58 protein-coding genes (1 of these 58 running past the window's edge) are annotated in these 56,755 nt (G+C 42.0%); 42 read left to right on the top strand and 16 right to left on the bottom strand.

Features of this window, described 5'->3' with window-relative positions:
* Positions 1 to 106: 106 nt before the first annotated feature.
* Both DIU38_RS15660 and DIU38_RS15655 read left to right on the top strand, forming a co-directional pair.
* Positions 107 to 301: a hypothetical protein gene (locus DIU38_RS15660; RefSeq protein ID WP_112659034.1), complete on the top strand. Its 195-nt coding sequence runs from the start codon at positions 107 to 109 to the stop codon at positions 299 to 301.
* A 67-nt stretch (positions 302 to 368) separates the two neighbouring features.
* On the top strand, positions 369 to 785 hold the full coding sequence (locus tag DIU38_RS15655) for a hypothetical protein (RefSeq protein WP_090523766.1): 417 nt from the start codon (positions 369 to 371) through the stop codon (positions 783 to 785).
* A 92-nt stretch (positions 786 to 877) separates the two neighbouring features.
* Here the strand turns inward: DIU38_RS15655 and DIU38_RS15650 are convergent, their stop codons facing one another.
* Together DIU38_RS15650 and DIU38_RS15645 are read right to left on the bottom strand one after the other, a co-directional pair.
* Positions 878 to 1,183, bottom strand: coding sequence for an alpha/beta fold hydrolase (locus DIU38_RS15650; protein WP_112659036.1), 306 nt, complete (start codon positions 1,181 to 1,183; stop codon positions 878 to 880).
* Positions 1,184 to 1,316: 133 nt separating this feature from the next.
* On the bottom strand, positions 1,317 to 1,655 hold the full coding sequence (locus tag DIU38_RS15645) for a hypothetical protein (protein WP_091163246.1): 339 nt from the start codon (positions 1,653 to 1,655) through the stop codon (positions 1,317 to 1,319).
* A gap of 197 nt (positions 1,656 to 1,852) precedes the next feature.
* On the opposite strand from DIU38_RS15645, the gene DIU38_RS15640 reads away from it, so the two are divergent.
* Both DIU38_RS15640 and DIU38_RS15635 read left to right on the top strand, forming a co-directional pair.
* Positions 1,853 to 2,188, top strand: coding sequence for a hypothetical protein (locus DIU38_RS15640; RefSeq protein ID WP_146750477.1), 336 nt, complete (start codon positions 1,853 to 1,855; stop codon positions 2,186 to 2,188).
* A 171-nt stretch (positions 2,189 to 2,359) separates the two neighbouring features.
* The gene (locus DIU38_RS15635; RefSeq protein ID WP_091163248.1) at positions 2,360 to 2,722 is read left to right on the top strand and encodes a helix-turn-helix domain-containing protein; all 363 of its coding nucleotides are present in this window, start codon (positions 2,360 to 2,362) and stop codon (positions 2,720 to 2,722) included.
* Between the two features lie 108 nt (positions 2,723 to 2,830).
* Here the strand turns inward: DIU38_RS15635 and DIU38_RS15630 are convergent, their stop codons facing one another.
* From DIU38_RS15630 to DIU38_RS15620, 3 genes are all read right to left on the bottom strand, one after another.
* A complete protein-coding gene (locus DIU38_RS15630) occupies positions 2,831 to 3,472 on the bottom strand; it encodes a tetratricopeptide repeat protein (protein WP_149354111.1) in 642 nt (213 codons plus the stop codon).
* On the bottom strand, positions 3,466 to 5,064 hold the full coding sequence (locus DIU38_RS15625; RefSeq protein ID WP_149354110.1) for a tetratricopeptide repeat protein: 1,599 nt from the start codon (positions 5,062 to 5,064) through the stop codon (positions 3,466 to 3,468). The genes DIU38_RS15630 and DIU38_RS15625 overlap by 7 nt, the downstream gene beginning before the upstream one ends.
* 204 nt (positions 5,065 to 5,268) lie before the next feature.
* Positions 5,269 to 5,490 (bottom strand): hypothetical protein, encoded by a 222-nt coding sequence (locus DIU38_RS15620; protein ID WP_129568850.1) that lies wholly within the window; start codon positions 5,488 to 5,490, stop codon positions 5,269 to 5,271.
* A 252-nt stretch (positions 5,491 to 5,742) separates the two neighbouring features.
* On the opposite strand from DIU38_RS15620, the gene DIU38_RS15615 reads away from it, so the two are divergent.
* From DIU38_RS15615 to DIU38_RS15595, 5 genes are all read left to right on the top strand, one after another.
* Positions 5,743 to 6,387, top strand: a complete 645-nt coding sequence (locus DIU38_RS15615; RefSeq protein ID WP_243770735.1) for a TetR/AcrR family transcriptional regulator — start codon at positions 5,743 to 5,745, stop codon at positions 6,385 to 6,387.
* 125 nt (positions 6,388 to 6,512) lie between these two features.
* Positions 6,513 to 6,776, top strand: a complete 264-nt coding sequence (locus DIU38_RS15610) for a VOC family protein (RefSeq protein WP_112659042.1) — start codon at positions 6,513 to 6,515, stop codon at positions 6,774 to 6,776.
* 39 nt (positions 6,777 to 6,815) lie between these two features.
* A complete protein-coding gene (locus DIU38_RS15605) occupies positions 6,816 to 7,097 on the top strand; it encodes a YciI family protein (RefSeq protein WP_112659044.1) in 282 nt (93 codons plus the stop codon).
* Positions 7,098 to 7,203: 106 nt separating this feature from the next.
* A complete protein-coding gene (locus tag DIU38_RS15600; protein WP_090523792.1) occupies positions 7,204 to 7,419 on the top strand; it encodes a hypothetical protein in 216 nt (71 codons plus the stop codon).
* Positions 7,420 to 7,546: 127 nt separating this feature from the next.
* Positions 7,547 to 7,762, top strand: a complete 216-nt coding sequence (locus tag DIU38_RS15595; protein WP_090523794.1) for a hypothetical protein — start codon at positions 7,547 to 7,549, stop codon at positions 7,760 to 7,762.
* A 122-nt stretch (positions 7,763 to 7,884) separates the two neighbouring features.
* On the opposite strand, the gene DIU38_RS15590 is transcribed toward DIU38_RS15595, so the two are convergent.
* Positions 7,885 to 9,423: an IS1182 family transposase gene (locus DIU38_RS15590; protein ID WP_112658366.1), complete on the bottom strand. Its 1,539-nt coding sequence runs from the start codon at positions 9,421 to 9,423 to the stop codon at positions 7,885 to 7,887.
* Positions 9,424 to 9,751: 328 nt separating this feature from the next.
* On the opposite strand from DIU38_RS15590, the gene DIU38_RS15585 reads away from it, so the two are divergent.
* The 3 genes from DIU38_RS15585 to DIU38_RS15575 all read left to right on the top strand — a co-directional run bounded on the left by DIU38_RS15585 (position 9,752) and on the right by DIU38_RS15575 (position 11,401).
* A complete protein-coding gene (locus DIU38_RS15585) occupies positions 9,752 to 10,378 on the top strand; it encodes a hypothetical protein (RefSeq protein ID WP_167516196.1) in 627 nt (208 codons plus the stop codon).
* Between the two features lie 85 nt (positions 10,379 to 10,463).
* Entirely contained in the window at positions 10,464 to 10,835 is a 372-nt protein-coding gene (locus DIU38_RS15580; RefSeq protein WP_112651806.1) for a DMT family protein, read from the top strand.
* 167 nt (positions 10,836 to 11,002) lie between these two features.
* Positions 11,003 to 11,401: a GNAT family N-acetyltransferase gene (locus tag DIU38_RS15575; protein ID WP_112651808.1), complete on the top strand. Its 399-nt coding sequence runs from the start codon at positions 11,003 to 11,005 to the stop codon at positions 11,399 to 11,401.
* Between the two features lie 48 nt (positions 11,402 to 11,449).
* Here DIU38_RS15575 and DIU38_RS15570 read toward each other — a convergent pair whose 3' ends face one another.
* On the bottom strand, positions 11,450 to 12,271 hold the full coding sequence (locus tag DIU38_RS15570; RefSeq protein WP_167516195.1) for an N-acetylmuramoyl-L-alanine amidase family protein: 822 nt from the start codon (positions 12,269 to 12,271) through the stop codon (positions 11,450 to 11,452).
* 223 nt (positions 12,272 to 12,494) lie between these two features.
* Between DIU38_RS15570 and DIU38_RS15565 the strand changes: the two genes are divergently transcribed.
* The 3 genes from DIU38_RS15565 to DIU38_RS15555 all read left to right on the top strand — a co-directional run bounded on the left by DIU38_RS15565 (position 12,495) and on the right by DIU38_RS15555 (position 14,701).
* Complete coding sequence (locus DIU38_RS15565) at positions 12,495 to 13,316, top strand: alpha/beta fold hydrolase (protein WP_208057799.1); 822 nt, start codon at positions 12,495 to 12,497, stop codon at positions 13,314 to 13,316.
* A 417-nt stretch (positions 13,317 to 13,733) separates the two neighbouring features.
* Complete coding sequence (locus tag DIU38_RS15560) at positions 13,734 to 13,955, top strand: YdeI/OmpD-associated family protein (protein WP_112651812.1); 222 nt, start codon at positions 13,734 to 13,736, stop codon at positions 13,953 to 13,955.
* 170 nt (positions 13,956 to 14,125) lie between these two features.
* On the top strand, positions 14,126 to 14,701 hold the full coding sequence (locus DIU38_RS15555) for a YceI family protein (protein WP_090523809.1): 576 nt from the start codon (positions 14,126 to 14,128) through the stop codon (positions 14,699 to 14,701).
* Between the two features lie 468 nt (positions 14,702 to 15,169).
* Here DIU38_RS15555 and DIU38_RS15550 read toward each other — a convergent pair whose 3' ends face one another.
* Complete coding sequence (locus DIU38_RS15550) at positions 15,170 to 15,568, bottom strand: hypothetical protein (RefSeq protein ID WP_129568859.1); 399 nt, start codon at positions 15,566 to 15,568, stop codon at positions 15,170 to 15,172.
* A 238-nt stretch (positions 15,569 to 15,806) separates the two neighbouring features.
* On the opposite strand from DIU38_RS15550, the gene DIU38_RS15545 reads away from it, so the two are divergent.
* Together DIU38_RS15545 and DIU38_RS15540 are read left to right on the top strand one after the other, a co-directional pair.
* Positions 15,807 to 17,057 carry a DUF2130 domain-containing protein gene (locus DIU38_RS15545; RefSeq protein ID WP_167516194.1) on the top strand — a complete coding sequence of 417 codons (1,251 nt, stop codon included), beginning with the start codon at positions 15,807 to 15,809 and terminating at the stop codon, positions 17,055 to 17,057.
* Between the two features lie 389 nt (positions 17,058 to 17,446).
* A complete protein-coding gene (locus tag DIU38_RS15540) occupies positions 17,447 to 20,431 on the top strand; it encodes a lantibiotic dehydratase (protein ID WP_112651816.1) in 2,985 nt (994 codons plus the stop codon).
* 1 nt (position 20,432) lies between these two features.
* On the opposite strand, the gene DIU38_RS15535 is transcribed toward DIU38_RS15540, so the two are convergent.
* The gene (locus DIU38_RS15535) at positions 20,433 to 21,170 is read right to left on the bottom strand and encodes a LytR/AlgR family response regulator transcription factor (protein ID WP_090523820.1); all 738 of its coding nucleotides are present in this window, start codon (positions 21,168 to 21,170) and stop codon (positions 20,433 to 20,435) included.
* Positions 21,157 to 22,176, bottom strand: a complete 1,020-nt coding sequence (locus DIU38_RS15530; protein ID WP_112651818.1) for a sensor histidine kinase — start codon at positions 22,174 to 22,176, stop codon at positions 21,157 to 21,159. Before DIU38_RS15530 ends, DIU38_RS15535 begins: the two co-directional genes overlap by 14 nt.
* 695 nt (positions 22,177 to 22,871) lie before the next feature.
* Between DIU38_RS15530 and DIU38_RS15525 the strand changes: the two genes are divergently transcribed.
* Positions 22,872 to 25,985, top strand: a complete 3,114-nt coding sequence (locus DIU38_RS15525) for a lantibiotic dehydratase (RefSeq protein WP_112651820.1) — start codon at positions 22,872 to 22,874, stop codon at positions 25,983 to 25,985.
* Between the two features lie 210 nt (positions 25,986 to 26,195).
* Positions 26,196 to 27,098 (top strand): metallophosphoesterase family protein, encoded by a 903-nt coding sequence (locus DIU38_RS15520; RefSeq protein WP_112651822.1) that lies wholly within the window; start codon positions 26,196 to 26,198, stop codon positions 27,096 to 27,098.
* A gap of 60 nt (positions 27,099 to 27,158) precedes the next feature.
* On the opposite strand, the gene DIU38_RS15515 is transcribed toward DIU38_RS15520, so the two are convergent.
* Positions 27,159 to 30,194: a glycosyltransferase family 117 protein gene (locus tag DIU38_RS15515; RefSeq protein WP_112651824.1), complete on the bottom strand. Its 3,036-nt coding sequence runs from the start codon at positions 30,192 to 30,194 to the stop codon at positions 27,159 to 27,161.
* A gap of 197 nt (positions 30,195 to 30,391) precedes the next feature.
* On the opposite strand from DIU38_RS15515, the gene DIU38_RS15510 reads away from it, so the two are divergent.
* The 3 genes from DIU38_RS15510 (at position 30,392) to DIU38_RS15500 (ending at position 31,955) form a co-directional block, all read left to right on the top strand.
* Positions 30,392 to 31,177, top strand: a complete 786-nt coding sequence (locus tag DIU38_RS15510) for a mechanosensitive ion channel family protein (protein WP_112651826.1) — start codon at positions 30,392 to 30,394, stop codon at positions 31,175 to 31,177.
* Between the two features lie 11 nt (positions 31,178 to 31,188).
* Entirely contained in the window at positions 31,189 to 31,692 is a 504-nt protein-coding gene (locus DIU38_RS15505) for an inorganic diphosphatase (protein ID WP_112651828.1), read from the top strand.
* An 80-nt stretch (positions 31,693 to 31,772) separates the two neighbouring features.
* A complete protein-coding gene (locus DIU38_RS15500) occupies positions 31,773 to 31,955 on the top strand; it encodes a hypothetical protein (RefSeq protein WP_112651829.1) in 183 nt (60 codons plus the stop codon).
* A gap of 80 nt (positions 31,956 to 32,035) precedes the next feature.
* Here the strand turns inward: DIU38_RS15500 and DIU38_RS15495 are convergent, their stop codons facing one another.
* Entirely contained in the window at positions 32,036 to 32,437 is a 402-nt protein-coding gene (locus DIU38_RS15495; protein WP_090523849.1) for a winged helix-turn-helix transcriptional regulator, read from the bottom strand.
* Between the two features lie 92 nt (positions 32,438 to 32,529).
* Between DIU38_RS15495 and DIU38_RS15490 the strand changes: the two genes are divergently transcribed.
* Positions 32,530 to 32,889: a DoxX family protein gene (locus DIU38_RS15490; RefSeq protein WP_112651830.1), complete on the top strand. Its 360-nt coding sequence runs from the start codon at positions 32,530 to 32,532 to the stop codon at positions 32,887 to 32,889.
* Positions 32,890 to 33,015: 126 nt separating this feature from the next.
* On the opposite strand, the gene DIU38_RS15485 is transcribed toward DIU38_RS15490, so the two are convergent.
* The gene (locus DIU38_RS15485; RefSeq protein ID WP_112651831.1) at positions 33,016 to 33,891 is read right to left on the bottom strand and encodes a glycoside hydrolase family 25 protein; all 876 of its coding nucleotides are present in this window, start codon (positions 33,889 to 33,891) and stop codon (positions 33,016 to 33,018) included.
* A 225-nt stretch (positions 33,892 to 34,116) separates the two neighbouring features.
* On the opposite strand from DIU38_RS15485, the gene DIU38_RS15480 reads away from it, so the two are divergent.
* The 5 genes from DIU38_RS15480 to DIU38_RS15460 all read left to right on the top strand — a co-directional run bounded on the left by DIU38_RS15480 (position 34,117) and on the right by DIU38_RS15460 (position 38,670).
* Positions 34,117 to 34,554 (top strand): MarR family winged helix-turn-helix transcriptional regulator, encoded by a 438-nt coding sequence (locus tag DIU38_RS15480; RefSeq protein ID WP_112651832.1) that lies wholly within the window; start codon positions 34,117 to 34,119, stop codon positions 34,552 to 34,554.
* A gap of 27 nt (positions 34,555 to 34,581) precedes the next feature.
* Positions 34,582 to 35,841 carry an MFS transporter gene (locus tag DIU38_RS15475; RefSeq protein ID WP_091163272.1) on the top strand — a complete coding sequence of 420 codons (1,260 nt, stop codon included), beginning with the start codon at positions 34,582 to 34,584 and terminating at the stop codon, positions 35,839 to 35,841.
* A 22-nt stretch (positions 35,842 to 35,863) separates the two neighbouring features.
* Positions 35,864 to 36,424 carry an isochorismatase family protein gene (locus DIU38_RS15470; RefSeq protein WP_208057800.1) on the top strand — a complete coding sequence of 187 codons (561 nt, stop codon included), beginning with the start codon at positions 35,864 to 35,866 and terminating at the stop codon, positions 36,422 to 36,424.
* A 125-nt stretch (positions 36,425 to 36,549) separates the two neighbouring features.
* A complete protein-coding gene (locus tag DIU38_RS15465) occupies positions 36,550 to 37,878 on the top strand; it encodes an IPT/TIG domain-containing protein (RefSeq protein WP_112651835.1) in 1,329 nt (442 codons plus the stop codon).
* A gap of 174 nt (positions 37,879 to 38,052) precedes the next feature.
* Positions 38,053 to 38,670 (top strand): phosphatase PAP2 family protein, encoded by a 618-nt coding sequence (locus DIU38_RS15460; RefSeq protein WP_208057801.1) that lies wholly within the window; start codon positions 38,053 to 38,055, stop codon positions 38,668 to 38,670.
* Positions 38,671 to 38,688: 18 nt separating this feature from the next.
* Here DIU38_RS15460 and DIU38_RS15455 read toward each other — a convergent pair whose 3' ends face one another.
* Positions 38,689 to 39,150, bottom strand: coding sequence for a hypothetical protein (locus tag DIU38_RS15455; protein ID WP_112651837.1), 462 nt, complete (start codon positions 39,148 to 39,150; stop codon positions 38,689 to 38,691).
* Between the two features lie 157 nt (positions 39,151 to 39,307).
* Here DIU38_RS15455 and DIU38_RS15450 point away from each other — a divergent pair, with 157 nt between their 5' ends.
* Both DIU38_RS15450 and DIU38_RS15445 read left to right on the top strand, forming a co-directional pair.
* Entirely contained in the window at positions 39,308 to 40,117 is an 810-nt protein-coding gene (locus tag DIU38_RS15450; protein ID WP_243770737.1) for a patatin-like phospholipase family protein, read from the top strand.
* 51 nt (positions 40,118 to 40,168) lie between these two features.
* Positions 40,169 to 40,573 carry a VOC family protein gene (locus tag DIU38_RS15445; protein WP_112651841.1) on the top strand — a complete coding sequence of 135 codons (405 nt, stop codon included), beginning with the start codon at positions 40,169 to 40,171 and terminating at the stop codon, positions 40,571 to 40,573.
* A gap of 89 nt (positions 40,574 to 40,662) precedes the next feature.
* Here DIU38_RS15445 and DIU38_RS15440 read toward each other — a convergent pair whose 3' ends face one another.
* Both DIU38_RS15440 and DIU38_RS15435 read right to left on the bottom strand, forming a co-directional pair.
* Positions 40,663 to 41,982: an SGNH/GDSL hydrolase family protein gene (locus DIU38_RS15440; RefSeq protein WP_112651843.1), complete on the bottom strand. Its 1,320-nt coding sequence runs from the start codon at positions 41,980 to 41,982 to the stop codon at positions 40,663 to 40,665.
* Between the two features lie 19 nt (positions 41,983 to 42,001).
* Positions 42,002 to 43,129 (bottom strand): OmpP1/FadL family transporter, encoded by a 1,128-nt coding sequence (locus tag DIU38_RS15435; RefSeq protein WP_244311298.1) that lies wholly within the window; start codon positions 43,127 to 43,129, stop codon positions 42,002 to 42,004.
* 310 nt (positions 43,130 to 43,439) lie between these two features.
* Between DIU38_RS15435 and DIU38_RS15430 the strand changes: the two genes are divergently transcribed.
* The 12 genes from DIU38_RS15430 to DIU38_RS15375 all read left to right on the top strand — a co-directional run.
* Positions 43,440 to 44,327: a helix-turn-helix domain-containing protein gene (locus tag DIU38_RS15430; protein ID WP_112651847.1), complete on the top strand. Its 888-nt coding sequence runs from the start codon at positions 43,440 to 43,442 to the stop codon at positions 44,325 to 44,327.
* 304 nt (positions 44,328 to 44,631) lie between these two features.
* Positions 44,632 to 46,428, top strand: coding sequence for an acyl-CoA dehydrogenase family protein (locus tag DIU38_RS15425; RefSeq protein WP_112651849.1), 1,797 nt, complete (start codon positions 44,632 to 44,634; stop codon positions 46,426 to 46,428).
* Positions 46,429 to 46,632: 204 nt separating this feature from the next.
* Positions 46,633 to 47,376, top strand: coding sequence for an electron transfer flavoprotein subunit beta/FixA family protein (locus DIU38_RS15420; protein WP_112651851.1), 744 nt, complete (start codon positions 46,633 to 46,635; stop codon positions 47,374 to 47,376).
* A gap of 251 nt (positions 47,377 to 47,627) precedes the next feature.
* Positions 47,628 to 48,605, top strand: coding sequence for an electron transfer flavoprotein subunit alpha/FixB family protein (locus DIU38_RS15415; RefSeq protein ID WP_112651853.1), 978 nt, complete (start codon positions 47,628 to 47,630; stop codon positions 48,603 to 48,605).
* Positions 48,606 to 48,617: 12 nt separating this feature from the next.
* Positions 48,618 to 49,061 (top strand): acyl-CoA thioesterase, encoded by a 444-nt coding sequence (locus DIU38_RS15410; RefSeq protein WP_208057802.1) that lies wholly within the window; start codon positions 48,618 to 48,620, stop codon positions 49,059 to 49,061.
* Between the two features lie 75 nt (positions 49,062 to 49,136).
* Complete coding sequence (locus DIU38_RS15405) at positions 49,137 to 49,406, top strand: acyl-CoA-binding protein (protein WP_112651855.1); 270 nt, start codon at positions 49,137 to 49,139, stop codon at positions 49,404 to 49,406.
* 319 nt (positions 49,407 to 49,725) lie between these two features.
* Complete coding sequence (locus tag DIU38_RS15400) at positions 49,726 to 50,178, top strand: DUF2147 domain-containing protein (RefSeq protein WP_112651857.1); 453 nt, start codon at positions 49,726 to 49,728, stop codon at positions 50,176 to 50,178.
* A gap of 39 nt (positions 50,179 to 50,217) precedes the next feature.
* Entirely contained in the window at positions 50,218 to 52,596 is a 2,379-nt protein-coding gene (locus DIU38_RS15395; protein ID WP_112651859.1) for a 3-hydroxyacyl-CoA dehydrogenase/enoyl-CoA hydratase family protein, read from the top strand.
* Between the two features lie 28 nt (positions 52,597 to 52,624).
* Positions 52,625 to 53,800, top strand: coding sequence for an acetyl-CoA C-acyltransferase (locus tag DIU38_RS15390; RefSeq protein ID WP_112651861.1), 1,176 nt, complete (start codon positions 52,625 to 52,627; stop codon positions 53,798 to 53,800).
* Positions 53,801 to 53,830: 30 nt separating this feature from the next.
* Positions 53,831 to 55,645 (top strand): AMP-dependent synthetase/ligase, encoded by a 1,815-nt coding sequence (locus DIU38_RS15385; RefSeq protein ID WP_112651863.1) that lies wholly within the window; start codon positions 53,831 to 53,833, stop codon positions 55,643 to 55,645.
* A gap of 3 nt (positions 55,646 to 55,648) precedes the next feature.
* Complete coding sequence (locus DIU38_RS15380; protein WP_112651865.1) at positions 55,649 to 56,425, top strand: enoyl-CoA hydratase/isomerase family protein; 777 nt, start codon at positions 55,649 to 55,651, stop codon at positions 56,423 to 56,425.
* A gap of 6 nt (positions 56,426 to 56,431) precedes the next feature.
* Positions 56,432 to 56,755, top strand: partial view of an SDR family oxidoreductase gene (locus tag DIU38_RS15375; RefSeq protein ID WP_243770738.1) — the beginning only. 588 nt of this gene lie beyond the right edge of the window; 324 of the gene's 912 nt are visible here — the first part of the coding sequence; it begins with the start codon at positions 56,432 to 56,434; its stop codon lies off the right edge, out of view.

The following is a 56,755-nucleotide window of genomic DNA, read 5'->3' as shown; positions in this document are numbered from 1 at the left end:
CAAAATGTTCGTTTCGTTTTATAAAGAGTATTCTTTTGTTAAAGTACGATATTCTGTAATTTAAAATCAAGAAATAATATCAATAAATAATCAATATCATACCACCATGCATATAGTATTTTCGGCCCTGCGGCAATTGACAGGAAGTAATAACAATCAAAATAATCGAGATACTTTGAATGAACATGAGGCTTTGCAGCGCTTTGAGGGTTACAAAACTGCATGTGAAAAATATAGAGATGAAATTGCTGCTATCCAAAAATATATGCCGGGATGGATGCCCGCTTTTAAACGGTCATAACCTGGTTGCAGGTATTACGGTCTAAAATGCTCAATTAAAATAATACGAAATCAATACACTAATTATCATGATAAAAATTTCTCAAAAACTTAAAAGCCAGCTTTGGTGGCTTATTATATCGGTTGATTATGATTACAGCCGGATAACTATTGCCGAACACGATATTACCGATGAAGTGCTTACTTTGTGGCTGGAGGATAAACAGGATTTTAAAAACTCAATTGATGAATGCCTTCAGGTAGATATCCGAATCCGTGACCTTGCCCGGATCATTAAAGCCGAAAATCTGAATAGTTACGAGGGTACCAAATTACACCCAACCAAAAACTTTGCCTACAAGGCCCGCATCGAAATTAACACCCCCTTGCAATGGTATAAAGAGGACGCCTCGTCACCCGAACAGCAATGGACCCGCGAAGCTGTATTGAAAGCTTTGCTTACACAACTTGTAGAAGAAGGTGCAGCAAGCGATTATACTTATTAAATTAGCTGTAAAATATGCTATTTGGCATTTATTACATAATTGACCGTGTTGTTAAATTTGCTTTAAATACTGTTTCACAGGCTTGAAATCATTCACCGTACATGAGTTACGGTTTTACCTGATTGGGCATAACCAGGCAAATCAATCGTAATAGCCCGGCATTTATTACCAAGGTATTTTACCTGATTGTTAAAGTAACTTTTGTTAATGCGCCGTCCATGTACAAAAAGCAATGTGGTATCACCTTTGCCCGTATCTGTATAGGCAATGTTAACGCCATGGTTGCTGATTTTTACGGCAGACTTATCAATAGCGTTTTTGTTTTGCGGGTGCTGGGTGCAGGCATACCACAATCCAATTGAGGTTGCCAGTGAAAACAATGCGGGTAACTTTTTCATACAGACAGATAATTATATGCAGCAGGTTCGCTATATAAATATCCGTTTATGAATAGGTTGCAGCAAATGTTTAACTTATTTTAACAAAGCGATCATTGTTGCCTAAAGGAGGGCCGGGATGCAGGTCCCGACGCTATTTTACTTTTACCAGCTGTTGTTCTTTTTCAATATGCTCAACAAGCTCCAAATCTTCGCTAACAGCTTCGGCTTCCGGACTTGCGTAGTTTAGTTTGCGGAAACGCCACTGGGCAAAAGCAGGTTCCTGGAAGCGGTTTATCAGTTTAAAAAATTTGGGGAAATTGTGTACTTCTTCCAACAACAGGCCGGTTACAATACCATTGTTATCAAGTATTTCGCGTATGGTGTATTCCTTATCTTTGGTGATCCAAATCTCAAAGTCCTGCCGTATTTCAGCCATCTTTTCAGGATCTATTTTGTCGTTTATACAAATTACCTTATCGCCCGGTTTCATAATGATCGCAATTTTATGTATTTCTTTTGTTAAGAGATTGTGAATGTAAAGGTCGGCTTTTTATGCATATTTTAAAATTTGTGCACGGGGATTTTTGTGTTAGAAAAATATTCGAAAAAAGTTTTAAATATTATGCAACCTTATTTTATTGGCTCCGTATTAAAATGTATAATGAATGTTTAATATCAGTGCTTTATATGGATTATTTTTATTTGTTTATGATAGCGGGGCTCGGACTGGTATTTGTTATTTTACAGTTTGATAAGCAACAACGCAGCAGGGTTAACTTATTGCTGAAAAACGCGAATGATGTGCAGCCGTTACTGATGAAACGATGCATGGATCAAAAAATAAGTAAAATTAATGCCGGGCTCAGTGCTGATACCTGTCATATGAATATTCGTAACGATGCGAAGCAAAAAATAGGGGCAAACCTGCAACAGATAGCAGATGAGTACCATGCAGGAAAGATCAGTTTGCCGATTTATAATGATAAGCTTGACGAGCTGCTTGAAAATTTAGGAAATAAATAATTTATGGTTTAACCAGAGTTTATTTTATTGTCATATATAGTTTTTGTTGGTTAGTTTTACTTTAAGGTCATTTGCTGTTGGGGCATTTGACCTTTTTTGTTTTGGGTGTTTGTTCAATAAAGCAATTATATATTGCATGGATAAACAAAATGATTATTATTGCAGTCACTTATGTCTGACGAAGCGATTATAAAACGGTTAAAGGTAGTTGTTAAAGAGCACGGCGGCCAGCTGGGGCTTGCCGGGGCCATTGGTGTTGATCAGGGTTTCATTAGCAAGGTGATCAACAAAAAGCAGGATATTAGCTATTATCTTATCCGCAAACTCTGTTTCCAGCTTAAATACTCGCCCGAATGGCTTATTCTTGGCACAGGCGAAAAAATAATCAACAAACCCGAATCGGCCAAGCTTATTACCGAAATACAAATGATGCGTACCGAGGTTGATATTTTACAGGCCCGTATGCGCGCCTACGAAATGGAATTGAAAGAGCTGCGCGCGCAATTACATATAGAAGATAAGAAGGCGGTATAGTCGCTCCAAAGCCGCGTAAATGTAAAAGCCCCTTTCGGGGCTTGGTTGTTATTTATAGATCAGTTAATAGTTACTTATTATACGAGTATTGTAAATGAAAAGTTATTGTTATTTGCAATATTTTATAATAAAATCAGATGCTTCTTTTACGCCCATACTTAAAGCGTTATTCATATCGGCGCAACCGCCCGTTCTATCATCAAGGGCTATTTTTGCAAGGCTCCTTTGTAGATAAGCACGGCCATTTTTCGCGTCAAGGCTTATAGCGGTATTACAGTCCAAAATTGCTCCGTTCAGATCTTTCAAATTTATTTTGGCGACAGCCCTGTCAATATATAGATCAGGATTGTTAGGGGCAAGTTTAACCACGGCCGCAAAATCTTCTTTCACTCCCTGGGCATCCCCGAGATTGCTTTTAGCAATACCACTATGCGAGTAAGCTTTTACATTGGTATCGTTCATATAAATGGCATTATGATAATCATCGGCAGCGCCGGCATAATCCTTCATAGCCATTTTAGTATCGCCCCTGATTAAAAAGGTTTCGTCGTTTGAGTAAATTGACACGGCACGGTCGAGATCAGCTAGGGCGCCTTTATAGTTTTTAAGTTTGGCTTTTACAAAACCCCGCGCTTGCCATACTAAAGCGGTTGAATCTGATAATGAGTCAATTTTTAGTGCGTTGCTCAAATCGGCTATGGCGCCGTTGTTGTCTTCAGCGTCTGCTTTGGCCAGACCCCGCTTCAACAATAGTGTGATATTTTTAGGGCTTTAAGTACACCGATATTATAATCGGCCATGGCCCCTTTGGCATCGCCGGTGGCGGCTTTTGCTTCACCCCGATAAAGGTAAAAATCAGCATTTGCAGGGTTAAGTGCTATAGCCTTGTTAAATATTTGTACGCCATTGTTAGTGTATTTATAAAAATTATTGATTTTACCCAATCGTGAATAACCATTTTGTTGTTGTGGGGCAATACTGATCAGTTTTTCGAGGTCAGTTACAGCCGCGGCATAATCGCCCAGTTTGGTTTTTTCAATGGCCCGGTTTAAAAAGGCATAAGTATAAACCGGGTTTATAGCAATGGCCTTCGTATAGTCGTTAATAGCGGCTAAGGGAACCCCCAAATCGCGATAAGCATCGCCGCGCGACAGGTAAGCTTCGTCGCTTTTACTGTTCAAGTTGATTGCTTTTGTTAAATCGGTAATCACTCCCGCGGTATCCTTCATGGCCATTTTAGCTTTGCTTAAGGTTACGTAAGCACTTATACTGTTGGGGTTTATTTTAATTGCCGAGTCGGCATCAGCCCTGGCGCCTTCGTAATTGCCTAATGCCAGCTTTGAAAATGAACGGCTTTGGTATGCATCGCCGTTTTTGGGTTCAAGGGCAATAGCTTTGTTAAAATCTTCCAACGCGGCATTATTATCTTTTTTGTCGCTCTTAATAATTCCACGATATAGGTACAGATTTGCATTCCGGGGAAATTGAGCAATTGCCTTGTCGAAATAATCAAGAGCGCCATTTGAATCGCCCAGGCTGCTTTGGGCATTGGCCATGTAAAGCAAAAGGTTTTTAAGGTTGGGGTTGATAGCGGCCGCTTTTTTATAATCATCAACCGCGCCTTTAAAATCATTTAGTTTTGCCCTGGTATTTGCCCGGTAAAAATAAGCTTCAGCGTTATCGGGATTAAGCGATAGTGTTTTGGTATAATCAGCAATAGCGCCATTATAATCGTTTATGCTGGCCTTGCTGCCTGCCATGTATTGATAGATTTCGGCGCTGTTAGGGCTTAGTTTAACAGCCTTATTATAATCAGCAATGGCTCCGGTAAAATCGTTATTATTGTTTTTGGCCAGGCCCCGGTACTTGAAAAGATCGGCGTTATTTGGTGTAAATTGAAGTGCCGTGGTAAAATCGGCAATAGCGCCGGTATAATCGCTCATGTTACTTTTGGCATTGCCCCTGTAGTGAAACATGTCTGCCGTTTTTGGTCCCAATGCAATCGCGCGGTCAAAATCAATAATGGCGGCCTGATAATCTTGTATGGCAGCCTCTGCGTTGGCTTTATAAAGGTAGGCGTTGGTCAAATCGGCTTTTAGGACAATGGCCTGAGCATAATCATTAATAGCTGCTTTATAGTCTTTGAGGTTGCCATATGCATTGGCCCTGTAATAAAAAACGTCCGCGTTTTTGTTGTTTAATTCTATAGCACGTGTAAAATCTTGTATAGCATCTTTGTAATTCCTTACATTGGCTTTTGAGTTTCCCTCCTGGATATATTTACTTGCTGTTTGGGCAAGTGAACATAGCGGCAAAAAAAGCAGAAATAGAATTTTTTTCATGAACACGGCAGCGGTTTATCAAATATCAATAAAAAACTGTTATTGACTATGGCAAAACTTATACCATAATGAAATATCTTATAACTGATAAGAAAAGAGTGGGGGGTAATGGGCATTGGGGATAAAATTGGGGCGTAAAAGCCCCAATTTTAAAGAGTTTAATTACAACCGGGCAGGAATATTCCTTTATTTTTTAATCAATGATCAGGAAAAAGAAGCTTCGTTTGTCCTATCCTGATTCCGTTTTTTTCCATATGCTATCGCGGCTGTACAAAGCGCAATGCACACCAATAATGCTACCTCAATTACAACGTGAATTACCGGAACCTTGCCAGGGAAGTTTGACAACAAAATACCTGCATCTGGAACCAACAGACCAACAAGCGGGAAGCAAAAGAACATTCTCAATATTATTAATTTTTCCATAATTATTAACATTTAGTATGACAATGCTAAGGTACGTATTATTTCTTTGTAATTTAAATAAAATTGCATTCATTCCATTGAAACCCTCAAAATCAGCCGGCTAACAATTTCGAAGGCATCGTTTACAAAAAGCCTTTGCAATTTTTAGTTAATTAAGTGATGATAGAACATTGCATTGCGGTTATTGTTTTAACGTCCGTGTTTTTTTATAGATTTTTTTAGGGTGATATAGGTTTTTAGCCCATATCCAAAATGAATAAAAATAAATTTTTAAATAAGCGAACGCTCACTTATTTTTGTGTTGAAATGAGGCCACGCGACGAACATAAAGAATACCAAATACGCCAGAAGGCGATAGAATTGATAGTGACTGAAGGTCTTGACGGTTTTGGAGTGAACAAGCTTGCGCGGTTGGCTGGGGTATCACCCGCTACTATCTATATTTATTATAAAGATAAAGAAGAATTAATAAGCAGTATTTGCGTTGGCGTAGCTGAAAAGATGATGACTTTTAGTCTTCAAAATTTTTCGCCTGATATGGATTTTGCAGATGGGCTGAGGGTACAATGGCGCAACCGTCTTGAGTATTTCATGCAATGTCCGTTAGATATGGAGTTTATTGAAATTATGCGCTATACCCATTTTTATGAAAAAGTAACCGCTATGCTTACCGTTAATTTTGGGCAGGTACTGGGAGTATTTATGCGTAATGCCGAAAAAAAGCAGCAACTGATACCACTGCCTTTTGAGGTTTATTGGGCAGTAGCATATGCGCCGCTTTATCAGCTTATCAAATTTCATAATCAGGGCAACAGCTATGTGAATAGCAGTTTTAAATTGGATGATAAACTGATGGAACAAGCACTTGGGTTGGTTTTAAAAGCATTAAAGCCTTAATAATTATGTCAGCAACAACTATTAAACTTAATCATGTTAATTTGCCGGTGACCGATGTTGCCGGCTGCTCTGAATTTTTTAAGTAATATTTTAACTTTAAATGTACCGGTGTAAAAGGTAATAATATGCTGGCCGTAATGGAAGGCGAGGATGGTTTTATCCTGGTGCTTATGGCTGATACCTTTAACCGGAATGGCAATAACAGTTACCCCGATGCTTTTCATATCGGTTTTTTGGTTGACAGTCATGAACAGGTTGCCGAAGTTTATGACCGGCTGGTAAAAGGGGGAGTAGCTGTAACGCAAGCCCCTGCGCCTTTGCGTGGCGGTTATGGGTTTTATTTTAATGCTCCGGGTAACATATTAACAGAGGTTACTTGTTTAGCTTAATCAGTTTAATAATTAAGTATTAAATAAAATAGTCAACTTATGGTACATGCATCAGCCTATAAAGATCCGCATCACGTGATGCTTTTTTTTCAAGAGATTGACAGCCTTGCGGATAACGAACAATGTTTAGTTGATAGAAATGGTTATTACGCTGACCTTAAAAGCAATGGCAAAGTTGTTATAAGCGGTAGTTTCTGGAACCAGGATAGAAACTTTGTAATTGTTTCTGTGTCAGACGATAATGAGCTTGTTCAGATTATTGAAAACGATCCTGCAATAAAACAAAATGTACTTGAATTGGTAAAAGCAATGCCTTTTTAACCCTTTTTTAGGGTGAAAATACGTAGTGTAAAATGGGTTAAAATACGGGGTGCGTCACGCTTGTATATCCGTATACTGCACAATATTTTTGTGTAAACGGATGCCCATGGAGCCTTTTGAACTAAGAGTTAATAAGCGGACTTATAAAATTATACCTTCGGTTGTTAATGAAACTACCTTCAGTGTATTGAACTACTCGGCTTTTTACACCATAACCCGGTTAACAAAAGGTTACTGGGAAATTATTGAGCATCGTTTTGGAGATCATCTGATCCCGCTGCAAGAAATAGGCCGCTCAATTGAGGAATATTATAAACTCTGATGCTGTTTAAATCTATAAAAACTCACATTAACCATATCGAAAATATTTATTGCTTTTTAATAAATATTATTTTTCATTACTCTCTAAAGTGTTAAATTAGACGTATTAACTGATACCTTAAAATATTATGGAAAAATTAGCAATTTTAAGAATGTTTGCCGGCTTTCCATTGTTCGGCTTATTACTGCCTGATATTTCTACTTTTATAGTTGGCCGTTTCCAAGATATTTCGCCGTTTCATATATACATTGAATGCTTTTTATTTCTTTTTATAATTGCTTGTACATTGGGCATAGCCTATATCCGGAAACTTGGCGACAGGCCAGGTTCGCAGTTGCAATAATAAATTACTGGCCTCGGTCAGTTACCGTAGTTTTTAACATTAATCATTATAAACCAAATATATTGTTTAGTACCCTTAAAGCCCTGTTGCCCGGTTTATTTGTGGCCGTTGCGCAACAGGGCTTAAAATGGCTGAATAATTAAATTGCAAAGCAAATGATTATTCGGCCATTTGCTTTTATAGTCAATGCTGAAAGCAGTTAGTATGTTTGCTATCTTCAATAAACAGGCCGATAATGTATTGATTACGGCATCAGAATGGTTTCCCGGTAGCTTTCTTTTTCTTCTTCTGATTTTTGCAGGTATACCATTGACAAGTTTTTTAAGGTTATATGCAATGGCGGCCATGATCATACATTTATTGGCCAATTCGAGCCCTTTTGTGTTTACCTGTTTCATGCCTGTAAAATTGATCAGGGTGCCCAGTACCGGTTCTACCGTACTTTGTCTTACTTTCCTGGCCTTGCTCCCTTGTCGGGTTTGCATGCGTTCATGCATTTCTATATAAAGGTCTTTAGCTACGGAATCCTTAAACACTTTAAAGCCTTGCAGATTAGCGCAGGTGCTTTTAAGCGGACAGTCCCTGCAATCTTTAACACTGGTACGATATATCTTATGGGTATTATCGTTCTCTGCTTTTTTGAAGTTGTGAAAAGTAAGGTATTTGCCTTCAGGACAAACATACCGGTCTTGCTCCCCGTCATAACTGAAGCCCTGCCGGCTTTCCCTGCTTTGACATCCTGGCCTGTTAGGTATGAAGCCTTTAATATGATTACCAGCTAAAAACAGAAGCGCCGCTTCACCGCTATAACCTGTATCGGCAAGCACATCTTCTATTTCCATGCCATTATCTTTAAGGTTTCCGGCGACATGGGTAAGGATCTCAGGTAGGCATGGTGCATCTCCTTTATCTGCATGGAAGGCCTGGATGTGTGTAATAACGTGGTTTTGTGTATCTACGCTTACATGAGCCGAATAGTTCAGCCGTGTTGTTTTTCCGGGTTTCACCGATAACCGGGCATCAGGGTCTGATGGGCTGTAACGCTTGCTGTTCGCTTTCTTATCAACTTTAGCATTCTTTCTCGGCTTAGGCTTAGTGTTTTCATCCGGTATGTCCCCAGCCGGGGCTTCATCATTATGATCGTCCAATTGCTTGCCATAAGTTGCCGCATCATTCATGATCTCGCGTTCTACCAAACTTGACATAGCTGCATTGGCTTTGACAAATGCGCTATCGATAGCCTGTCTTTTACCTGCTACCAAACCTGCATCAATACACTTTTTCAGAACCTGTTTAAAGACAGCTGTAAACTCCTCTTCTCCGTAAAGCTGGCGTGTGCGGCTTAATGTCGAATGCCAGGGAAGTTCTTCATCCAGATCATATCCTATAAAATAGAGGATATCCATGCGCATACGTGAGGTAGCAATAATGCGCCTATCGCTATTCAGGTTCTCTAAATAACCAACAAGCATTAGTTTGAAAAACACAACCGGGTCAATGCTCTTTTGACCCTCTGTACCATAATATTTGCTGGTCGTATCATAAACAAAGTTCAGATCGAGTATACTTTTCAAACGCCTGTAGAAGTTATCTGCTGGAACGTAGTCTGAAAGCTGAAACCGGATAAAGAGCTTTTCCTGATAATCTTTTTTGCCTTGCATATCCTTAATATACAAAACAAATATCTGATTGTCAAATGTTTATAAAAAAACTAACCCAATCGAACTTTATTCGACTGGGTTAGTTGAAAACCTCAGTTTAGTTGCGCAACGGCCACATTTAGGCCGGGCTTTTTTGTGGCTTTTACATGTTATGAAATTAATTTAGTGTTCGGGGTTAACTTTATTTTTTTATTTTTACGGGTAAATGAACCCTAAACACCATTATCTAACTTCTCCCCGTAAGGCGCACTTACTCCTCATGAAAAAATCAGCTATCTGTTGTAAGATATTTTTACTATTTATACTGTTTTGTTGTTTTAATACTGCTATGGCCCAGCATCATTCAAGCCGGGCGTTAACGTATGGTGGCGGAGGCAGTGGCGCCGTTAATTTTAGCGATGGCTGGGGCATAGCTGCCGGTACAGGTGTTGATATCCCGCAGGGTAATACTAATTACACGTTTAAGCCTGCCTATAGTTTTAATGCCAGCGTTTATAGGTTTTTAGGTCCTTTTACCGCAAGTATAAGCTTAGGGTACATGAACTTTAAGCCGGATGAATATTTAATTTCGGAGGAAGTTGAAGGTACCGGCTCAACTGCAAATACGTATTATGCGGATATGCCCGTAATTGCCGCGTATGGTGGTGCTGCTTATAATATTGACATAGCCGATAACTTCAGGGTATATGGCGGTGTGAATTTAGGAGTATATTTTACCGACTTTGCTGTAGGTTATGAAATTGACGGCGTAGATCCATTTGTTTATGATAAATGGTCGCAATCATTATATTATGCTCCTAAAGTAGGGGTGATATTTCCGATAACTCCTAAGTTAGGGGTCAGCATCGAATCAAAATATAATTTTTTTTCCCAGAAACTAACTTTGGGCGATGTTTCGGGAAAACAAAACTGGAACTCCTTTTCGCTTGGTGCCGAACTGGTTTTAAAATTTTAAATTGTTATAAATAATAGCATAACAATTTACAGCCGCTGGTGTTATCAATCTCAATTTATTGATATTTACACAAAAAATTGTATTGATGAAAGGCTTGCGCACTGTTACATTTCTGTTTATATCCAACACCTTTATGACATTTGCCTGGTATGGGCACCTTAAGTTTAAAGAGTACGAATGGAGCAAAAACCTAAGCTTAATAGCCATTATACTTATAAGCTGGGGCTTGGCATTTTTTGAATACCTGTTCCAGGTACCTGCTAACGAAGGAGGCTTTAAGGAAAACGGCGGCCCTTTTACCCTGGTTGAATTAAAAACTATTCAGGAAGCCATTACCCTCACGGTATTTATGATATTCACCACCCTGCTTTTCAAAAATGAAAAACTGGGCTGGAACCATTTGGTAGGTTTCGGGCTAATTGTGCTGGCGGTATTTGTTATTTTTAAAAAATGGTAATTAACTAACACTTAGGTAAAGCGGTCTGAATGATACGCTGTAAAACTTGCTGCCCGCTTCCCGGTTTCATATTTGCTGGACTACCTGCTTTCTTAATCCTGGCTTATTGGGATAATGCGGATGCTGTTTACATTTGATTAAAAGCTTGTAAACAACTCAATAACAATATGAAAATAACTTATAAAACCGGTACAATACCATCCGCCCGGCAAGTGATAGAACTTTACGATGCAGCGGGGTTGAACCGCCCAACCCATGACGAGCAGCGGATTGCCAGGATGTACCAAAACTCAAACCTTGTGGTTAGTGCCTGGGATGGTGATAAACTGGTAGGCATATCTCGCGCGCTGACCGATTTTTGTTACAGCTGCTATCTTTCAGACCTGGCGGTTACTAAGGCTTATCAAAAAGAAGGAATAGGCAAAAGGCTGATTGAACTAACTAAAGAAGCTATTGGCGATGAAACTATGCTTTTATTGCTTTCGGCCGCAACAGCTATGGAGTATTATCCTAAAATAGGTATGGAAACTGTTCATAATGGCTTTATCATCCACAGGGTAAAATAAAATAAGGGCAGCCGGGACATAAGTGTTGCCTCCTGCCCTCATTTATTTTTAGTTGCCCTCCAAATTATTACGGTATTGCTTTAGCGCTGTTAGGATTGATCGTACAATTTCGTTTTGTCCCCTGGCCGAGTTCAGGTATGCTTCATCAGATGGATTATTGATAAACCCGGTTTCAACCAGTACTGCGGGCATACCGCTTTGTGCTAATACCAAAACACCCTGTTCCTTTACACCCAAACTATGCCTTCCATTGGTTTTGCGGAACTGGTTATCAACCAAATCGCCAAACTGGATGCTTTGCTTGCGGTATTTTTGCTGAAACGCGTTAAGTACAATAGTGTTTACCGCAGCGTCATCGCCATAGCCATTATATTTTTCTTTGTAATCCTTCTCTATAAATATCGAAGCATTTTCGCGCAAAGCTTCACGCTGCTCCTGGCTGCGATGAAAGCCATAAACAAGCAGCAAGGTCCCCCGCGATGATCCTTTTCGCTGGGGCGATGAATTACAATGAATGGAAATGAACAGGTTGCCGTGATTGTCGTTAGCGATATCGGTGCGTTGGTGCAACTCAATAAAAACATCGGTACTGCGGGTCATTACTACTTTAATGCCGCTCATTTCATCATTTATAGCATCCCTTAACTTTTTGGCGATACTTAAAGAAACGTTTTTTTCCTTTGAATAAGCTCCGTGCGATCCCGGATCTTTGCCTCCGTGTCCGGCATCGATAATAACCGTTTTAAATTTGAAACGATTGGGGCTTGCTGTTGCAGACTGTTGCCCGAAACACCTGGCGGTGAACACCACGCATAGTAAGGGAAAAAGCGAAATAAATATTTTATATTTTTTAGGAAAGGAAGCAGGCATGAACATATATGTATACAGGTTTATAAATATTCATTCTATAACAAATAATTATAGGTATGATATTGTTTTAACCGTATGGTTTAAAAAGCGCATTTGTTAAAGTGCGCAAATATAATACATGTTTGATTTACAGCACTATCTAAAAAATAATAGCCTGGGTCCGTAACAGAAGTTTAAACTTTGCATTATGTATGTATATTTAATGACTTAAACAGGTGTGATCATGATGTTAAAAAAGCTGTTGTTAATTGTATTGGTATGTCAGGCATTTTTGGCCTGCAGTCAGCAAAAAGGCGTAGTTTATGGCGATGATGCCGTTGCCGGTAAATATTATGATATTAGGGGAATAAAGTTGTATGCCGAAGTTTATGGTAAAGGCAAACCCCTGCTGATGATACATGGCAACAGTAGCAGCATCAATGCTTTTAAAAAAAATATACCTTATTTTGCAAAGAAGTACAAGGTAATAGCTGTTGACAGCCGTGCACATGGCAAGTCCACCGATCCGCGCGATTCACTTACGTTTGAAATGATGGCCGATGATTTTGCCGCTTTGCTCGATGTAATGCATATCGATTCGGCTTATGTGATAGGATGGAGCGACGGCGGCATTAACGCCCTTGTAATGGCTATGCGCCATCCCCAAAAGGTAATAAAACTCGCATCGACCGGTGCCAACCTCTGGCCCGATTCTACAGCCCTTATACCTTCCTTATGGAAGGATATGGAAAAAGAATATGCCGCCAAAAAGGATTATCATTTTATCACCGCCAAAGAAAAGAACGATAGGAAGGTGTTTATGCTTGATTATAAAGAACCCCATATTAAACTGTCGGCATTGAAAGCTATTAAATGCCCGTCGCTGATTATTGCCGGCGACCATGACCTCATAGTAACAACGCACACTGTTCAGATAGCCGAGAATATTCCGAACGCGTATTTATGGATCCTGCCCAACTCGGGTCATGGCACATTGGTTGAACATACCGATGAGTTTAATAAAAAAGTGGATGATTTTTTTGAGCAACCGTTTCACCGGCGTTAAGGGATATAAAAGGGGGATGTAATTGGTTATGAGGTCTTAAAAAAAGATGGCCCGGTTATTACGCCGGGCTATCTCACATAATTACTTTAATTTAGTAAAATCTCAATTATTGTTAGGTAACAATTTTATTTGCCTTAGGTTTTATAAAATTTGCGTTACATAGGCTTTTTGTGCAAAAAAAGCTATAATAATTACAGCCTGCTGCCGTTTTCACAATAACTCAACCGTAAGCTAACCTGCAGCTTTACTGTTTAAGTAAAGTAATATGGAATCAAAAAACCAAAGGCTGCTTATCGACACGCTCTTAGCCATCTCATTTCTTTTAATAGTTTTACTTGCCGTAATTATGGTTTTTCAGCCCGGTGTTTATGCCAATTAATATTATCTTTATCGGCAAGTAAACCCAGATGAAAAACCATGCTTAAACCCGGCGAACATATTGAAGGTACACCTACCGAACTGCAGGCCCTGCTTGACAACGATGCAGAAGCCCGTGCGTTTTTTGAAAGCCTGTCCAAATCATATAAACAAGGTTATTGTGATTGGGTAGGTTCGGCTAAGCAGGAGGCTACCCGTAAAGTAAGGGCCGATAAGGCATTGATCATGCTCCGTAACAAACAAAAAACCTTAAAAAACTAAGTATAAATCTCCCCGGAAATAGTTTACTTTTCTTGTAAGTTCTACTAAAATGGTAGTATATTGTCATCCGATTTCAATAAAAACATGTTTAAACATTTATTTTATTTGAAGTCCGGATCATTTACATACTTTTGAGCCATAAATCAAAAACAAAAAAAGAAATTAAAACAATGAAAAAGATTTTTATCCTGTTAGCAGCAGCATTCACCTACACGGCGGCATCAGCACAAACTACCTGGACTGTAGACAAAGCTCACTCAAACGTTAAATTTACAGTAACCCACTTAATGGTATCTGATGTTGATGGTATTTTTAAAAACTATGATGCAACCATCACTGCCGCTAAACCTGATTTCAGCGACGCTAAATTTCAGATCAGCATACAAACAGCCTCAGTAACTACAGATAATGATCAGCGCGATAAACACATCACAAGCCCTGATTTTTTTGATGTTGCTACTTACCCAACTATTACTTTTACCAGCACCGGTATCACCAAAACATCTGATAAGCACTACAAACTTACCGGTAACTTAACTTTACACGGTGTAACCAAACCGGCTTCATTTGATTTATGGTACCGTGGTACTATCCAAAACCCAATGAGCAAAGCTGATGATGCAGGTTTCCAGTTAACCGGTACCATCAAACGTTCTGATTTTAACTTCGGTTCAAAATTTGGCAACGCTATGGTGAGCGACGAAGTTGCTATTAAAGCAAATGGTGAGTTTGGCAAAGCCAAATAATTGCAAAATATATTAACAGGAACGGCGCGGATAACCCGCGCCGTTTTCTTGTTTTATGATACAGGCAGTGGAAGATCTATGCTTGGGAAGGCAGATACTGCATTTTTAATCCCTGCTTTTTTTGATAGCGGATTATTAAGGTGCAAATGCTAATTATTGAAATAAGGGCCGCGCTTGCTATGACATGTGTAAAGGATACTTTAAACTCCGGATTGATAAGCGTTTCGGTTATGTCAGGAATGATGATGGCGATGAGGGGCAAGCAGGAGAATAGCCTCAGGAAACCAAGTTTTTTCATAAAAGTGATAATAGTATTTAGCGCAACTAATGCGCTGTAAATATGCCACTATGTTTCTTTTTATAAAATACCCGTTACACGGTATTTTTACAACCTGAATTGGTAATTGCTGAGCAACTGCTTAGCTTTGAAAGAAGCGCGGGTAAAAAGAGGGAGAAAAGAAGATCCGCTTAGGCCTTGCGGGAAAGCAATTGTTTAAGGGTATTAAACCACAATTGATTTTTAGCTCCAAAAAGGGTATGATCAACAATAAGATATAAGGTGATAAGCTCTTCTTTTAGCCTGTAGCGTAATCTTAACGGCTGCCAGAATAAACCATTGTTCCGTACCATCGAACGCTTGTAAAGCTCGTCAAAACCTAAATATAACTGCTCAAGGCTATCAAGCGGGATATGTTCATAACTATCGCCGTCAAGTACAAGGCTTTTAGGGGTAAGTATAATTTCGCCGTTATAATGGTGTGGTGGCGGGGTAAATGCAAATAATGCTCCTCCGTCATTTGCCAACCCTAATGTGGCCAGGTCATAATCGTGACTCCACATTACCTTTCCAATTCTCAATATCTGCATGTTATAAACTTCGGTATTTTAAACGGCATTTACAACAGATTGTTATCATTGTAGTTTCATTTTGTTACAATAATGTTAATACCCCTTATGGGTTACCATATCATGTGCTAAACAGTAAAATCCCTATCTTTGATTTACAGGAAATATTTTCCTTTTATTAAGTAATTGAATAATATCAATAATCAAGTTATTAGCTTAAAGCTTTGTGCATTCAGCTCTCAGCTTTTATATAAATAATATGGCTACAGAAGTTAAGTGCCCAAGTTGTGGTTTCGGTTTTCCGATAGAGGAGGTAATGGCCGAGGAGTATAAAAAAGAGCTCAGGGTTAAAATGATGGATTATACCCGTCAAAAAGAAGAAGAATACCGCAAAAAGGATGAGGAGTTTTTAAATAAGGAGCGCCAGCAGCAGGCAGCCTTTGAACAAAGGCTTAACAACGAAAAAAAGCAATTACAGCAAACGCTTGAAGACAACCTGCGTAAAACCATAAGCCAGGATTTTGAGAACCAGCTTGTACTGCTCAAAAATTCAGCCGCTGAAACTGAGGAAAAACTAAAACTATCACGCCAGAAAGAGCTGGAATTTTTGCAGCGCGAGAAACAACTGCGCCAAAAGGAAGAGGAAATGGAGCTTGCCGTACAGCGCAAGCTGCAGGAGCAGCGGAACGAACTTACCGATCAGATCCGCAAGCAGGAAGCAGAACGCCACAGCATAAAAGATACCGAATACCAGCTAAAGGTAAAAGAGCTTGAAAAACAGCTTGACGACCAGAAGAAACTGGCCGATGAAATGAAGCGCAAAGCCGAGCAGGGTTCTATGCAGCTGCAGGGCGAAGCCCAGGAGTTGATACTGGAAGAGTTATTACGCAATTATTTCCCGTTCGATATCATAAGCGAAGTAGGTAAGGGCGTACGCGGTGCCGACTGCGTACAAACCGTGCGTAACCAGTTTGGCCAGGAGTGCGGCCGCATTATTTATGAAAGCAAGCGTACCAATGCTTTTTCGGCAGATTGGATCGAGAAGCTTAAAAAAGATATGCGCAGCATGGGGGTTGATGTAGCCGTTATTGTAACCCAATGCTACCCAAAAGGCATGGATTGTTTTGGCGAGCGTGACGGGGTTTGGATTTGTAGTTTTGATGAGGTGAAGGCAGTATCCTACATTTTAAGGGATGGGGTGATGAAATTATCAAACCTGGCCAAATCACAGGATAATAAAGGTGATAAAATGCACCTGTTGTATGATTACCTTACCAGCAGCGAGTTTTCGGAGCAATGGAAGGCTATTCGTGAAGGATATATGAGCATGCGCCAATCCATTCAGCGGGAACGCGATGCCATGGAAAAACTTTGGAAAGCCCGCGAAAAGCAATTGGATAAAGTGCTGCTAAGTGCCGCTCACATCCGCGGCAGTATTGAAGGGATTGCGGGGAGTGATACTATTCAGCTTAACCTTACCGATGATGAGGATGCGTTGCTGTTGGAGTAATTAATGTAGTTTCAGTCGGTCCATATACTACCGCAAACGTCGCCGCTTGTGGTTATCATGCAGTGTCATGCGGATTGCTTGCAAATTGATAACCTGAACCTCGGCTATAAGTGAAGGCCTGGAATCAAATGTTCTTAATTACCGAAGGATGATATTTTGTGAGTTTTTGCCGCCCTATTTTGGATAGTGCACCTGCATGGCAATTATTTTGATCGCCTTGTCAGTATATCAATTTTTGCGCTAAATACAAAGGCATGAAGCAGGGCGATATTAACTCAATTAATCATATTATAAACAAAGAAATAGACAACACTCATAACAAACCTGCCAATAAAATAGCTTTTACTTAAATTAGCTGTTTACATACTGAACCTTGCCTGTACATCCAAATGAAAGTTAATTTTATTAACGGTTTAATTTTACGCTCGGCTGCTTTGTCGTACAGGCAAAAGCTTGATAAAAAAAACTTGCTTACATTATGGGATAACAGGCTAATCAAGGAAAGTATTTACATAGCAAGTAAATCGCTTTATAATGAACTGGATGCTTTTTTTGCAAACGGGCAGCAAACGAAAGCTAAAGAAGCTCAATTACTATCAAGTTTTTATAAATATATGGCCCGTATGGCAAACCGGGCTACGCCGTTTGGGCTGTTTGCGGGTTGTTCATCGGTTTACTGGGGGGCTGCAAATAAAGTAAAACTTACGACAAAGTTCAGCAGACATGTAGTGCCCGATGCTGTGGTGAGTTTTTCGCTTGCCAAACAAATTGAAAATGCCAATCAAATATCTGCAGGATATAAGCTCAATAATACCCTTTATAAAGTGGGGGACGATTTACGATTTATTACTTATCAAATTATTGATAGCCAAAGGGTTTACCAGGTGAGTGCGATTGCCTGCAATGAGGTACTTGATGATGTAGTTGCTGTTGTTGGTGATAAAATATGGAATAAACAACAACTGCTCGAAAAATTCCCGGACTTTGAGCCTGATGATTTCATTGTGTTTATTAATGGCCTTATTGAAGGGCAATTGCTAAAACCGGCATTTGAACCGGTAATAGGGTACGATTTTCCGGTATTTTTGCAAAAGACTGATGATCCGGAATTAAGCGATACCATTAATGAATTGATCGATTTGCTTAATAAAGTTAATAATGGAGATGCTGAAAGCTCAAACTGGTTTTCGTTATATACTGCTATTGAACAAATTACTAATCACATAACCGGCAGGGAACTCAAAGACCAGGTGCATGTAACCAGGTTTAACGAGCTGGAAAGCCGGGAGCTTGGTCAATCATTGCAATGGAAAATAACTAAGGCGATCGCATTGCTTAATAATGTGAGTGCTGTGGCTCCCAATAAAAGGATTGAGCAGTTTAAAGGCAGGTTCGGGAAAAGGTATGAGGAGCAGAGCGTACCGCTCCTGGAGGCATTTGACACCGATACGGGAATTGAATACGGGCAATGGTATGAGCATGAAACCCTTTTTACAGAAGGGCTGTATACCGGAAGCGAAGGGGGGCCTTCATGGGTGGATTATACAGAGATAGATTTTAAAATGCTTAATCTGTTAAACCGCGCCAAAATTGAAAAACAGTATAAAGTTGTTATACCCGATAATTTTGCCAGGGAACGTAGCCCGGATCATTTGCCATTTTCCATGTCGGCGGTTTTTCAGCTTTTTGAAAACGATATGGTATACCTGGAGAGAGTTACCGGGCCCGGCGCTTTAAGCATGATAGCACGGTTTGCAGTTGGGGATGACGAAATTTATAAAACAGGTTTAGAGATAGCGGCAAAGGAGATCGCCAACTGCCCGGATGCCATGTTTGCCGAAGTGATCCATATGCCCGAAGAACGGATCTTAAACGTCATGATGCACCCGCCTTTCTGGCCTCATGAACTGGCTTATATTGATGATGCTAAAGGAAGTTCAGTTTTGAGGCTTGACGATATCTACATAAAGCTTGAGCAAGGCGTTTTTAAATTGTTTTCAAAAAAACATCAGCGGGAAGTAGTTCCGCGCTTAAGCAGTGCTTATAATTATAACAGGTCGCAGCACCCCATTTACACCTTTTTGTGCGATATCCAGCATCAGCGGGGCAATAGCAGCTTAAGTTTTAACTGGGGTGCGCTCTCAACAGATTTTGTGTTTTTTCCACGCGTTGAAACCAGTTTTGGCGTTATCCTGCACCGCGCCACCTGGAAGTTTACGCCCGCTATTTTGGGTGAACTTTGCAAGGCCGAAAAATTCATGGATAAATTCGGCGATTTGTTTAACAGCTTTAGGAATGAGTGGTTACTGCCCGATAAATTTTATATAATAAAGGGCGATAATGAATTACTGATTGATACTGAAAATGAGATTAGTATACAGGTACTTGCAAAGGAAATAGCAAAGCAGGACCCGGTTTTGATTTTATCTGAGTGTATTCACCTTCAGCATGAGGCTATTGTACGAGATGTGGATGGAGATCCTTACATGCACCAGTTTGTTGCACCCTTCCATTTCGACAGGCCTTTGAAGCCCCCATATTTCCAATATATTGAAAATACGCTTCAGCGTAATTTTTTTCCCGGCAGCGAGTGGTTATTTATCAAGCTATATCTCAGCAGTAATATCGCCAACGAGGTGCTGTTAAAATTGGATGAACTGTTAAATTATTCGGGTACTGTTAAAATAAAACAATGGTTTTTTATCCGGTACCATGACCCGGATAATCACATTCGGGTTAGGATTAATTTGCTTAAGGACGGTGATTTTCAGGATGTTTACCTGGCTGTGCGCGAGGTGTTGTCGCCATTTTTGACAAGCGGTCAGCTTCATGTTGTACAACTTGATACCTACGTGCGCGAACTGGAACGTTACGGGCAACAAATTGAACAGGCTGAGGGCCTTTTTTGCATTGAAACTTCGTTTTGCTGCAGCGTATTCAGGCTGCTTGAAAGCAACCGCTATGATACGGAAGACTGGCTCCTGATTTTTTGGCTGATCAAAGATTACCTAAACCTGATGAGCCCGGACCTGAACGATCAATTGCGATTTGTTGAAAGGCAGCAGGCTTATTTTTTTGCCGAGTTTGATGATAAGGCGGTTAAAATACAGATTGATCAGTTATATAGAAAATATCATGGCAGCCTGAATAACCTGCTTTTAGCATACAATGACCTGCTTCGGCAAAAAAGAATGCAGGTAGAATTACTGCTGCAAAACTACACTATTGATTGGAATGCGAAGTTTTTGAGCAGCGTGATCCACATGGCAGTTAACCGCTATTTTAGCAGCCGGCAGCGCCTGCATGAGTGCATCCTGTACGGGATGCTCTTAAAGTTCCTTAAATCGGAAAAGGCCCGTAAAGGGAAAGTATAGCTTACTTGAACATCTTATTATTGAGCAGTGCGAAAAAGCTGTCGCGGTAAGTAACCCCTATCGGGATCTTTTCTTTGATCTTATCAAAGATCACCATGTTGCCATCAATGGCCTTAATACGTTTTAAAGCAATAATGTACGATTTATGGGTCCGCGCAAAATTTTCCTGGGGCAGGGTATCAACCAAGGTTTTCATGCTCACCAATGAGATATGCCGTTCATTTTCTGTAAAAACCGAACAGTAATTTTTAAGCCCTTCTATATAAATGATATCCTCAAAGTTGATACGTACAATTTTACCGTGATCGGTTTTTAGGTAAAATGAGTCGGGCTTTGGCTGCAGGTCAATTACCGGCGCTGGCTTATTAGATGAAAGCAATATTAGCTTGTCAAGGGCTTTTTGTGAAGCCTGTAAAAACCTGTCGAAAGCGAAGGGCTTAAGCAGGTAATCGAGCACATTGTTTTCAAATCCCGCCAGCGCAAATTCACTAAAAGCCGATGTTATGATGATCTCCGTGCTTTTCGGTAGCATTTTAATCAGGTCGATACCCGAAAGCTCAGGCATGTTTATATCAAGAAAAATGAGGTCAGTTGCCGATCCTTTTAAATATAATAGTGCTTCAATAGGATTGGTAAACGTTTCGGTAAGGTTAATAAAAGGCACTTTTGATATAAAATCGCTTAAAATATCAATGGCATAAGGCTCGTCCTCAACTATAATACAGTTAATTACTTTCATGATACTTTAAAGGCATGGTAAGTTTGCATTCATAGCTGTTGTGCGTTTCATCCACCAATAATTCATATCCGTCCCGGCCATATTCATCGGTTAATCTTTCGCGAATATAATTTAATCCTATCCCGTTCGACTGTATTTTGTTAACGCTGTTATTGTTTTTATAATTAAGCGAATAAAAATGAAGGATCCCATCTTTAACAGCAATGCTCAACACAGCCTCCTTCGTGCTTTGATTGAAAATGCCGTGCTTAAACATGTTTTCGATGAGGGTAATTAAAACCAATGATACTACCTTATACGGAATAACACCGCTTTCGATATTTATCTTCATAAAAAAAGCTTTGCTGCGGTCTTCATGAATTTTTATGAAGTCTTTGATATAGGCAAGCTCACTTTCAAGGCTGCTAAACCCGTCCTCATTTTTGGTTAATGCATACCGCATAATGTTTGAAAGTGTAATGATTGACTGCCCTACTTCCGGGAGTTTCTTATAAGTTTCAGCATATAAAAAGCCGAGTGTATTAAATACAAAGTGCGGATTGATCTGTGATTTTATTACATTTAGTTCGGCTTGAAGGGCTTTCTTTGCCAGTGTTGCTACTTCTCTCTCTTTTTGTAAAACCTCTCTAAAAACTGAGTAAGCTAAACCCATCATCACAAAATAAATTGAACGCATTATAAGAGCAGTTATCCGTACTTTGTTGATATCATCGCTGAATTTGATATGGTCAAGGATCATATCTACAAATATTTTAAATATCATAGATATTGCTACAATAACAGAAACGGCACAAAACATCAATAAAAATAGTAGTACGGGGTTTTTTATACGCTTTTTTAATGAGCTAAAGCAACTACTGGTTGCATAAAATACGCTGGTATTTACAGTAAATGCTAATAGTGTACCTAAAACATTTACACCAACGCCAAAAAAGCCTATGATTGATTCGTAAAGCATATAGCCGAACCAAAACAGCAAATGCTGCATTATTATTTTTAGCTTCATTATATATTGTGCAACTTGATATTGTTAATTGTTGATATTCAGGTTAGTTAAAGAGCTTATTGTCAAATCTTCTTAAATCTCCAAAGCATTGCGAGATCACAATCATAGTATTGTGTATGTCATTGATCAGCGTTTCAAATTCGTAAAGAAGAGACGAAAAAAGTGTTAAAGAACTTAATACTCAAGCCTGCTAAAAAAATAATTACTCCCTCATAAAAAATATAAATAATCTCCCAAAACAAGCTCTGAGATATTGTTTTGGGACTCTCCTTATTCGCTGTAAGGGCCTCTCGTTATTTTTTTTGTCACTCTTAAATACGGTTTTGGTCATTCATAAACAGGCATTGGTACTAAATTTTTCTCGAGTAAAAGCCTGTTAACCACATTTATCCTATCACGGATAAATAACTAATAATTCATAACCATTTAAAAGTTTAAAATTATGAAAAATCATGACAAAGCTTCTTTACCAAAAATCCAAATTAAACAAGTACAGGTTTTAAATCGCATAATTTCAAAATCTACATTAAAAACAATGCAGGGTATTTGCTTACTGGTACTACTACTGTTGATACAACGACTACTACCACAGGCACGGCGTTTTAACTGAGAAGTATCAACCTGTTTAAATACCGGTGATTGTAGTAAAGGATTAATGCCTAAATAAAGCGGCCATCATCAGAGCTAACCACTATATGAAAACAGCCAAATTATCCGAGCTATATAAATTTTCATCAGGCCTGATGTTCAGGTTTCCTGCATTTGATTGCGTGGAAGCAATTGATAAAGAAACTATCAGGGCATTCACAAAAGATGAATTGTTTATGCAGGCGCTTTGGCTTACCTCTAAAGATTTGTATGAAGCGGTTTTGCATATAGATGATATTACAGATGCGAAAAAACTGGAGAAGCTTGAAATAACCTTAGCCAAATTTATTAACAGGAGCGCCACCGGCACCAATCCGTCAGGGTTATTTGCAGGTTGCGCTCCTGTTACCTGGGGGGATGCCACCGATTTACAGCTTGGTAATGCTTACCAGCATGTAAGGCTTAATGTTGCCACAGCGGTTAATTTGAACGGCCAAATTTTAAATAACCGTGTCATACGGTCATTGTTAAGTTACAGGGTAAATAAAACACTGTATACCTTAAACGGGGCCTACCGTAAAATTGACCGGCAAACTGTAAACTGTGGTAAATACAAAGCGTCGTCGGTAAAGATATCTGATGATCTGCAGGCGGTTATCGGGTTTTGTGAAAACGCCAGGACATACAATTCGATATGTTTATTTATAACGCAAACACTTGGCAAAACTCCGGAAAGTGCCGCTGCTTTTTTGGACCAATTGATTAAAAACCAGGTTTTGTGGAGTGAACTTGAACCGTGTATTGAGAGCGGAAAATACCTTGACCAGGCCATTGGCATTTTTACCCGGTTGGCATACCAAAGTGCACAGGCACAAAACTATTTATCAAAACTGAAAACCGTTAAGCAGGTGCTGACCGGCACCGATAATGTAATTACAAAAAATAATAAGGTTGCTATGATTTTGAAAGATTTGCCAGGTGATGCCTCACAGGGGACATTACTGCAGGTTGATTATTTTAGGCAGGCAGATTCGGCTACGCTTGATAAAGCTTATGCTGATAAATTGCTCGATGCCATTGATCTGCTTAACCGGATCACACCCAGGCACCAAAGCAGAAACCTGGAAACGTTTATAAAACGCTTCCGCGACCGCTATCATGAGCGGGAGATTTTGCTAACAGAAGCGCTTGATCCTGAAAAAGGTATCGGCTATGCCATAAACTGTTATACAGAACTATCTGGCTTTGAAGCTGATAAGGAAGATCTGCAATATACCAGTGCTGTGAAGTGGCTTATCGGGCAAATTGTTAATAACCCCGGGCAGGAAATTATTCATTTGCAAAAGTCACAGTTTGACAACGTTAAGGCTTACGATGATGAGTTGCCCCCAAGTTTTTCGGTAATGTTCCGAATTTCGGGCCATGATGAGCCCTTGCTGTACCTTGAACATTGCGGGTGGCCGGCCGGTACCTCCATGTTTGGCCGTTTGGCTAATGCCGAGCGGAATTTTGGCCAGATCCTTGATGAAATAGCCGAAACAGAAACCCGTATTTATGAGCCGGCTATAGTTGCCGAAATTGTACACACGCCTGATGACTACCTGGGGAGCTTTACCTCCGCACCATATCGGGATTACCAGTTTCAAACGCCGGTAAGCACTGGTGACCAGGAAGTTAATATAACAGATCTGCTTGTATCTGTTAAAGGAAATAATGTTGTGCTGCGTTCGGCCAATTTAGGCAAACGGATTATCCCCCGCTTAAATACAGCATATAATTACGGAATGACAGCCTTACCTGTGTACCGGTTCCTGGCCGATCTGCAATGCCAGGATTCAAAATACGAGCTTGGGTTTAATCTTGATATATTACCTAAACTTGGGGTAACGAAAACGCCGAGGGTAGTTTATGAAGGCGTAATATTAGCCTTAAAAACCTGGTACATGACCAATGCTGATTTGCAGCAGCTGTTAAAAGAACTGGCCGTTGATTACAACGAAGCATGGGCGAAGTTTGTTAAATACTGGGATTTACCCGAGGCTTTTGTTTTTACTGATATTGATAGTGAATTGGTTGTACATACCAACAGCAGGCTTGAGGTTGCTGCATGGCTTTCGTCATGCAAGAAAAAGAATGAAATTATTTTAAAGGAATACATTGGCAAACGCGATAATATCATGCTTAAAAAGAAGGATGAAAAGCTTATAGGTAACCAGTTTGTGGCTGTTTTAAAGCGGGACGAGAAAGTATCCGGCAAGTATACCAGTATGGGGCCGCTTAGCACAAACGTGGCCAAACGCCAGTTTTTCCCGGGTGATGAATGGCTGTATGTAAAACTATATTGCGGCATAAAAACTGCCGAACATGTGATAGGCAATGAGCTGATACAGCTAAGCAAAAAGCTTTACCATGAAGACTTGATTGATCAGTGGTTTTATGTACGTTATGCTGACCCTGAACCTCATATTCGTTTTAGGATCCATCTGGCTTCTGTATTTGCATTGGGGAGGGTAATTCAAAATATTAATAATTGCTTTTCGGCCTTAATTAAATCAAAGCAGATCTGGAAGGTGCAGTTTGATACCTACGAGCGCGAATTGGAACGTTACGGAGAAGCATCGATTGAGCTTGTTGAGCAGTTGTTTTTTAATGATAGCCTTGCAATAGCCAGTCTTATATCAAGAGCGGATGTGACAGAAAACTTTGAAGAGCTGAGGTGGCTCTGGGGACTGTTATCAATTGACAGGCTGTTGAATGATTTTGATTTTCAGATCGAACAAAAGAGCGAGCTTATGGAGCTGCTTGTAGCCTCATCATATCCGGACGTTAATTATGATAACCTGCTTTCAAAGCAACTGACTTTTAAATACAGGCATTACCGCAACAAGATTGAGGACCTTTTTGTGGAAGGTGCCGCGGTTGCAGGCAACGACCTGCTCAGGTACCGGAGTTTAAACAACAGACCGGCAGCTTTATTGCTTGCCGAACTTATTTCATCCGGAACGGTGCCGCAGGATTTGAACCTGCTTGTGATCAGCCTTATTCAAATGAGTATGAACCGCTTGTTTAAGACCAGCCAGCAGGCTCACGAACTGGGCGTGTACGATTTTCTGCTGCTTTATTATAAAGCAGTTTTGCAAAACAAAGGAACGGGTTACAACAATAAATACATTGCCGGGGTTGTAAATGATTACATGACAGGCAGGCCGTATCTTCAATAAATAATGGTTAAGTACCCTGAAATACTATTTTAACCTTCCCTACACAAATCTATTAAGCCTTCTGCTAACGCGGAAGGCTTTTTTGTTTTATACAGGTGTTTCGGTCGTTATTTTCTTAATAAAAGTTTAACAGAAATTCCCGCGGCCTACCAATATTATAAATGTATTTTTAAGCCCAAAATGCCTGAACCAGGAGGTAGCTTTTATATTATGGAAAGAAGATCAGCATTAAAAAATATAGGCGGCCTGCTTCTGGCGCCTTCATTAGCACTTGGCAATACAACACCAGCTGCAAAGCCATCATTACGGATAGCCCACATTACCGATGTGCACCTTAAGGATAAGTTTGATGCCCCTGCCAGGTTTACCAGGTGCCTCCATCACCTGCAGCAGCAAACGCCAAAGGTTGATATGGTATTAAATGGCGGCGACATTGTTTTTGATATGAACAAGGAAACCATCGGCACCATCAATGATCAATGGAAGCTGGTGCAAAACATCATGAAAAATGAATGTAGCCTGCCCGTTCATTATTGTTTGGGCAACCACGATATCTGGTGGTACGAAGACGACAAGGGCCAGGCCATCTACGGAAAAAAATACGCTTTGGATAAGTTACAGCTTGTAAAGCCCTACTACAGTATGGTTAAGAATGGCTGGAAGGTTATTGTGCTGGATAGTGTGCATTTAGATATTGATAATACCTGGTATATAGGTAAGCTGGGCGAGGAACAGCTTAACTGGCTCAACGATGAGCTGAAGGCTACAGATGCCTGTATGCCGGTAATGGTTATGTCGCACATACCGATATTGACGGCTTTACTGATGATAGAGGATGATATTGTAAACAAGTGGACAATGCTTGGCGGCGATATGCATACCGATACGGCTAAGATCATTAACCTGTTTTACCAGCACCCCAACGTAAAGCTCTGCGTAAGCGGGCACCTGCACATGCGCGATAAGGTGGTTTATAACAATGTTACTTACCTGTGTAACGGCGCCGTTTCCGGTGCCTGGTGGGAGGGGAACCGCCGGGAAACAGCCCCCGGCTATGGTTTGATAGACCTGTATGCAGATGGTACTTTTGAAGAAAAGTATGTGAATTATTAAGTATAAAAAGGGGCAGGCTAAATCAAATAGCCTGCCCCATAGCATATATATGTTGGTTGTTTAGAGCTGGAGAATACTTTTAAACTTTTCGGCATAATCATTAAGCTGGGCAACTAATTGCCCGCTTAGTTCTTTTTGATTGCCGTTATGAGTGATGGCAACCATGTTGTTCAGCAGTGACATACTGATCTGCACATCGCGCGGGCTTAACCGGCCTGTATCCTTTTGTAATTGATGGTAGTTATAATCAAGCTGATCGGTTAGGTAGCTATTAACACTTTTAATGAGTTTATTGCCCAGTTTGGCATAGTCCAGCTTATACGAGGTATCGGCCATTGTTATTTTGCCTTGTGCCGTCATAAAGTTAGGGTTGATGTCGGGCATTACATCCTCATATTTGTGCAGGGTATTAAGTGCCAGGTTACGATGGCCTTCTTTCAGTAACGCTGCCGACAGATCAGAAAAAGCAGACACCATTTGCGGAAAAAACATGGTTGTTGATTGCTGATCAAGGTATTTGGCTGTTTTGAAATTACCGAACTTAAACTTATCCATCATGTTGCTGTACATCACCAGGCTGTTGATCTTTGAAAGCTGATCTCTTAACGATGAATCAGTTTTGAAAGGCAGCAGGCGATAGGTAAAACCTTCCTGGTACAAATACGGCTGTAAACCAACCATGCTTGTTTGACCGATAGATGTAGTGAAGCAAATTGGCCGTTTCCAGTCGTTATGGGCAAGTATATCTATCATGGCAAGGTTTTCTTTGGTGATATAATTGGGAGGGAATTTCCATTTCATGGTATCCGTAAGTAAGCCTTTTTGCTCGGGCGTGATCACCTTATTTTTCATTACATCATCAGCATTAACTGCCAGCTTGAAGTTTTTGGTAGGCAAATAATTTTCGGTAGTGCCGTTGGTGTATTCAACATGGGTACGTTTATCATCCGATGTGATAAAATCAAAAATATCCTTTACATCAACATAGCCCGGTATTTTGGCATCATTATACCTGATCACATCACGGGTACCCAGTTTGTATTTATCAAAGCTCATGGTGATAGGCAGTGCATCGGCCTGGTTTATTTTACGCTGCATTTGCCTTACCGACCAGTCGGCGCTTAACAGGCTCAGGTTTACGATGCGTACATCAGGCCGAATGTTTTCTACCTCCTGGTCATACCATAGCGAGTAGGTGTCGTTATCACCCAGGTCAAATAAAATAGCATTTTTAGGGCAGGACATGAGGTAATTGTAAGCCATGTCATGCGCCGCCATTTTGGTTGAGCGGTCGTGGTTTTTCCATTCTTTACTTGCCAGCAAAACAGGGCCAGCAATTGTACAAATAATAAAAGCGCCAATAGTGGCAAACCTCGGGCTGATCTTTTTGGGCACCATGTCAATCAGCGCTATCAATCCTAAACCAATCCAAATGGCAAAGGCATAAAATGAGCCCACGTACGAGTAATCGCGTTCACGGGGCTGTACAGATGGCTGGTTAACATATAATACTATAGCCAACCCGGTGAAAAAGAACAGCAACGTTATTACCAGCGCGTCTTTCTTTCGCTTTTTGAAATGGTAGAGCATGCCTAACAAACCAACCACTAAAGGCAGTGCATAAAGCGGCGTATAGGTAACATTATTCAACACAAACTTAGGCGTATTGGAGGCGTTGTTGAACAAGCCTGATGTCCAGTTGCCACCAATACCGTTCATATTGGTTTGACCTTCCATATCGTCATCGTTATAGCGGCCAACAAAATTCCACATAAAATAACGCCAGTACATCTGGTACATTTGCCAGCTGAACATCCATCTTAAATTATCCGAAAAGGTAGGCGTAGCGTTATCGCTCAATTGCAGCCAGTTGCGGTAAAACTGGGCATCCTGGGCGTAGGTGGTATTCTCCTCTGTCGACCACATGCGGGGCAGAATGCTGGTGTGGTCATAAACATAATTGGGCTTATTATAGGCTACCTCGTATTTCGTCTTTCCTTTGCGGTAAAGCGGTGTACCATCGGTAACATCCGTTATTTTGGCATCGAAGTAAGGCCCCTTAAGCAATGGTGTTTCACCGTATTGGGTACGGTTAAGATATTCATACATCGTAAAGGCATCGCTGGGGTGTGAGTTGTTAAGGTTGGTGCCCGCCGATGCCCTGATCGGGATGTAAACAAAAGAGCTGTAACCAAAATAAACAAACACAACGCAAAGCAGGCTTATATTTAAAAGATGTTTCTGCTTGCGGATGCTGTACTGGATCCCGGCGATAAGCAAGCCGATGATCAGCAAGAAAAAGAACAATACGCCGCTGCCAAAACCAAGTCCAAGGCTGTTTACAAAAAACAGATCGAACCGGGCGGCGAGGCCAATGGTATACCCCCTGATGCCAAACTGAACGAAGGCCAGGATCAGGATGCTTATAGCGAATGCCAAAAGCCCGCTTTTAACACTGATGTTTTTATGCCTGCGGAAATAATAAACCATTACCAAAGCAGGTATGGTTAATAAATTAAGCAGGTGAATGCCGATAGAAAGGCCGATTACATAAGCTATAAAAACCAGCCACCTGTCGGCACGTGGTTCATCGGCAACGGCATCCCACTTTAAAATAGCCCAAAATACTACTGCGGTACATAATGACGACCATGCAAAAACGATGGTTTCAACTGCCGAAAACCAAAAGGTGTCGGTAAAGGTAAATGCAAGGGCGCCGGTTAGCCCGGCACCCATTATTTGTAAGGTTTGGGTTGTATTAACAGGAGTATTTTTTATAGCAAGCAGTTTTTTGGCAAGGGCGGTTATGCCCCAGAATAAAAACATAATGGTAGCCCCGCTGGCCAATGCCGAAGCCAGGTTGGTAAAGTAGGCAACTTTTGTCCTGTCGCCCATCGAAAGCAGCGAGAAGGCCTTACCTATCATGGCAAAAAGAGGGTAGCCCGGTTGGTGCGATACCTGCAGTTTGTAGGCGCAGGAAATAAATTCGCCACAGTCCCAAAAACTTACGGAGGGCTCTAAAGTAAGGATGTAAGTTACGGATGCAAGGGTAAAACAAAGCCAGGCCAAAAGGTTGTTGATCTTATTGTAGCTCATGATAAAGTGTAAAAGTTTTTTTCAAGTAGTTAATACCAAATTAGGGCTTAAAATTGGTAACGTATTGAAATTTAACACTTTTAACATTTGTTAACACTTGGAGGGTTGAAGTGTTAAATGGTTGTTAAAACAAACCCTTCCCCCAAATATGCGTTAAGCATAGGTGGTTTTTATGCGGAAGCTAAACGATTTGTTTTATGAAGATTGAAAAGTTTTATGAACAGGTATACATTTGGGTGATCCGTTATGCACCCAGTTTTTTGATTGGGCTGGTAGTTTTGTTTATAGGCCTTTGGCTGATTAATATGTTGTTGAAATGGTGGCAGGGCCATATGCAAAAAAAGGAAATAGATCCTACTATTAAACCCTTTTTGCAGAGCCTTGTAGGCGTTGTATTGCGTGTGTTGCTCATTTTAGGAGTTGTGCAGATCATGGGTGTGCCCATTACTTTGTTCACTGCACTTGTTGGCGCTTTTGGTGTAGCAGCCGGTTTAGCGCTTTCAGGTACTTTGCAAAATTTTGCAAGCGGTGTGTTGATACTGCTGCTCAAGCCCTTTGTTGTGGGCGATAATATCATAGCTCAAGGCCTTGAAGGAACGGTTATCGCTATCCAGATCTTTTATACTATTGTTAAAACCTTTGATAACCGGATAGTTATTATGCCTAACAGTAAGCTCTCAAACGAAGTTATTATTAACATCAGCAGGGAAGGCACCCGCAGGCTTGATATCGAGCTGAAGTTTACCAATAATATTGATTTTAATGAGGTGAAGTCGGTCATTAACTCTTCTATCGATAAATCAAAAAATATATTGGAAACTCCGGACAGGAGGATAGGTATTGCCGGTTTAGATCCTGATGGTTATAGGGTAGGGGTTAATGTTTGGGTTCATGCCCATGGCTTCCAGGATACCAAACTGGCCGTACAGGAAAACATTTTGCAGGACTTAAAAGCTTCCGGGGTTAAAATACCAGGTTTATAAAATATGTACGCATGGATAATTTAGAAAATAAGATCACGGTGATTGTTGAAACGCCTAAAGGCTGCGGCCATAAGTATGATTATGATGCCATCACCAATCAGTTCAGGCTTAAAAAACTACTGCCGGCCGGTATGGTTTTTCCTTTTGATTTTGGTTTTATACCCGATACAGTTGGGGGCGACGGCGATCCCTTGGATGTGCTGATCATATCTGAGATCAGTACTTTTCCGGGCTGTGTGATAGATTGCCGGCTGATAGGAGCTTTTAAGGTAGAACAAGCCGGTCCGGATGGGAAACGCTACCGGAACGACAGGTTGCTGGCAGTGCCGGCAGTATCAAAAATTTTTACCGGTTTGCATGATGCCGCGCAACTGCCGCACAGCCTTACCGACCAGATAGAGGCTTTTTTTACAAACTACAACCGCCTCGAATCTAAAGAATTTAATTTGATGGAACGCCTCGGTGCAGAGGGAGCTATGGGACTTCTTAATAATGCAACTACCGGTAATGGATAGTGGAGGCTAATTTTATAAAACCCAATTACTGTTTGCTTGTAGTAAATATATAAACATTGTTGAATTTAAATATAGCTACTATGAAAGGTCAGCAGCATTTTAAGAATAACACCGATGCACAGGGCAAACCAACTGCCGATCGTGCTTTTACGAACCACAATGATGCCCAGAAGCAAAAAGGCATCAGTAATGCGGGCGGGCAGCGATCCGATCAAACATCAAGCCGGGATAGCGCCCATCACCCCGAGAAGAAAAAAGCGTGATGTTATTATTTATAAAAGCGCTTTTGCTTACCAGGCAAAGGCGCTTTGTGCTTCTAAATTCTGAAGAGCTATTTACTACATTATAATGAAACTGCCATTGTTTTTTTGGCATCGGCTTCAGCCCGGCTCATTTGTTTAATATGTTCACGATGGTTCATGCCCCATTCGCGCAATTCTGAAACAACCTTACCAAGCGTATCGGCATATTCGGTACGTTCATAAATTACAGTTACCGGTGTGGTATCATAAACCGTCCGTTTAACAAAGCCATTTAGTTCAAGCTCCCTTAACTCTTTCGAAAGTATTTTAGGCGTGATGCTTTCCAGGTCGCGCTGAAGTTCCTTAAACCGTTTAGGGCCGGTCATCAGGCTTACCAGCATCGGCAGCTTCCATTTACCGTTTACTACATAAAGCGTATCGCGTACTGCGGTTACAGAAGCTTTGCAGGTCTCTTTATTGTGAATGATTTGTTCGTTGTTCATACTTGCTATCCTTAACGATACCGGTATCCTTTAGGATAGTAGTATCTTTTTAATAGCAAAGGTAGTTAAGTTTGCGGCAAATAATTCATTAAATGAAAGCAACTAAAATTTTTTACTGGATACTAACCGCTATTGTAGCATTGATGATGGCTTTTTCGTGCTATTCATACTTAGCTAAACCCGAAATGGCTGCAGCCTTTCATCATTTAGGCTTCCCTGATTATTTTAGGGTTGAACTGGCAATAGCAAAGCTTATCGGTGCAATATTACTATTGGTACCAGTGCCTGCCAGGTTAAAAGAATGGACTTATGCGGGATTTACTTTTGTATTTGTTTCGGCATTTATAGCGCATACCGCATCCGGCGATCCGGTAGCAAACCGTGTGATGCCGCTGGTGTTTCTGGCGATTTTGGGAGGATCGTATTTTTTTTACTATAAAAAGCAGCAGTAATGTGAGGGATGTTCCCACCACGTCATTATAAGGTACGAAGCAATCCCCATGAAGTAGAGCGGCTATGCAAGTCTCCCTGTAGAGTCGGGGATTGCTTCGTTCCTCGCAATGACGTTAGATACAATCCTACGGTACCAGCAATTTCTCAAACTCTGTACTATCGCCCTTAAACACATTAAAATCCACAACATGGTTAATGCCGTTAACATGGGCCTTATCCGAGTGTTGCCAAAACTTCCAGTTAGTTTTGTTTGATACCAGCAATTTAGGTTGATAATAATGGGCTATCCAAAGGGTATAGCCATCAAAATAGCCTTCCAAATAATCCTGGTAAAACTTCAGATTGGTATAAATGATGGGCTTGATCCCTGTGCGCGATTCTATTGTTTTGATAAAACTCTCCAGCTGCTCGCGCATCTTTTCAGGACTGGTACGATACAACCTTTCTATATCCACCACCATGGGCAGGTCGCCTTTTTCGGTTTTTACCGTTTGAAGGAAAAACTTAGCTTGCCATACACCACTTTTTTGCGGAAGAAAAAAATGATAAGCGCCGCACATGATGCCTGCCTTTGGCGCTTCGCGCCAGTTGCGCTGAAAATATGGGTCAACGCTTAACACACCTTCGGTAGCTTTGATAAATGCAAAGCTGATGTGGACATCACCTTCGCGCATGGCTTTTACCTGTTTCCAGTTTATACGGCCCTGGTATGAGGACACATCAATGCCATATACGGTATAGCCATCGGGGATATGGATGGCAAAATCCTTGTACTTACGATAATGGGTATCCTCCCCCGCATCCATGATCCACCGCCAGGTGGCGCTGCCAAATTTTAAAATATAGCCATAATAAAAAGGCGAAAGCAGGATAAGCAGCAAAGCGCCTATAGCCACTATCCACTGTGTGGAGAAATTGGCCTGCTGTTTTGCTTTAACTACCGGCTTTTTACGGGCAGGAGCTTTCTTTCTTACAGGTGTTTTCTTTTCAGGAGCAGGCACGGGGTAAAATTACGAAACGAACCGAGATTTGGGGGGATTTTTCGGATTCATCAGATTTTCTTAACTCATTTTGATTTTAGATCGATAACCTGCCGGGACAGCATGCAAATCAAAATCCCTTAAATCTGGAAAATCTACCCAAATCCCGGTTCAGGTTTGACATTGTGCTGATAAAACAATCTTTATATTTGTAAGGTAAACTTACAAGTTTAACTAATTAATTATATGGGCGACGAAAAAGAGATTCAACTGGCTTCGGAATTGAGGTTTATTATAGGTAGGCTTAGTAAAAAGATCAGGAAGACTTCGACTACTGCCGAAAAGCTTTCGCTTACCGAGCGGTCGACCATGGCGCTGATCTTTCAGCATGAAGAGATCCTGCCCAATGAGTTGGCAGCTATGGAGAAGATCACCACACAATCCATGTCGCAGATCCTGAGTAACCTGCTCAACCTTGGGTTGATCAAAAGGCGTATCTCCGAGCTGGATAAGCGTAAGGTGATCATTTCACTATCGGAAGCTGGGATCAGCCTCATCCACAAATCCAGGAGTGAAAAGGACGAGTGGCTTAACCGTGCGCTTGAAACTACCTGTACTGTCGAAGAGCAGGCAGTTTTAAAGAAAGCCCTTGCACCCCTGGCCAAACTTGTTGACTTTGATTAATTAATGAAAACTGACAGAAAGAGATAGATGAGTAAGATAAGTACATTCAACGCTTTTAAAAGCCGCAACTATCGCCTGTATTTTGCCGGGCAGTCAGTTTCGTTACTGGGCACCTGGATGCAGAAAACCGCTGTAAGCTGGGTGATCTATTCGCAAACGCATTCCAAGTTTATGTTGGGCTTAACTCTGTTTGCAAGTTTGTTCCCTTCATTCCTGTTCTCGTTTTTGGGTGGTGTGGTTTCTGACAGGTATAACCGTTTTAAAGTACTGCTATTTACACAGGTGGCTTCAATGGTACAGGCTGTTTTACTCACTGTGCTGGTGTTTTTCGGATATTATTCGGTTTGGGCCATCATGGCATTGACTGCTGTTTTAGGGCTGATTAACGCATTTGATGTTCCGGCAAGGCAATCGTTAGTATACGAAATGGTTGATGATAAATCCGACCTGCCTAATGCGCTTGCCCTTAACTCTTCGATGGTGAACCTGTCGCGGTTAATAGGACCGGGGATAGCGGGCCTGATTATTGAAAAATTCGGCGATTCGGTTTGCTTTGGGGCTAATGCATTAAGCTTTATTGCGGTAATTGGCTCATTGCTGATGATGCGTTTGCCCGAATTTACTCCCAAGCCCCACGGTAAAAACGTGCTTGCCGATCTGAAAGACGGCTTTGAATACATTCAGCAAACGCCCACTATAAAGTTTATGTTACTGATGCTTGCTTCAATAAGCCTGCTTGTACTGCCTTTTAGTACGCTGATACCGGTTTATGCTAAGGATATATTTAAGGGAACGGCGTCAACTTTTGGGGTTATAGATAGTGTGATAGGGCTTGGTGCTTTTGGCGGCGGCATTTTGCTGGCCTCATTAAGTGCCGGTACCGATCTTAAAAAGATCCTTGCAGTTAATACAGTAATATTTGCGGTGGGGCTGATCGCATTTTCACATATGCATAACTATCCCGTGGCGCTGTTTTTTTCGGCTATTATCGGTTTCGGTATGATGTCGCAGGTTACCATCGGTAATACCATTATCCAAACTACTGCTACTCCCGAAATGCGGGGCCGGGTAATCAGTTATTACGCCATGTCTTTTTTTGGGATGCAGCCGCTTGGCGGTTTACTCATTGGCGCAGTTTCGCAAAAAATAGGCGTACCCGATACTGTTATGGCCGAAGGCATGGTAGCACTGCTGTTGGGTGTTTTACATTTTGCTTTTTTACGGCGCAGCAGGCTTAAAAAGAAAGCGATGGCTGCCGTGCAGCAATCTACCGAAGCAATTTCTTAACCATTAAAACAATCAAATTATCATGATAACTACACTTGATCAAAATACGGCACTCGTACTGATAGACTTACAAAAATATATTGTACAGTTTTCATGCGCGCACCCCATGGCCGGCATCCTTGAAAAATCGGCAGCGCTTGTCGAAGCCTTTCGTAAAGCAGGTAAACCGATTGTTGTTGTTCATGTAGAACCTATAGGTGCGGCTTTTAAAACCAGGCGCGACAACAATAGAAACAACATGACCGAACTCCCCGCCGACTGGAACGAAATAGCTCCCGAAATTAAAACCGAACCAGCAGATATTTTTATCACCAAAAAAACCTGGGGCGCTTTTTATAATACGGGGCTGCATCAAGAACTGCTAAAAAGAGGCGTTACACAAATTGTACTGGCAGGTGTAGCTACCAGTATCGGTGTTGAAGCTACTGCCCGCTCGGCCAACGAGTATGCCTACAATATAGCTTTTGCCAGTGATGCCATGACCGATATGTTTGCCGAAGCGCATGCCCACAGCTTCAAATATATTTTCCCGAGGATAGGAGAGGTGGGGACTACCGCCGAGATTATTGAGAAATTGGGATAGTTTAATCCTTAAGAGTGCTCGTATTAAGAGCACTCTTAAGGATTGACTAAAGATTTTTTGTGAGAAAAAGTATAAATATTACTTTTACTAAAACTTCTTAACCAATTACTTAACCTTTTCACAAAATGAACATCAGTCTAACCAAACGCTTCGGTATTTATTCTTTGCTTTTTTATGCATGTTTTGCCTTTAATGCCTGTTCTAAAAAAGATAATCCGCCGCCTCCTGTTGATCAAACACCTAAGATCACGATAACTTCCTTGAGTGTTGATTCGGGCGTATATAACACCTCTGTTAATATAACAGGTACAGGTTTTAGCAATACTGTTACGAATGACAAGGTGTTTTTTAATGGTAAGCCAGCAACTATAACAGCTGCTACATCAACGCAACTAACTGCTCTGGTACCCTTAGCCGCAGGAACGGGTAAGGTCAGTGTAAAAGTAAATGACGGGGCAGAAGTTTTCGGATCTGTGTTTAATTATAAACAATCCTGGATTGTGAGCACATTTGCCGGCAGTGGCGTGGCCGGATTTAACGATGGTGATGGGATCGGAGCGACTTTAAATCAGCCTGTAGGTATTACGATTGATGATAATGGCGACTTTTATATAACAGAGCAAGGAAATAATGCAATAAGGAAAATTACGGCGGCAGGGAAAGTAACAACGATTGCCGGAAACGGAAGCGCGGGAAAAGCCGATGGAAAAGGTGCCGCAGCAACCTTTTATCATCCGGGCGGCATTAGGGTCGACAAGGCAGAAAATCTTTACATCGCCGATTATGCCAATAACATGATTCGTAAAATAGATGCATCAGGTAAAGTGACAACACTTGCCGGTACAGGAATACAGGGATTTAACAATGGGCCAGGAGTATCGGCTACCTTTAGAGGGCCTATTGATTTGGTTTTTAACAAAGCAGGGGAGATTTTTGTTGCCGATTTCGCGAACGAGATTATCAGGAAAATTACAACAGGAGGTGTGGTAAGTACTTTTTCAAAAATAGCTGTACCAGACGCTACAGGGCTGCCAAGCGGTTTTCATTTTCCTTCGGGTTTAGCCATAGATGCCAATGATAATATTTTTGTTGTTGATCAGTTGAATTACATGATTCAAAAAATAACTCTTTCAGGGAATATATCAACTTTTGCCGGTAGTGGCACAAGAGCTGTGGTAAACGCGCAGGGAATTAAAGCTGGATTTTATTCTCCATATCAGTTGACAATAGACAAAAACGGGAACTTCTATGTTACAGACATGTACCAGATCAGGAAAATTGATAAAGATGTAAATGTCACGCTTTTTGCAGGTATTACCGACCATGGTTCTGCCAATGGCTCTGCTGCTGTTTCAAGCTTTTATACTCCAATTGGGATAGTTACTGACAAAGAAGGGAATGTGTACGTAGCTGATACCTCAAATAACCTTATCCGGAAAATTGCATTTCAATAAATATACTTTTTTGCATAATGAACAAATATAAAATGTTTGTTTTAAAACTTTATTGTAGGGTGTACAAGGACTAACATAGTAATTTAAGGGTCAATTAAATTAATCGGTTTGCACTTATATTTGAGCACATGAAAAATGCCGATGAAACAATTGCCTTCGTATAAATTGGTCTTGATGATTTATCTGCAGCTTTTTGCAGTGTGTATTAACAACGCTTTTGCCCAGGCGGATTCGGCGAAAGTTACCGTAAATAGTCCTGCATTTATCTCACCTGCTGTTCAGCGTTGGGACGACCGTGTCATGATCGATCTGCAAAATCAACGCACACCTGGCCAAACAGGTTTTTTCATGTTCCTGAGCAAAAATGTTTTGTATGGCGATATCGGGATCCCGGCGGGCTTACTGGTAGGAGGTATTGCAAGCAATAACAAAGAAATGCGCCAAAACGCAGGTTATGTGGCAAGCAGTACGGCCATATCATACGGCTTTATGTTGTTGATAAAACATTTGGTGAAGCGACCGCGGCCATTTATTCAAAATATCAATATTACACCTGTTTACAGGGCAGGTGGTACCTCATTCCCGTCGGGGCATACTTCATCAAGCTTTGCCACAGCTACAGCTTTATCGGCTGCCTATCCTAAGTGGTACGTCATTGCGCCATCTTTCTTTTGGGCGGGGGCCACAAGCTATTCAAGAATGTATTTAGGTGTTCACTATCCTACCGATGTGGCTGCTGGATTAACGTTGGGTGTGGGCAGTGCTACGGTTATGTCGTTTTTGAAGAAGTAGGGTTGCCGAATTATTTCGTTATTCTCGTCGCACATTTGAGAGTATTAATCCATGTGGCTGTTTTTTGAAGTTTGAATAATAACAAAGATCGTCCATAACAAATGCTAAATGCGATTGTAGAGCGAAACATAAATCAATAGCATATCTATAGCCTTGAGTGTTATATTCAACTATTTCAAGCCCTGAAAAATCGAAATAACCTTTTTTATCCAAAAAATCGTCATCAAAAATTTGCTGGTGCAATGCTATAAGCGCATATTCCGATTTGCGCGTTAAAGTATCAAAGTTATTTATAAGGTCTTTTATTGCTTCCACAACGCAATTCCAATCTATAATTATGTCTTCGTCAGCTTTGTTTTGAAACACTTTCTCATTAAATATAACTTCACATCGAATTGTGTTTAGTTTAAATATTGTCCACCATTCGCCATCGTTGCTTTGTTTGAAATTTAATTCGAGGTTATCTACTGAGATTAACATGGATGTAAAATAAAAGAAATCTTCAATAGGAAGTGGTTTCTGTTTTGCAGGAAAGTTTTAATAATATTTTGCAGGTAAATTATTATTAAAGTAATATCTTGACCTCAATGCTCAGATAATCTGCCGCTGTTAGCGGCCGATGATAATAAATATAAAAATGGATACAGGTATCGATCAAAATAGCTCTAAAAAGATAGGATTAGTACTTTCGGGAGGCGGTGTAAGGGGTGTGTCTCATTTAGGTGTGATGCAGGCCCTGACAGATCAGGGTATCAGATTTTCCCATATATCGGGCACAAGTGCGGGGGCAATCGCAGCTGCTTTTTTTGCTGAGGGATACGCGCCTAAAGAAATTTTACATATCATCAAAGAAAACAGCCTGCTTAAATTGTTGCGCCCTGCGTTTGGCAGTAACGGTTTGGTTTCTATATTGCACGCCAGGACTTTAATTAATAAATATATTCCGCATAATTCCTTTCAAAAGCTCCAAACGCGCGTTACTATTCCGGCCGTTGACCTGGGCGAAGCAAAGCTGGTTTACTTTACCGAGGGCGAACTGGATATCGCAATTTTGGCTTCCTGCTGTTTGCCCGGTATTTTTAAGCCCATTATGATTAATAATCATATGTATGTTGATGGCGGGATCCTCAATAATTTCCCGGTTGAGCCCTTGGTAGGCAATTGCGACCTGATTATTGGCTCATGCTGCAACCATTTGCCGGTAGTTACAACTATCAAATCATTTGGGAACCTGGTTGACAGGGCCGCTATGATAGGAATTAACGCGAACCTTAGCTCACATAAAATGCTGTGCGATATAGTTATTGAACCGCATGGTTTGGGAGGGTATGGTATTTTTGATACCGACGCGGCCGAGGAAATTTATATGATAGGCTACGAGGAAGGTTTAAAAACCATCCGTGCTAACGAAAAATTAAAGGAGATCACCCTTTCACAAAAAAGGTAAAACTGCTTTGGAAATGGTATTACAATGTGACGTAAAAATTAAGATATAACTATGAAAAAAGTAACTGGCCTTGGAGGCGTATTTTTTAAATGCGACGATCCGAAAGGTATGAACGAATGGTATGTCAAAAACCTTGGGCTGCCTTCCGGCGAATACGGGACAACGTTTGAGTGGCGGCATGCAGATGATCCGTCAAAAATAGGGTCCACCTCATGGTGTACGTTCCCGCAGGATACCAAATATTTTAATCCGTCGGCCAAGCCGTTTATGATTAATTACCGGGTAGAAAATCTTGTTGCACTGGTAGACGAATTAAAAAAAGATGGAGTAACCATTATTGACGAGATTGCCGAGTATGATTATGGCAAGTTTGTTCACATTCTCGATCCGGAAGGGAACATTATTGAGCTTTGGGAGCCAGGCGATGAATCGGAGCCGGATGGTGCTGCAGAGTGATTTTTAGCCTTAAGTCGAAAGTCTTAAGTTCCAAGTCGCAAGCACGATTTTCCTACCGACTTAGAACTTAAGACTTTCGACTTAAGGCTTTAAGGAAACTTAACCCCGTTATAATCTGATATATTCACCTGCGGTATTGATGAGTTGTATTTGTCATTAATAGCCTTGATAAATTCGTTGGCCACAATAGCATACCCGCGTGGCGTAAGGTGTACCCCGTCCAGCGAAAACAGGCCGCCGCTGATATAGTTGGAATTAACGCTTACTCCGTCAACCACCATCCCGTTCAGTTTAACATTTTGCAGAAAGGTATATGCATCAAATACAGCCAGGCCTTTTGCTGCCGCTATAGATTTTATGGTTGTGTTATAAGAAGTCACATAATCCTCGGTAAGGGCAACCTCCTTTTCGTCAAGTACATATTGGTTATCTATCGGCGTATACGGCGTTAAACCGTAAGGCAGGTTGCCAACAGGGGTTGCGACCGGCTGCCCGATCTTGCTCGTCGGAAAGGTAAGTACGATAAGATCGTTAGGCGTTGCTGCTCGCGGCGCATAAGTACTGCCCGAAACCAGAGCGTTAATATACAATGCTTTTGCATTGGGGTTGGCTTTTTGCACGCCGGCCAGTATTGCAGAAACGGTGATAGTATTAAAATAAGGTATTGAGGTTACATCGGGTACGGTTGCAACTACGCCTTTCTGTCCCTTGGCAGTAAGGGTGTTGATCAATACATTATACAGAGCAGCAAAAGTATTTTTGTCTGTCAGCACGTCGCCGGCCCCTCCGGATGTGGCATAGCCTAAAGCGTCATTATTTCCCAGCCAGTTAGAGAAGAAGGTAAAGGGCTTGGCCATAACAAAACCAAGATAGGTGGTGGAGTTTGTTGGCGCGTTGCCCGGCAGCAAGCGTTCAAAATACCCGTTAAGGTTACCATAGGGCGCGTAAGTGATGTGCATCAGCTTAATGCCGGGTACGCCATAGTTATTAATATCGCCCGTATATTTGGTATAGAGGGTAACATCTCCAAAACCGGGTACTGTAAGTTTCCCACGTATTGCCAGGTTAGTAGTTACCGGGGTTGTAATCGGTGTACCATCAGCATTAAACCCGGTGAGCGATAAATAGCCCGATCCGTTTGCCTGGGCGGTGCTGAATAGCGGCTGCATAAATGCGCCGCCGCCAACCGATTGCATTTGCTTGCCGATGATGCTGGGATAGGATACCTGCTGACCTGCAAGGTATAAGCCCCCATCGGCATAACCGGCAGTGAGCGAATTACCCAACGCAATGTATCTTGAAAAATCAACAGAACCTGCGGACGGCTTTGGCGTATGGATTTCGGGCTTGCAGGCACCTAATAACAGTAACCCTGCAACAATATAAATATGTAATTTAAACGTTTTCATGAACTGATTTCTTTAAGGATTACCAATGATAGGCTAATGAGATACCTGGTATATAAACATCGGTTTTAAATGTTCCCGATAGCTGCGATTCGATATTGGTTTGGGTGCGTTGCATCAGGTGCTCGTACTCAAAGGAGATATCTATATCAAGGTGCTTGGCTACGGTATAACCCAAGCCCAGGGTACCATAAACCCGGTTAGCATCCGGAGCTTCGGGAGTTACATAGCCATCTAAAACAGCGGTGCCGCCATAGCCACCGCCAAAACGCAGGGCCAGTTTATCGGTAGCCTTATATTGAGCGCCCCCGCGTAAGCTAAACGCCTGTTGGTAGTTCCGGGCGGAGTGGGTGTCCTGTAATACAGCCGTATTGTTTTTATAATCAAACGATAGCGTTTTATAACTGTCCCAGTTAACCAGGTTAACATCCATGGCCAATATCCATTTGCTGCTGGGGTAAAAGCCGAAACCGATGGAGTTAGTGGCCGGTAAGGGTATGGTTGAACTAAAGGTATTGGGCTGAGGGAAACTGCTTTGCAGCGATGCAGGTACAGTAAAAATAGCGTTCCCTGCCGAAATTGTGGTATTTACCTGCGACCGGTGTGTGATCCCTATGGTAATACCTGCTTCTGTTTTGAAGTAAACGCCCGCGTTCCACCCGTAGCCTTTGCCGCTGCCTTTCAACCGGGCCTGTCCTGGGTCGCCGCTGTTGTTTGCCAGTGGGATGGCCCGCGTCAGATCAACGCTGCCATGGTTGTAAACGAAGCCTCCACCAATGCTCAACCAGTCGGCCAGTTTTATACTTAATGTTGGCTGAATATAAATAGCTTTCAGGTCGAGGCTTTCCAGTACATATTTACCCTGCCAGGTATTACCCCAGTCGGTTAAGCCGCCAAAAGGAGTATAAACGCCAAGTCCCAGTTTCCAGAAGGAAGATTTGGGCCCCCACACCGCATAAGCATGGAACGGGGTAGCAACTTTATTAGAAGTATGGTTCTGTATTGAGGTTCCGGCGGGGTTGAAAACAGATTTGAACAGTAAAGGGCTTATTCCTCCCTGTATGTAATTTTCGGGCAGCATGGCTACCGCGCCCGGGTTAAAAAATACGGAAGCGCCATCCTGTACGATACCCGTACCTGTATGGCCCATTCCTATTTGCTTTTGCCCCCCAGGTTTACCTGGAAACCCTGGGAAAAAGCTAACAGCGGCGCTGCGGTGAGCACCAATAGTAGAATTTTTCTCATAAAAATATAATTGGTTCGTGACAGGAAATTGCTTGTAGGTTACAATTTGAAACTGTCAGGGATAAAATTAGTTTGGATTAAAAAGAAAAAAAGGGCTATAATGCGGAGATATTAGTCAAAAAGTCGGATAAAGCTTATTTTTAATATCAGATAAGAAAATTGCTTTACAACCGTCTTTAATAAATACAATAGTTAAAATTATATATCTAAACTATATGAATAATAAAGTTGGACAATTAAGCCTGTCGAAATTTGCAGATCTGTATGCAGACAAGCTGGCTGGTGCCGATTTTTTTGTTGTTGACGAAAAGCAATTATTGAGCCTGAGCGAATATCCCTATCGTTCGGACGGTTATATTATAGGCATTTGTACCCGGGGCACAGCCAAAGTAGAAGTAAACCTGCAGGTTTATGATGCCCGGCCGGATGCCATGCTTCTGGCAACCCCCTTTCATGTTTTGAGGATCTACGATAGCAGTGCCGATTTTTTATGCCGGTTTGTTGTTTTCAGCAAAGCTTTTCTAATCGAAAATAATGCCAATAGCCATTTCCTTGAATCATTCAGTTATTTCAATAGCGCATCTATCCCGGTAATTTATCCGGGCAATGCCGATGCCAAAATGATCCTGGAAATTTATTTATTGATCCAGCAAAAATTAGCGCGCGAAGGGCATCCTTATGATGTTGAAATATCCAGGAGCATATTAATGACGCTGCTTTATGAAATACAAGCCATTTACGAAAAGCAACACCTGATAATAAAAGGTAAACAAACCAGGAAACAGGAACTAAACGTGCTTTTCCAGTCCCTCATTTTCCATCATTATAAAGAACATCGCAGCGTGCAATACTATGCCGACGCGCTGTATGTATCTCCCAAACATTTAACTGAAACCATTAAGGAAGTAACCGGAAGGACCGCGGGCGAATGGATAGACGACGCGGTAATATTAGAAGCCAAGGTATTGCTGAGAAATCACGAGATCAGCATTGCCCGTGCCGCCGAGAGCATCCATTTCCCCGACCAATCATCGTTTGGCAAATATTTTAAGAAACATACCGGCATGTCGCCTTCTGATTACAGGGCGATATCTGCGCATTGATTGTTTATTAGTTAATTAAGTAATAAAAAAAATTTCATTGCGAGCGTAGCATGGCAATCTCGTAGCCAATGCATGTCCGATCTGTATAGCTACGAGATTGCTTCGTCGTTCCTCCTCGCAATGACATGGGTTTTTAAACCATCATTCCCAGTCGATCTTCAGGTTTCGGACACCAACAGTCTTTTTCCACCCTCCCATTCTCATCTTCTTTCCGACTTTTTGACTAATATCTCCGCATTGCTGCCCTTTCTTTGGCTTCATAATGCCTCTAATTTTACTCCTGATTATAAACCAATAAAACTTTATGAATGCCACAGAACCGATGAAAGCCATAAAAGGAGGGGAGTTTCTGATCAGGGAGACTTCCGCGGAGAGCGTTTTTATTCCTGAAGAATGGAATGAAGAACAGTTGATGATCGCCGAAACATGTACCAATTTTTTGGCACAGCAGGTAACACCAAACCTGCAGCGCATTGACGAGCAGGAGGAGGGGTTAATGCGCCATTTAATGGACGAGGCGGGTGCGCTTGGATTGTTAGGCATCTCCGTGCCCGAAGAATATGGCGGTTTTGGTAAAGATTTTAAAACTGCCATGCTTGTTACTGAAAAATTAGGGGCCGGTCACTCATTTTCGGTTGCTTTTTCGGCTCATACAGGTATAGGTACCCTGCCTATATTATACTATGGTAATGATGCCCAAAAGCAAAAGTACATCCCCAAACTGGCCAGTGGCGAGTGGAAAGGGGCTTATTGCCTTACCGAACCGGCTGCGGGCTCAGATGCTAATTCGGGTAAAACCAGGGCAAAACTTTCTGCAGATGGTAAGCATTATCTTATCACCGGGCAAAAAATGTGGATCACCAATGCCGGTTTTGCCGATGTGTTTACGGTTTTTGCCAAAATAGATGATGATGAAAACCTGAGCGCGTTTATTGTTGAAAAGGATTTTGAAGGTCTTTCGCTCAATACGGAAGAACATAAAATGGGGATTAAAGGGAGCTCAACGCGCCAGGTATTTTTTAACGATTGCAAAGTGCCGGTTGAAAACCTCCTTTCTGAACGGCAGAACGGTTTTAAGATAGCCGTTAACATTCTAAACCTCGGTCGCATTAAATTAGGAGGTGGCACAGTGGGGGCCAGTAAGGACGTGATCACCTCATCGGTACGCTATGCCAATGAGCGGGAGCAGTTCGGTCGCGCTATTTCCAAATACGGGGCGATAAGATATAAACTGGCCGAACAGGCTATCCGTACTTACGCGGCAGAATCGGCTGTGTACAGGGCCAGTCAGAATATGGAGGAAGCTACAGAATTGTTAATCGCTTCCGGCCTTGATGAAAACAAAGCAAAACTGAAAGGCACTGAGCAATTTGCCATCGAAGCAGCGATCCTTAAAGTTCATGCTTCGGAGGTTTTAGATTATGTAACTGACGAAGGTGTGCAGATTTACGGCGGTATGGGCTATAGCGCAGAGGCGCCAATGGACAGGTCGTACCGTGACTCGAGGATCAACCGGATTTTTGAGGGCACCAATGAAATCAACAGGTTGTTAACTGTTGATATGATGCTGAAACGCGCCATGAAGGGTGAGCTTGACCTGATGGGACCGGCCCAGAAAGTAGCCGGTGAATTGATGAGCATCCCCGATTTTGGCGCAACCGAAGAAGATGGCCTGTTTACTAAAGAAAAGAAATACATAGCCAATTTTAAAAAAGCCATATTGATGGTAGCCGGTGCGGCTGTTCAAAAACTAATGATGCAATTGAGTAAAGAGCAGGAAGTATTGATGAACCTGGCGGATATGCTGATTGAGCTGTATGTAAGCGAATCGCTGCAATTGAGGGTAGAGAAATTGGTTGGCTTAAGAGGCGAAGAAGCGTGTAAAGAACAATTGGACATGATGCGGGTGTACATCAATGACGCGGCCGAACATATTGCAAAATCGGGTAAAGAAGCACTAAACTCATTTGCCGAAGGCGACGAAAGAAGGATGATGCTCATGGGACTAAAGCGCTTCACTAAAACCGAAGACATCAATACCACCCAGGCACGCAGAAATATCGCAGCAAAGCTCATTGCAGAAAATAAATATTGCTTTTAATTTTTTTAATCCGCTCTTGAGAGGGGGCGGAGGAATGAGCGGTAGCAGGGGTGTGTTTCTGCGATTGGCTTATCAAGCAGATACACACCCCTCCGCCCCTCTCAAGAGGGGAATCGCGCGTTCCCATGCTTTTTACTCTATAGATTAACGGCAAGGGTACTTCATTTCCCTAAATAATATCAACCAAAAAACAAAATTCTGATAATGAAAATATTAGTGTGTGTAAGCCAGGTGCCCGACACCAGCACCAAAATTGTATTGAAAAATAATAACACCTCAGTTAACAATGATGGTGTTACCTGGGTAATCAATCCCTACGATGAATGGTACGCGTTGATCAGGGCTATCGAATTAAAAGAAAGCGGTATCGCTACCGAAATTCATTTGATAACTGTAGGTAAGGCCGATGTAGAGCCCGTGATCAGGAAAGCATTAGCCCTGGGTGGCGATGAAGCTATCCGTATTGATGCTGAGAGCAATGATCCTTATGAAACCGCTCATTATATAGCCGAATATGCTGCCGGGGTTGGTTATGACCTTATTTTATGCGGCAAAGAGTCTATCGATTACAATAACGGAACTACAGGCGCCATGCTGGCCGAGTTACTTGACCTCGATTACGTTGGTTTTGCAACCGGGATCAGTATAGAGGCCAATGCTGCTGTGGTAAATCGTGAAATAGAGGGCGGTGAAGAAACAGATGCCTGTAATTTACCGCTGGTTATTTCCTGCCAGAAAGGTGTTGCCGAAGCCCGCATTCCCAATATGCGCGGCATCATGGCAGCACGTACGCGTCCGTTAAAGGTCATTACGCCTTCAGGAATAACTGCTGTAACCGAAATACTGTCATATGAATTGCCGCCTGCCAAGGCCGGTATCAAGCTGGTAAGCCCCGATAACATGGATGAATTGGTAGAACTGTTGCACACAGAGGCAAAGGTTATTTGATAATCATATTTATTACCCGGTGTGCGCACCACAGATGTTTGGAAGATGAAATTACCTCTAAAAAATATGTCATTGCGAGCGTAGCGCGGCAATCTCTTAGCCAATGCATGTCCGATCTGTATAGCTACGAGATTGCTTTGTCGTTCCTCCTCGCAATGACATTGCTTTTTAAACCAACATTTACAACTGATCTGTATCTTCCGAACACCCATGGTGTGCGAGCCGGAGTATCTAACTAAAAAAACAAAAAAATGTCTGTAATAGTATTGGTAGAACATACCGGAGGAATTATAAAAAAGCAAAGCTTTGAGGCTGTGCAATATGCCGCGCAGATAGCCGGAAAAATGGGCTCTACGGTAACTGCCGTTGCTTTAGGCAGCGTTGAGGGAGCCGAAATGGAAAAACTTGGTCAGTACGGTGCTCAAAAAGTGCTGCATGTTGCCGATGGCCGGTTGGACGAGTTACACTCAAGGGCATATGCCAGCGCGTTAATAGCCGCAGCACAAAAGGAGGGTAGTAAAGTAATTGTAACCCTTCATGATATCAGGGGCAGGGCGGTAGCGCCGCGGATAGCTGTAAAATTAAAAGCAGGCCTGGTAGCCGGGGCGCTTTCATACCCCGATACGGAAAAAGGCTTTGTGGTCAAAAAAGCTGTGTTTTCGGGCAAGGCATTTGCGTATATAAATATTTTAAGTGAGGTAAAGGTGATTATGCTGATTCCTAACACTTTCCCGGCGAAAAAGGAGGAGGGTAAGGCGATTGTTGAGCAATTGGATGTTAGCTTTAGCGAAAAGGATTTTGGCGTAAAAGTGAAATCGGTAAATAAAGTGACCGGTGAAGTCCCGCTTGCCGACGCCGAGCTGGTTGTTTCGGGAGGCAGAGGTTTAAAAGGCCCCGAAAACTGGGGCATACTGGAAGACCTGGCGAAAGAGTTGGGCGCTGCTACGGCCTGCTCGCGCCCGGTAGCCGATTCGCACTGGCGACCGCATCACGAACATGTGGGCCAAACAGGTGGCACCGTTCGCCCAAATCTGTATATCGCAGTGGGAATATCCGGGGCTATCCAGCACCTGGCCGGGGTTAACGGTTCAAAAACTATTGTAGTGATCAATAAAGATCCCGAAGCCCCGTTTTTTAAAGCAGCCAATTATGGTGTAGTTGGTGACGCGCTGGAGGTTTTGCCACGACTAACGGCAGCAGTCAAAAAGTTTAAAGAACATCATCAATAAATAATCAGGGCTATGGAGTTTTTTTATGAAGGACAGGTGCTGTGGTCGCAGATAGATTCGAACCAGCACATGCGGCATTCTGCATATGCCGATCTTGCAGCACAGGCACGCATCACCATGCTTGAAAGCCTGGGTTTAAAACTGCCTACACTTTATGAATACAAAATAGGGCCTGTATTATTCAGGGAAGAAATGATTTACCTGAGAGAGATCGGGATCAATGAGCAGATCAGGGTAACCTGCCAGCTTACCAAATCCCGGCCTGATGGTTCGCGCTGGGCAATCAGGCATGAGCTGTACCGGGGCGACGGTGTTAAAGCCGCAATCGTCAATGCCGAAGGTTCATGGATAGATATGGAAAAGCGTAAGCTGGCCGTATTGCCTTCAAAACTAAGCCAGATGTTTATGAAGGCGCCCCGGAGCAGCGATTATGTGGAAGAGGCCAATCCAGCCTGAAATAATTAAATAGTGTTGAATATCAGTAAGCTTTGGGCTTTATGCCTTCTACTTTTAGCTTTAAATAATTTATCTATGACCGATCTGAAAGACACTTTTGAAAAGGCCGTTAAAGAGAGTAAGGGGCTGCCCTCAAAACCTGACAATGAAACATTATTACGCTTGTACAGTTTATATAAGCAAGCAACGGAAGGCGATATAAATACAGAAAACCCTCCGGGGATGTTTGATTTTGTAGCTAAAGCAAAATATGATGCCTGGTTAAAACAGAAGGGCACTACCGCTGATAATGCGATGCAGCAATATATTCAGCTTGTAACGCAATTATCAAATAAAACCAGCTAACTTTATTCCGAAATATTGACAAATGTTTCCGCCGTTTAGACCTTTATAAAGCACCGCAGAAATAGATATTTGTTATTATAAACCATCCCGGTATCGGGGATATGATTAGAATCTATTAATTCACATAGATAATTAAATAATAATAACCAGGCTATTAGCTTTAAGCCTTGTGCATGCTGCTTTTAGCTTTATATAAACCATTTTATAATTCTACTCTGTCTCTTTTTAGGTGGCTTCCAATACCCGTATTGATATGGGGTAAATGCGACAAATGACCTAAAAATCGACTTGTTTTTAACTATAAAAAACACCTAAGGCAATGTCAGCATCAAAAAAACATTTCACCCGTTTTGTATTAATCCTGCTAACCATTGTGGCGGTCAGCATCAACGCAAAAGCGCAAACCGATAAAATTGAAGGTTTATGGTACAACGACGTAAAAACCGCCAAAATCCAGATCACTAAAGAAAACAACGGTAAGTTTTATGGTAAGGTGGTATGGCTTAAGGAACCATTAAAAGATGGGAAGCCGAAAGTAGACGAAATGAATAGTGACGAAAAATTGCGTTCAAGGCCCAGGCTGGGCTTACCCGTATTGGCCGATTTTGTAAAAGACGGCGATAACAAATACTCGGGCGGAACAATTTACGATCCTAATAACGGCAAAACGTACTCCTGTAAAATGACCTATAAAGGTAAAACCCTGGATATCCGCGGATACATTGGTATTTCGCTTTTCGGGCGGACAACAACCTGGTCGCGGGCAGAGTAAATTAAAGATAAAGAGTTTTAATAACACAAGCAGATACTAATGAATGCTAAACGAATTATAAAAAAGGTTGCAGTATTGGGGTCGGGAGTAATGGGCAGTCGTATCGCCTGTCACTTTGCAAATATCGGCGTACAGGTACTGTTGCTTGATATTGTACCCAAGGATGCTCCGGCAGATAAAAAAGCGCGGAATAAAATTGTTAATGACGCTCTGGACTTCGCCTTAAAATCAAACCCTTCGCCCATCTATCTCAAATCATTCGCAAAACGTATTACAACCGGCAATTTTGAAGATGATATGCCCAAAATTGCGGATTGCGACTGGGTGATAGAGGTAGTTGTGGAACGGTTGGATATTAAACAACATGTGTTTGAAACAGTAGAAAAGTACCGGAAACCCGGCACACTGATCACTTCCAATACATCTGGTATCCCGATACATTTAATGGCCGACGGCAGGAGCGATGACTTTAAAAAATATTTCTGTGGTAGCCATTTCTTTAACCCTCCCCGGTATTTAAAATTACTGGAGATCATTCCCACAAAAGACACCTTAGCGGGCGTTGTGGATTTTTTGATGGACTATGGCGCAAAATACCTGGGGAAAACTACAGTATTAGCTAAAGATACACCGGCATTTATCGGTAACCGCATCGGGGTTTTCAGCATCATGAGTGTGCTGCATTATGTGGAGCAAACCGGTATGACGGTTGAGGAGGTTGATAAACTGACAGGGCCTGTAATAGGTCATCCAAAATCGGCTACATTCCGTACCAATGATGTGGTGGGTTTAGATACGATGGTGCACGTTGCCAACGGTCTTTACAAAAACGCACCCGATGATGAGTCAAGGGAACTATTCAAAATTCCATCATTTGTTGAGGGAATGCTAAAAAATAACTGGCTGGGCAGTAAAACCGGCCAGGGTTTTTATAAAAAAGAAAAAGGTGAAGGTGGAAACCAGTTTTATGCGCTCGATCTGAAAACGCTTGAGTATAGACCGTCTCAAAAAGTAAAATTCGCCTCGCTTGAAACTACAAAGGCGATTGACAACTTAAAAGATAGGCTCAGGATCCTGGTTGCAGCAAAAGACAAGGCAGGTGATTTTTACAGGGCTACCTTTTATCAGTTATTTGCTTATGCCAGTAATCGCATCCCTGAAATAGCCGATGAACTTTATAAAATAGATGCTGCTACCAATGCGGGCTTCGGCTGGGAACTTGGCCCATTTGAAAAATGGGACGCGCTTGGTGTTGAAGATACTGTAAAAGCCATGGAAGCGGTGGGAAACAAACCGGCCCAATGGGTATATGACATGCTTGCGGCGGGTGCAAAAAGCTTTTATAAAATAGAAGATGGCAAACGCCTGTATTATGATATTCCGTCGAAAAGCCACAAGGTGATTCCAGGTACCGAAGGGCTTATTTTGCTTAATAATATCCGCGAAACAAATACGGTGTGGAAAAACAGCGGTACTACCATTACCGATATTGGTGATGGCATCCTGAACCTGGAATTTCATACCAAAATGAATACAATAGGCGGCGAGGTGATTGAAGGCATCAATAAAGCCATCACCCTTGCCGAGGCAAGCTATAAAGGTCTGGTTATATCAAACGAGGGCGCAAATTTCAGCGCAGGGGCCAATGTGGGCATGATATTCATGATGGCCGTTGAGCAGGAGTTTGACGAGCTCAATATGGTGATTAAAGCCTTCCAAAATACAATGATGCGCATCCGTTATTCATCGATCCCGGTGGTGATAGCGCCTCATCAAATGGCCCTGGGTGGTGGCTGCGAGATGTGCCTGCATGCCGATAAGGTGGTGGCACATGCCGAATTATATATGGGCCTGGTTGAGTTTGGTGTTGGTTTGATACCGGGAGGCGGAGGAACGAAAGAGTTTGCCCTGCGCCTTTCAGACGAACTACAGGAAGGTGACGTAGAACTCAATAATTTCCGTGACCGTTTTTTAACCATCGGCCAGGCAAAAGTATCCACTTCGGCTTATGAGGCTTTTGAATTTGGCTATCTTAAAAAGGGCAGGGACATAGTGGTAGTATCGCGCGACAGGTTACTTGCCGAAGCTAAACAGCAATGCCTGCAGATGGCGAACGAAGGGTACATTCAGCCTATTCCGCGCGGTGATATCAGGGTGCTTGGCAAGCAGGCCCTGGGTTTAGGTTATGTAGGGGCCAATACCATGTACAGCGGTAATTACATCAGCGAGCACGATGTGAAAATTTCGCAGAAACTGGCTTATGTGCTTTCGGGCGGCGATCTGTCCCAGCCTTCAATGGTGAGCGAGGAATATTTGCTGGGTTTGGAGCGTGAAGCCTTTGTTTCGCTTTGCACCGAAAAGAAAACGCTTGAACGGATCCAATCTATTTTAACCGGTGGTAAAGTGTTAAGGAACTAAATTTTAATACATTCAAAATCTAAATAAAATGAACGCATATATAGTGGCAGCCAGCCGCAGCGCTGTTGGAAAAGCTACCCGGGGCGGGTTTAGGTTTACCCGTCCGGATACACTTGCGGCAGATGTGATCAGGCATCTGCTGGCATCAGTGCCCAATGTTGATAAAGAGCAGATTGATGATGTAATTGTAGGCAATGCTACACCCGAAGCCGAACAGGGATTGAATGTAGGCAGACTGATTTCATTAATGGCGCTTGATACCGATAAAGTACCCGGCATGACGGTGAACCGCTATTGCTCGTCGGGGTTGGAAACAATTGCCATAGCATCAGCAAAAATACACAGTGGCATCGCCGATTGTATCGTCGCGGGTGGTGTGGAAAGTATGAGCCTGATTCCAATGGGCGGCTGGCGTATTGTTCCTAACGCCGATATTGCCCTTGCCCATCCCGATTATTACTGGGGCATGGGCCTTACTGCCGAAGCTGTAGCTAAAGAATATCATATCGGCCGCGAAGAGCAGGACCAGTTTGCTTACAATTCGCATCAAAAAGCCATCAATGCTATTAAAGAAGGCAAGTTTAAAGAAGAAATAGCGCCGGTAAATATTGTGGAAACTTATGTAGATGAGAGCGGCAAAAAAGCGAAAAGGGAATTTAAGGTAGATACAGATGAAGGTCCGCGCAGCGATACCTCAATTGACGCGCTGGCAAAGCTTAAACCGGTATTTGATGCAAAGGGCGTGGTAACTGCCGGTAATTCGTCACAAACCAGCGATGGGGCGGCCTTTGTCATGGTGGTTAGCGAACGTTTTATGAAACAGAACAACCTTAAACCCATAGCCCGGCTGGTTAATTACGCCGTTGCAGGTGTGCCGCCGCGGATCATGGGGATAGGTCCGCTGGTGGCTATCCCCAAAGTATTGAAAATGGCAGGGATGAAACAGCAGGATATTGACCTGATAGAATTGAATGAAGCTTTTGCTTCACAATCACTGGCGATAATAAAGGGGCTGGAACTTAATCCCGAAATTGTAAATGTAAACGGAGGTGCTATATCGCTCGGCCATCCGCTTGGTTGTACCGGGGCCAAACTTTCTGTTCAGCTTTTTAACGAATTAAAACGACGGGAGAAAAAGTATGGCATGGTTACCATGTGTGTAGGCACCGGGCAGGGCGCGGCGGGTGTATTTGAACTGTTGTAGGAATTTACCTTTATCTAAACCATTGCAAGCATGGAAAAGGCGACAAGATTGTTTGATTGCATGATTACCCAGGCTAAGGAGCCTAAGGTGGATCTTTTGAATGCGAAGGAGAATGGTTCCTGGAGGTCATACAGCACCCAAGAAGTGCATGCCATGATCAACCAGCTATCCGCAGCCCTGTTGGCCCTGGGCGTTTCGGGCGGTGACGGCACTACCGAAGGCCGCGATAAAATAGGTTTGATAAGCAACGGCAGACCCGAGTGGATCATAACCGATCTGGCAGTACAGCAAACTGGAGCCATACTGGTCCCGCTATACCCTAATACAGGAACTAAAGAAATTGAGCAGATCCTGAACGAGGCCGAAGTGAAATATGTATTTGTAAGCAGTAAAGATTTATGCGATAAGGTTAAGGAAGTTCATTTAAATATCCCCTCGTTAAAAGCCATATTTACTTTCGATAACATCGATGGCTGTGATTACTGGGGTACATTGCTTAAGCCTTTGCAAGAAAGTTATCAGCAAAAAATACAGCAGATAAATAATCAGATTACCGAAAACGATGTGGCAACCATCATTTATACTTCGGGCACTACCGGCCGGCCAAAAGGGGTAATGCTTACGCATAAAAACATCATGACCAATGCCTCGTCATCCGGCGATATTCTTGGCCGGATCCCGGTTACAGAAAAACGTGTTTTGAGCTTTTTGCCCCTGAACCACATTTTTGAAAAGATGTGTACCTATGTTTATCTGTACTACGGTTTTTCTATTTATTACGCCGAAAGTATGGACACCATAGGCGCAAATATGAAAGAGGTAAAGCCTTCACTTTTTACCGCTGTGCCCCGCTTGCTCGAAAAAGTGTTTGAGAAAATTATGGTGCAGGGGCAGAAACTAACCGGTATTAAAAGGAAGATCTTTTTCTGGTCGGTAAAACTGGCCGAAGCTTATGAAATTAATAATACCAGCCTGCGGTATAAGATCAAACTGGCCATAGCCGATAAATTGGTTTATAGCAAATGGCGTGCTGCTATAGGCGGAAATATAAAAGCCATCGTAGTCGGCAGTTCGGCCTGCCCCATTAAGCTGGAAAGAATTTTTACCGCTGCCAATATTGTTATTATGGAAGGTTACGGGCTTACCGAAACATCGCCTGTAATTGCTGTTAACTGTTATGAAAAAAGCGGGAGGAAATTTGGTACCGTAGGTCGTTTGCTGAGCGGTGTGCAGGTGAAGATAGCCACCGATGGCGAGATCCTCTGCAAAGGCCCTAATGTGATGCTGGGCTATTACAAAAATCCTGAGCTTACGGCAGAGGTATTGGAAAACGGCTGGTTCCATACCGGGGATATAGGCGAACTGGACCACGATTCGTTCCTGAAAATAACAGATCGTAAAAAAGAGATCTTTAAAACCTCGGGCGGTAAATACGTGGCCCCGCTACCCATCGAAAATAAGATGAAGGAAAATTATTTTATTGAGCAGATGATGGTTGTTGGTGCGGAAAAGAAATTTGTCGCGGCGCTTATTGTACCATCCTACGCTCATTTAAAACCCTGGTGCAAGGAAAATGGTATTGCTTTTACAACTAACAATGAGTTAGTTAAAGATGCGAGGGTAATTGAATTGTATCAATCCATTATCAATAACTATAACCCAGAATTTAACCATGTTGAACAGGTAAAGAAGATCACTTTGCTTCCCAACGAATGGTCGATAGATAGCGGTGAACTTACCCCGACAGGTAAAATGAAACGGAAGGTGATCACCGAAAAATACAAAGCCGAGATAGATAAAATGTATCTCTGCCAAGTAAGTGAGGATCCAACTCTTGTAAATTAATTGATGAATACATTTCAAACAACAATACAGGGCAGGCTGGTTACAATTTCGCTTGATAGGGGCCGCTCAAATGCCATTAATCATGAAATGGTTAAAGAACTGGCGGCCTGTATCAAAACATTGGAGCATGATGACAACGTGGGCGGGGTTATTTTAACCGGCAAGGAAGGCTTTTTCTCTTCCGGGATCGACCTGATTGAGGCCTATGATTATGATGAAGCGCAAAGCCGCCAATTTTGGGTGGATTTTTTAGCCTTGCAAAATACTTTAGCCGCTTTCAGAAAACCTTTGGTAGCTGCCATTAGTGGTCACAGCCCGGCTGGTGGCTGTATATTAGCTATTTGCTGCGATTATCGGGTGATGGTCGAAGACGCATTTATCATCGGTTTAAATGAAGTTCCGGTTGGTATTATCGTACCTGACAGTGTTTTTAGCTTGTATGCCTTTTGGCTTGGCCAGCGTAAGGCATATCAGTATTTGCTGGAGGGTAGACTGCTTAAGGTAAACGAAGCACTGGAAGCCGGGCTCGTTGATGAAACTGCTGCGCCGGATAAGTTAATGAGCGCTGCAATAGAAAAGGCAATGGCCTATTTGAAACTGAACCCGGTTACCTGGACGGAAAGTAAATTGAATTTGCGAAAGGAGTTGATAGGGAAACTCAAAGCCGACCAAACCGATACCCTGAACAAAATGCTAAAACAATGGTGGGCACCCGAAACCAGGCAAGGCCTTCAAATGATGATCCAGAATTTAAAATCAAAAAATACAGCTGTTAAATAATTGACGATGACAGATCCTAAAACTTCAAATGATGCTGTAAATCCAAACGCCGCAACTGCCGGTGGAATGTTAAGAGATGACGCTTTAAAAGGAAAAACCATCATTGTAACCGGCGGCGGAACAGGTTTAGGTAAAGCAATGGGGACTTACTTTTTGCATTTGGGCGCTAACCTGGTAATTACCAGTCGCAAATTGGACGTACTGCAACAAACCGCTGCCGAAATGGAAGCCGAAACCGGGTGTAAAGTATTGCCAATAGCCTGCGACGTGCGGAAGTATGACCAGGTTGAAGCAATGTTGCAGCAAGCTATCGAAAGATTTGGGCAGGTT

It is taken from the genome of Mucilaginibacter metallidurans (assembly GCF_003286435.2).
Taxonomy (GTDB): domain Bacteria; phylum Bacteroidota; class Bacteroidia; order Sphingobacteriales; family Sphingobacteriaceae; genus Mucilaginibacter; species Mucilaginibacter gossypii.
Note: the sequence above shows the minus strand (reverse complement) of the source record. Positions and strands in the feature narration are given on the sequence as shown.

Excerpts from the sequence above, each read along its gene's own strand:
- DIU38_RS15660 (WP_112659034.1), top strand. The coding sequence starts at position 107 with ATGCATATAGTATTTTCGGCCCTGCGGCAATTGACAGGAAGTAATAAC.
- DIU38_RS15655 (WP_090523766.1), top strand. The coding sequence starts at position 369 with ATGATAAAAATTTCTCAAAAACTTAAAAGCCAGCTTTGGTGGCTTATT.
- DIU38_RS15650 (WP_112659036.1), bottom strand. The coding sequence starts at position 1,183 with ATGAAAAAGTTACCCGCATTGTTTTCACTGGCAACCTCAATTGGATTG.
- DIU38_RS15645 (WP_091163246.1), bottom strand. The coding sequence starts at position 1,655 with ATGAAACCGGGCGATAAGGTAATTTGTATAAACGACAAAATAGATCCT.
- DIU38_RS15640 (WP_146750477.1), top strand. The coding sequence starts at position 1,853 with ATGGATTATTTTTATTTGTTTATGATAGCGGGGCTCGGACTGGTATTT.
- DIU38_RS15635 (WP_091163248.1), top strand. The coding sequence starts at position 2,360 with ATGTCTGACGAAGCGATTATAAAACGGTTAAAGGTAGTTGTTAAAGAG.
- DIU38_RS15625 (WP_149354110.1), bottom strand. The coding sequence starts at position 5,064 with ATGAAAAAAATTCTATTTCTGCTTTTTTTGCCGCTATGTTCACTTGCC.
- DIU38_RS15620 (WP_129568850.1), bottom strand. The coding sequence starts at position 5,490 with ATGGAAAAATTAATAATATTGAGAATGTTCTTTTGCTTCCCGCTTGTT.
- DIU38_RS15615 (WP_243770735.1), top strand. The coding sequence starts at position 5,743 with ATGAATAAAAATAAATTTTTAAATAAGCGAACGCTCACTTATTTTTGT.
- DIU38_RS15610 (WP_112659042.1), top strand. The coding sequence starts at position 6,513 with ATGCTGGCCGTAATGGAAGGCGAGGATGGTTTTATCCTGGTGCTTATG.
- DIU38_RS15605 (WP_112659044.1), top strand. The coding sequence starts at position 6,816 with ATGGTACATGCATCAGCCTATAAAGATCCGCATCACGTGATGCTTTTT.
- DIU38_RS15600 (WP_090523792.1), top strand. The coding sequence starts at position 7,204 with ATGGAGCCTTTTGAACTAAGAGTTAATAAGCGGACTTATAAAATTATA.
- DIU38_RS15595 (WP_090523794.1), top strand. The coding sequence starts at position 7,547 with ATGGAAAAATTAGCAATTTTAAGAATGTTTGCCGGCTTTCCATTGTTC.
- DIU38_RS15590 (WP_112658366.1), bottom strand. The coding sequence starts at position 9,423 with ATGCAAGGCAAAAAAGATTATCAGGAAAAGCTCTTTATCCGGTTTCAG.
- DIU38_RS15585 (WP_167516196.1), top strand. The coding sequence starts at position 9,752 with ATGGCCCAGCATCATTCAAGCCGGGCGTTAACGTATGGTGGCGGAGGC.
- DIU38_RS15580 (WP_112651806.1), top strand. The coding sequence starts at position 10,464 with ATGAAAGGCTTGCGCACTGTTACATTTCTGTTTATATCCAACACCTTT.
- DIU38_RS15575 (WP_112651808.1), top strand. The coding sequence starts at position 11,003 with ATGAAAATAACTTATAAAACCGGTACAATACCATCCGCCCGGCAAGTG.
- DIU38_RS15570 (WP_167516195.1), bottom strand. The coding sequence starts at position 12,271 with ATGCCTGCTTCCTTTCCTAAAAAATATAAAATATTTATTTCGCTTTTT.
- DIU38_RS15565 (WP_208057799.1), top strand. The coding sequence starts at position 12,495 with ATGATGTTAAAAAAGCTGTTGTTAATTGTATTGGTATGTCAGGCATTT.
- DIU38_RS15560 (WP_112651812.1), top strand. The coding sequence starts at position 13,734 with ATGCTTAAACCCGGCGAACATATTGAAGGTACACCTACCGAACTGCAG.
- DIU38_RS15555 (WP_090523809.1), top strand. The coding sequence starts at position 14,126 with ATGAAAAAGATTTTTATCCTGTTAGCAGCAGCATTCACCTACACGGCG.
- DIU38_RS15550 (WP_129568859.1), bottom strand. The coding sequence starts at position 15,568 with ATGCAGATATTGAGAATTGGAAAGGTAATGTGGAGTCACGATTATGAC.
- DIU38_RS15545 (WP_167516194.1), top strand. The coding sequence starts at position 15,807 with ATGGCTACAGAAGTTAAGTGCCCAAGTTGTGGTTTCGGTTTTCCGATA.
- DIU38_RS15540 (WP_112651816.1), top strand. The coding sequence starts at position 17,447 with ATGAAAGTTAATTTTATTAACGGTTTAATTTTACGCTCGGCTGCTTTG.
- DIU38_RS15535 (WP_090523820.1), bottom strand. The coding sequence starts at position 21,170 with ATGAAAGTAATTAACTGTATTATAGTTGAGGACGAGCCTTATGCCATT.
- DIU38_RS15530 (WP_112651818.1), bottom strand. The coding sequence starts at position 22,176 with ATGAAGCTAAAAATAATAATGCAGCATTTGCTGTTTTGGTTCGGCTAT.
- DIU38_RS15525 (WP_112651820.1), top strand. The coding sequence starts at position 22,872 with ATGAAAACAGCCAAATTATCCGAGCTATATAAATTTTCATCAGGCCTG.
- DIU38_RS15520 (WP_112651822.1), top strand. The coding sequence starts at position 26,196 with ATGGAAAGAAGATCAGCATTAAAAAATATAGGCGGCCTGCTTCTGGCG.
- DIU38_RS15515 (WP_112651824.1), bottom strand. The coding sequence starts at position 30,194 with ATGAGCTACAATAAGATCAACAACCTTTTGGCCTGGCTTTGTTTTACC.
- DIU38_RS15510 (WP_112651826.1), top strand. The coding sequence starts at position 30,392 with ATGAAGATTGAAAAGTTTTATGAACAGGTATACATTTGGGTGATCCGT.
- DIU38_RS15505 (WP_112651828.1), top strand. The coding sequence starts at position 31,189 with ATGGATAATTTAGAAAATAAGATCACGGTGATTGTTGAAACGCCTAAA.
- DIU38_RS15500 (WP_112651829.1), top strand. The coding sequence starts at position 31,773 with ATGAAAGGTCAGCAGCATTTTAAGAATAACACCGATGCACAGGGCAAA.
- DIU38_RS15495 (WP_090523849.1), bottom strand. The coding sequence starts at position 32,437 with ATGAACAACGAACAAATCATTCACAATAAAGAGACCTGCAAAGCTTCT.
- DIU38_RS15490 (WP_112651830.1), top strand. The coding sequence starts at position 32,530 with ATGAAAGCAACTAAAATTTTTTACTGGATACTAACCGCTATTGTAGCA.
- DIU38_RS15480 (WP_112651832.1), top strand. The coding sequence starts at position 34,117 with ATGGGCGACGAAAAAGAGATTCAACTGGCTTCGGAATTGAGGTTTATT.
- DIU38_RS15475 (WP_091163272.1), top strand. The coding sequence starts at position 34,582 with ATGAGTAAGATAAGTACATTCAACGCTTTTAAAAGCCGCAACTATCGC.
- DIU38_RS15470 (WP_208057800.1), top strand. The coding sequence starts at position 35,864 with ATGATAACTACACTTGATCAAAATACGGCACTCGTACTGATAGACTTA.
- DIU38_RS15465 (WP_112651835.1), top strand. The coding sequence starts at position 36,550 with ATGAACATCAGTCTAACCAAACGCTTCGGTATTTATTCTTTGCTTTTT.
- DIU38_RS15460 (WP_208057801.1), top strand. The coding sequence starts at position 38,053 with ATGATTTATCTGCAGCTTTTTGCAGTGTGTATTAACAACGCTTTTGCC.
- DIU38_RS15455 (WP_112651837.1), bottom strand. The coding sequence starts at position 39,150 with ATGTTAATCTCAGTAGATAACCTCGAATTAAATTTCAAACAAAGCAAC.
- DIU38_RS15450 (WP_243770737.1), top strand. The coding sequence starts at position 39,308 with ATGGATACAGGTATCGATCAAAATAGCTCTAAAAAGATAGGATTAGTA.
- DIU38_RS15445 (WP_112651841.1), top strand. The coding sequence starts at position 40,169 with ATGAAAAAAGTAACTGGCCTTGGAGGCGTATTTTTTAAATGCGACGAT.
- DIU38_RS15440 (WP_112651843.1), bottom strand. The coding sequence starts at position 41,982 with ATGAAAACGTTTAAATTACATATTTATATTGTTGCAGGGTTACTGTTA.
- DIU38_RS15435 (WP_244311298.1), bottom strand. The coding sequence starts at position 43,129 with ATGGGCCATACAGGTACGGGTATCGTACAGGATGGCGCTTCCGTATTT.
- DIU38_RS15430 (WP_112651847.1), top strand. The coding sequence starts at position 43,440 with ATGAATAATAAAGTTGGACAATTAAGCCTGTCGAAATTTGCAGATCTG.
- DIU38_RS15425 (WP_112651849.1), top strand. The coding sequence starts at position 44,632 with ATGAATGCCACAGAACCGATGAAAGCCATAAAAGGAGGGGAGTTTCTG.
- DIU38_RS15420 (WP_112651851.1), top strand. The coding sequence starts at position 46,633 with ATGAAAATATTAGTGTGTGTAAGCCAGGTGCCCGACACCAGCACCAAA.
- DIU38_RS15415 (WP_112651853.1), top strand. The coding sequence starts at position 47,628 with ATGTCTGTAATAGTATTGGTAGAACATACCGGAGGAATTATAAAAAAG.
- DIU38_RS15410 (WP_208057802.1), top strand. The coding sequence starts at position 48,618 with ATGGAGTTTTTTTATGAAGGACAGGTGCTGTGGTCGCAGATAGATTCG.
- DIU38_RS15405 (WP_112651855.1), top strand. The coding sequence starts at position 49,137 with ATGACCGATCTGAAAGACACTTTTGAAAAGGCCGTTAAAGAGAGTAAG.
- DIU38_RS15400 (WP_112651857.1), top strand. The coding sequence starts at position 49,726 with ATGTCAGCATCAAAAAAACATTTCACCCGTTTTGTATTAATCCTGCTA.
- DIU38_RS15395 (WP_112651859.1), top strand. The coding sequence starts at position 50,218 with ATGAATGCTAAACGAATTATAAAAAAGGTTGCAGTATTGGGGTCGGGA.
- DIU38_RS15390 (WP_112651861.1), top strand. The coding sequence starts at position 52,625 with ATGAACGCATATATAGTGGCAGCCAGCCGCAGCGCTGTTGGAAAAGCT.
- DIU38_RS15385 (WP_112651863.1), top strand. The coding sequence starts at position 53,831 with ATGGAAAAGGCGACAAGATTGTTTGATTGCATGATTACCCAGGCTAAG.
- DIU38_RS15380 (WP_112651865.1), top strand. The coding sequence starts at position 55,649 with ATGAATACATTTCAAACAACAATACAGGGCAGGCTGGTTACAATTTCG.